Here is a 48,717-nt window from a genome sequence, read left to right as displayed (position 1 = left end):
AAAGAAAAAAGAAAAAAGAAGAAAAAAAAAAAGTAAGGGAAGAGAGAAAAGAAAACGGAAAGGAGAATAAGTAAAAAAAAAAAAAAAAAAAAAGAAAAAAAAGGTAGAGATTGTTTAATAGATTAGATCGTAATATGATATTGGAAGACTTTGTAATTTCCAACCATCTTCTTCCTTGACATAAGTCACCGTTCCACTGTTTTCTTTTTCTTCTGTTTCCATCTGTTCTGACCAAAAACGCTTATAAGTTGTTTTAATCTTCATCGAAACATCAAAGGTCAGTTTGTTTTCATAATAATTATTCAATGTCAATTTGACATCAACTATATTAAAAGACTGGATAACTACTCCCTCCGTATCCATAATTCGGTAGAGATCTTCATAAGAAGATTTAACGAAAGAACGTTTCATAGCCTCTTCTGAGAATATTTCCTTCATTTTGCTGAAATCTTCTTTGGAAACCGCTGCAGTTAAAATCTTCTCCAAATCTTTTCCAAACTGTTCAGCCAGTTTTTCTTTTTCTTCTTCCTTCGGAACAAGTTCAATACGCTCACCCAGTGTATTTGAATCTATCTGTATGATATCCCGGTATGGTTCCATTCCCTCTTCTGATACTTCCAACTGATACTGTCCCTGAAACAGACTAGGGGCTGTAACTTTTTTCATACCTTCTCTTCCGGAGGACTTGCTCTCTTTTATTTCCTCGCCGTTTAATTTCACCGTTGCATTTTCAGGAACAGTCAGACTCCAGTCATCTACAACTTCATCTGTAGGAATAACATTCCATTCATTCCAAAATAGAAACTTCTTCTCACCTTTTACAAGTGAAACTGTTTCGTATTCCTCTTTTCCGCTTCCTGACTCACGATAAGTTATTCCGCAAGTAACAGAATCGGAGTCTTTCTGCCCTCCATTCTTTTTTGCTGTAACCGATTGATATTTTATCGTCTCATTATCTTGTGAATGTGCGTTTACATACATCTGCTTGCTTAACTCTTTTTCATTTCCAAAAGAGTAGTAGTCATATACTTTGCTCCACTCACAGTCGGATTTTGCTTTCCAGTATTCCAGCGCCGTTGTCTCTGCCGAATATTTTTTATCTAATGAGAAATAGATACCAACCAGCACTGCCACCATAACTAATATTTCTCCGATTAAAAGGAAGTTGATTTTAGAACCCTTCGGTTTCTTTTCAGGCATCTCCACAATTCTCTCAAACTGTTCATCTGCCTCTTTGACCGCCGCTGCACTGTCAGTCTCTTCCTCTCTATACTCCGCCAAGGAAGTACCGCACTCTCCACAAAATAAATCATCATCATTGCACTTCGTTCCACAATTTGGACAAAACATCTCTTCACCCCCTACGACCAGCCTTTCGCATCTGAATATGCCTGCAATTTTTCCACATTTTTCTTTTCAATTTCTGAAAAACCTGCACTAACTTTATTCATATCCGGCTCTTTTGTCATATTCTTATACCAGTCAAACTGATTAAAATGATTTATGTATTCTTCCGATGTGAACTGATAACCATGTCGGGCATAAATTTCATTGATTGCCAGTCTCAGCGTCTGTTTATCATTCACTTTCTCATTAATCATCTCATCTGTAAGCAATGTTTTATCACTGTCAGGAAATACCAGTTCCGACTGTGGTTCCGTAACATTTTTCTCTGTCGGACTATCCGCAGCGGTAATTTTCTTTCCATCAAACGCAATCTGTTTATCCGCTTTATATTCTTTTGTCTCGTCCACTTCCTCATATCTTGAAGCATTTGGCTTAAAATCTGAGTTCCAATTTGCTTTGACTGATTTTCCCTCGTTTCCCGCTATAAAAAAAGTGAGTACAAGTGCAACTATGAGTAGTACATCTACGATGCCAAGCAAAATGGCAACTATTTTTTTCTTTCCTCCCATATGTCAACTCCTCGTTCTAAAAAATGCTAAAAGTTTAATAAACCACCCATCAAAGTTCCCAATATACTTGATAAAACTTCTTTTCCACACAGATAAATCACAATGTAAGAAATAACCGCCATAATTACTTTTGCAATAAAATATGCGTAAACTTTGCGGTCCTCACTTGTCTGTACAAGTACACGATAACTTCCAAATTCAACTATTGGTAATAAAATTGATGTCAACGCTATAATAATAATTCCGAAATTGGCTGATATAAAACATACAATTCCTGCCACAATATAAATCAATGTTTCATATAGCGCTCTTGTCCCTACAACCGAGAGCATTGCACTCTGCTCCGTCACACCATTCAGCACACCTGAAAATACTTTTAACATTAACGCTTCAAGGCAATCTGCTCCAAGTGTCAAAAGAATTGCCATGATAATAATGGTTACTGTTGGTATCTCCACAAACCCGCCTAATGCCGAATCCATTTTTGCAAGCATAATAATTGTAAAAATAAGAACTACCGCTGCTTTGATTGCTATAAATTCAATCCCCGGTATACTCGATTTTCCGTCTGCAATTTTCTTTGTCTCGGTAACAGGGTGCTTCAGAAGCGGAATAATCTTAGCAAATACATTTTTCGTCTCATTCACGACAATTGTACTCTTCTGGCTAATCCATTCTGCTTCTTTTGTCTTCTCGCTCGTCTGACTTACTGTTTCATTTTGTGTCTGATTTGCTGTCTGTTGTCCTCCGTCCCATCTTTCCGGCTGAGGTTCGGTTGTCTGTGGTTCAACCTCATTTGCTGCCACTTTCTGAGGTTCTGAATAATTATTATTCTCTTGCTGACAAGTACAAACTTCGCCCTCTTCTAATTTTCTTCCACATTTCGTACAAAATTTTGCCATACTACTTCCTCCTCATAAGTTATATTTTTTATTAATTATATTGTTTTTGTCGATTAATGTCAATTTTTATGACTTATTTTTTACATTTTCAGTAATATTAACCAAAGTAATTCGTAGGGATATAGCAAAAGGCGTTGAAATAATTCACATGAATTTCTTTCAACGCCTTTAAATATTCAACTTATTCTATTATTTTGCCAACAACATCATAATCTCATTACTTCTGTTGATAAACGCCGTCATCTCTTCAGGATTCAACGGTTTGTTGCTTAACATCGCCAAATCATACAACTGCTGACAGAACATCTGTGTATGTTCACCGTCTTTATTCTCCAATACATACTGTACTAACGGGTGGTTCGCATTTAACACAAGTGTTACGTCTGTTCCGAACATAGACGGATCCATACCGTACATATTGTACATTCTCATCATTTCCTGCATACGTCTAGATTCTTCTGATAATGTAACCATCGCCGCTACATTTTCATGTTTCAGTTTTTCCACTTTTACTGACAATTTATCATTTGATAACGCTTTTCTAAAGACTTCCGTCAATGTCTCTTTCTTTTCTTCCAATACTTTTGCATCTTCTTCTGAAACTTCTTCCTTAAGTCCTTCTGTTAAGTCCGCATCAATACGCTGGAATTTTACGTTTTCATTTCTCTGTTCCAACTGTGAAATAAACGCAGAATCAATGTTATGTGTGAGAAGCACCGCGTCCATTCCTTCTTTTTTGAACATGTTAATGTACTGGCTCTGCTGCTGCTCATCAGTCACATAATAAATTGTTGTTTTTTCCTTTTCTTCAGACTTCTCCTCAGCATTTTCTTGTTTTTCCGTTTCCGGAACAAGGTCTTTCAACGTCATATATTTATGTTCTAAGTTCTTAAACAGAATGTAGTCGCTCATTTTGTCGCAGAATTTTTCGTCTTTTAAGCAGCCAAATTTGATAAACGGACTGATGTCGTCCCAATATTTCTCATAGGATTCCCTGTCTGTCTTGCACATTCCCGATAACTTATCAGCCACTTTTTTAGAAATATAGTCTGCGATTTTATTGACAAATCCGTCATTCTGCAATGCACTTCTTGATACATTTAACGGTAAGTCAGGACAATCGATTACACCTTTTAATAACATAAGGAATTCAGGAATAACTTCCTTAATATTATCCGCAATAAATACCTGATTGTTGTACAGTTTGATTGTACCCTCTATAGATTCATATTCTGTATTGATTTTCGGGAAATATAAAATTCCTTTTAGATTAAATGGATAATCCATGTTTAAATGAATCCAAAACAATGGTTCTTTGTAATCCATAAAGACTTTTCTGTAGAAATCAATATATTCTTCTTTTGTACACTCATTTGGGTGTTTACTCCAAAGTGGTGTTGTATCACTTAAAGATACGGAACGTTTGTTGATTTTCACCTTGTCAACAGCAGGAGAAACTTCTACCATCTCTTTTTCGCCGTTTTCATTCTCTTTTTCTTCCATCTTCGCTTCTTCATGGATATGTTCAACAACTACATCGTCTTCGCGAAGTTCGGATTCTAAAATCGTTTCATATTCCTGTTCCGCATTTTCTTTAGATAAGAAAATTTCAACCGGCATAAAGGAACAATATTTTTCAATTACTTCTCTTACACGGTATTCATTAGAAAATGCTACACTATCTTCATTTAAGAAAAGAGTGATTTCTGTTCCTACTGTGTCCTTTGTTCCCTCTTCCATATCATATTCTGTTCCGCCATCACAAGTCCAGTGTACAGATGTTGCACCTTCTTTGTAAGAAAGTGTGTCAATATGTACTTCGTCCGCAACCATAAATGCAGAATAAAATCCTAAACCGAAGTGACCTATCATATCATCTTCTGTTGTTTTGTCTTTATATTTTTCAAGAAATTCTGTTGCTCCTGAAAAAGCAATCTGTGTAATATACTCTTCCACTTCATCTGCTGTCATACCAATACCGGTATCAATGAATTTCAATGTCTTCTCTTCCGGATTCACAACAACCTCTATTTTCGCTTTATAGTCTTCCGGAATAGAGTATTCTCCCATCATATCCAGTTTTTTCAATTTTGTGATTGCATCACAACCGTTTGAAATTAACTCACGAACAAAAATATCGTGGTCAGAATACATCCATTTTTTAATAATCGGGAAAATATTTTCACTGTTGATAGAAAGATTTCCGTGTTTTGCTCCCATTTATAACAACTCCTTTTTCTTTTATTGCCTAACAGATATATTAATACCCTTATTTTTAAATGTCAATAGAAAATTAGCACTCATTCTAAATGAGTGCTAATAAAATTATAAAGAGTATAAAGTTTTTCTAAATTGTACTTTCTATTCCACACTTTTTAATGATTCCACCATATTAATTTTCTTCAATTTGTAATACATTACCCAGTTTACAAAAATTGAAAATCCGAATGTGAATAAAAGTGCAATCACATAACTTACGAAGTCTATATTTCTTCCAAACATTACATCATCAATTTCTACGGTCACAATAACAAACCGATGCAGTAAATATCCCATACCACACCCCGCAATCGAGCCAATCAGAGTCAGCAGAATATTTTCTCTGTAAACATAAGCCGCCACTTCTCCGTCATAGAAACCAAGCACTTTAATCGTTGCAAGTTCTCTCTTTCGCTCTGTAATGTTAATATTATTCAAATTATACAGAACAACAAACGCAAGCATTCCCGCCGCCACAATGAGAACAACAATAACACTGTTTAAAGTTTTTAACATATCGTCAATTCGCGTCTGGAGGTTGTCTGTATACTGCATATTCATTACCGCTTTTGTCTCCAGCATATCCTCACCTATCTGTAATGTTGTTTTCTCAGCTGCATTTTTTAACTTGTAAAGTTCACTGTTAAATGAAGGACTTTCTCCATACATTTTTTCATACATACCTTTTGTCAGATAAATGTAATGCCCCATATAATTTTCACATATCGCCGTAACAGTAACTTCTTTTTTCCTGCCGTCCTCATCTTTGATATAGACTTTATCACCTTTTTTTACATCTAATGTCTTTGCCATTTTTTCAGTTAAAACCGCGCCTGTTTCCGTAAGTTTATATTCTTCATCTGTCTTTCTGTCTTTCAAGGTCACAAATTTATCAAATTCCTTTGTATCTGACGGAACATACATATATACGTCCTTTTCCGTACTTCCTTTTCCCACTTTGATATTTTTCATGTAAATCTGTAAGGAATCCTTTATTTCACTTTGCGTTTCCTTATAAGTTTCCAACGCCTTTTTCTCTTCATCTGAGGCATCTTCATTTAACAGTGACTGTAGATTGTACTTCTGTATCTCCCCATATTGAATGACACTGATACTGAAAATGGAATCCTTCAGTCCGTACCCAACCAAGATAAGCGCCATACAGCCGCCAATTCCAAATATGGTCATGAAAAATCTTTTCTTGTAGCGAATGAGATTACGGATAGTAGATTTCCATATAAAACTAAGTCGTTTCCAGATAAACGGAATTTTTTCTAAAAATACTCTTTTTCCCTGCTTTGGTGACGGCGGTCTCATAAGCACTGCCGGGTGCTCCGCCATTTCTTTATAACAGGCAAGTATCGTCGCAAACATTGTACAGGCAACCGCTGCCACCGTTGCCATAACGGCATATTTCACATTATACGGAATAACGATATTCGGCATATGTACATACATAATCTGATATGCAAAAACAATCACATACGGATATAGTTTTTCTCCGATCAGAACACCTGCGATACTTCCTCCCACTGTGGCAATTAACGCATAGTTAATGTATTTTCCCGCAATCGAAAGACGGCTGTACCCCAGCGCTTTCATCGTTCCTATCTGTGTTCGCTGCTCTTCAACCATACGGGTCATCGTTGTCAGACTGATTAAAGTTGCCACAAGGAAAAAGATAAGCGGAAATACTTTACCAATCGCCTTAATTCTCTCCGCATTGTCTCCATAACCGCTGTATTCCGGAAATACTTCCCTGTTATTTACATACCATTTTGGCTTTCCAATCGTTCCGATTTCTTTTTTCGCGTCTGCGATTTTCTTTTCGCCATCGGAAATCTTTGCGTCCGCCTCTTTTTTTGCCGCGAGATATTCTTCCTTTCCTTTAGCCAGATCTTTCTCACTTTTTTTGATTGCCTCTTCTGCTTTTTTGAATTCCTTCTCTTTTGAAGTCAGTTCTGTTTTCCCCTGCTGCAGTTGTTTTTCCCCATCAGCAATCTGCTTTCCGGCTTTTTTCAACATCTCTTCATTGTGTGCAATTTCCTTTTTCGCCTGATTGATTGCTGTCTGACCTGCAGAAAGTTTCGCCTCTATTTCCTGCAACTGTCCTTTTAATGCGGATACCTGCCCTTCCATTTTCTGAATGGCATTTGCTATAACAGCCTGCTTCTTTTTCAGTTCCTCTATCTGTGCCTTTTCTTCCGGAATATCCGGATTCAGACTTTCTATTTGTTTTTGAATGATATTGTACTGCACCCTCTGCTCCGCAAGTGTTTTTTCCAGTGTCTTTATCGTACCCTGCAGTGTCTGTATTCCCTTCTGCGCTTCCGCATATTGCTTCTGAAACTCTTTTTCCTTCGCCTCTAAAGTTTCCTTTCCCCGTTGTAATTGACTTATCCCTGTCTCATACTCTTTCTTTGCCTGCAAAAGTTCTTTCTCTTTCCCGGAAAGTTTACTTTTTGCTTCTGAAATTGCTTTTTGCCCATCGGAAAGTTGCTTTTTCCCTTCAGTCAGTTTTTTTTCACCGTCAGATATTGTCTTCTGCGCCGAATCCAATTCCTCTTTCGCCGTCTGTTTTGCCTTATTCAACTCTGTTTCTGACTTTGAAATCTTATCCTGTGCTTCCGATACAATCTCTTGTTGTCTTCTCCGGCATTGAACATCTTCTATTTCCTTGATTTTCTCTGACACTTTCTCTACTTTGGAATCATATTCTCCGGTAAATGCTGTCTCCTGTTTCGCACCTTCCACTTCTATCAGACCTTCGGTGTACACCTCCGTCAAAAATGTCTCAGGAGTTACTACAATAAATCCGCTGACTTCTCCCGTACCAATCGTGCTGCTTCCCCTTTCAAAGGAAATGTAACACGGACTGCTCCCGGCTCCCACAATCCTGTAAGATGAATGTTTAAGCGTTTTATCTAACCCTTCTTCCGTTCCCGATTCCAGTTGCACCGTATCTCCCACTTTATATCCTGCCATTTTCATAAAATCAATGTCCATAAAACATTCATTGTCTTTCTTAGGCATTCTTCCTTCCAACACATCTGGCTGATTCATTGTGGGAAGATCCGACATAACATGTACTACCTTCTCACTGTCCTCCAATTGACATATGGCGTCCGTACTGTAACCATACTCTGCTTTTTTCACGCCCTCCACCTGTCTAATGGCTTCTGCATCTTCCTCCGTAAGTCCAAACGTACTCATCACTTTCAAATCTGCCAAATGGTGTTCATCAAAATATTCATCTGCAGAAAATCTCATATCCGGCTCTGCCGCCCGTATTCCCGCAAAGAAAGAAACTCCAAGAGCCACAATGAAAAAAATTGATAAAAAACGCCCTAAACTCCGTTTTATCTCCATATAAAAATCTTTTCTTAACGCTTTTTTCTTCATCTATATCTACCACTCAATCTCTTCTATTGAAACCGGATTTCTATTTTCTTCTACCTTGGAAACTTTTCCGTTCTTTATATGTATAACTCTGTCTGCCATCGGCGCTATCGCAGAGTTATGGGTAATCAAAATAACCGTCATGCCTTTTTTTCTACAGGTATCCTGTAGTAAAGTCAAAATCGCCTTACCCGTATTGTAGTCCAGCGCTCCTGTCGGTTCGTCACATAAGAGCAGTTTAGGATTTTTCGCCAATGCTCTTGCAATTGATACCCTCTGCTGCTCTCCTCCTGATAACTGTGCCGGAAAGTTATTCAATCTTTCGCCCAATCCTACTTCTTTTAGAACGCTCTCTGCATCAAGAGGATTTTTGCAAATCTGTAACGCCAGTTCCACATTTTCAAGCGCTGTCAGGTTTGGAACAAGATTATAAAACTGAAAAACAAACCCTATGTCATCTCTTCTGTATGCAGTCAGTTTTTTCCTATTGTACTTTGTTATGTCATTGCCGTCCACGAGAACTTCCCCGCTCGTTGCAGTGTCCATTCCACCGAGAATGTTCAAAACTGTCGTTTTCCCCGCTCCACTTGCCCCGACAACAACCGCAAACTCTCCTTTATTAATCTTAAAATCAATTCCTGCCACAGCCTGAATTTCCACTTCCCCCATTTTATATATCTTTTTCACATCTCTCAATTCTACAAACGCACTCATCATCACGCCTCCATTTTGTCGAAACCTCTTGTTTCTTTTTTCCTATCCTATTATAATAATACCATTGTCCCAGCGGACACAACAAGGAAATTTTCTATAAACTATTAAGGAGAAATATGTATGAACCATTTACGAATTATCCCTGTGACAAATGAAGAACTCGTCTATTCTCTCTGTGCGGTGACGGAAGAACTTTTGGACGCTCCTCTTTTGCCGGAAACAATATGTGAAGATATATCCAATGATTTTGAATACTTTTTATTATCGTATGATTATACCTTCGCAGGATTTTCTAAAATCATCGAATCTGATAATCTTTTGCATCTTGATACAATCCACATTCACGAAGACTTTAGAGGCCTGAAAATCTTTTCCTCCCTGCTAAAAAACTATGTTGAACTGTGCCGGTTGCGAAAACTGAGTAAAATCATTTTGACTTGCGATAAACAAAACAGAAACGCCATGGACTGTTTCAAACATTTAGGTTTTCAGGAAACGCACAAAGACGTATCTGTCTCACCAAGCGCGATTATGGAATTATCCATTTAAAGAAATCCAAAACAACCCGCTTTGCTTAAGCGGATTGTTTTGGATTTTTTAGCCTCCCAATGTAATATCCTGTTTATCATACCAACTAATCGCCGCATCGAAATCTCTCTCATCAAAATCCGGCCATAAGTCTTCCACAACATAAAAATCAGCATACACTGACTGTATCGGAAGCATTCCGGACAACCTTCTCATATTCCCCCAGCGAATGACTAAGTCTATCCTTGATATTTCTTTAGAATATGCGTCTTTTCTATGAGCAATACCGGATAAGTCCCAATCCCAGCCGTAATTTACCAGAAAATTTACTTTTATCTCCGGATTTCCGATTTCCTGCCTCGTTGTGTACTGTATAAGTTCTTTCGGAAAATTTTCAGACTCCGCATTTCCCAAAACGAGAAGCGAAACATTCCCTTCTTCTTTAATCAGACGCAAAGCATCAACACACGCCTTTTTAAAAGCCTCCTTTTGCTCCGTCGGCCTCTTACAGTTATCCGTTGTAAATCCATAGTAAGTAATTTCCGAAATCCCGTATTCTTTCGCCTTTCTCAAAACCTGCACGCCGGGATCCAGTCCCTTCTGATACCCGTCCTTCTTCTCCAATTTATGCTGCACTGCCCACCTTCTGTTTCCGTCCGGTATAATCGCAATATGTTTGGGGATTCTCATGTTTGCCACCACCTTATCTATTGCGAGTGTTTCCATGAAACAGGAGTTTATACAGGGAATCAACAAAATTTTTATCATTTTTATATAAAAACAAAAATAAGTTTTCAGATAAAACAACGCCTTAACCGTTATCTTATCCAAAAACTTATCTTCAAATAAATCGAAGTGACGTGATTCGAACACGCGACCTCTACGTCCCGAACGTAGCGCTCTACCAAACTGAGCCACACTTCGAGAATTTTCACAACTACGGAAAAGGGATTCGAACCCCTACAAACAGAGTCAGAGTCTGTTGTGCTACCATTACACCATTCCGCATTAATATATTCAATTTTATCTAAAGACTACGGAAAAGGGATTCGAACCCCTACAAACAGAGTCAGAGTCTGTTGTGCTACCATTACACCATTCCGCATTAATTGTTGTGAAGTAACTGAACCACACAACAAATAATTATAACAGGTTTTTTTCAAAAATCAACTGTTTTTTTAATATTTTTTAAATTTTTATCCTTCCTCCAATTCCAGCGCTTCATATTTTCCAAATTGCTGTACAAAATCAATGATGTACGACGAGATTGTCACCGTAATAATTGAGAAAATAATTCTGCTAAATGGTATATAACTTAGTGATAAAATCAACACGGTAAAGTCAGTAAACATATATGCTTTTGACAGCCTGCAATGCGTCACCTTTGAAATAGCCAATGCCAAGGCATCATCACCTCCACTTGAGCCGCCCTGACGTACAATAAGACCTACTCCCACTCCAACAAAAATTCCTCCTAAAACTGCTGAAACAAACGGATATGAGGACAAATCCAGCAAAACAGGTGGAAACTGTTCCCAGATTTTAAAGAAAAAAGAAACGCTTAATGTGGAAACAAAAGATATTTTTAAAAATCGCCCGCCCAAATATTTATAGGCAAAAATATAACAACTGATATCCAGTATCGGAGTAATCACTGACGGTTCCAACCCAATCCAGTGGTGTATGAGAAGCATCGTACCTATAACTCCGCCTTCCGTCACTCCTGTCTGCTGATGTATATTATAAATGCCAAAGGAACAAATAATCGCTCCAATAATGATGTAATAAATCTTTTTCCATGATAATCCGTCCGTAATTCGTTGAATAATTGTCATTTTTACTTCCTCCTTTGCAATTTATCATAAACCTTAGTATAATACTAAGGTCAACACCTTTTCAAAGGAGAATGTCTATGAAAAAATATTATCATATTGGAGAAATCTCAAAATTATATCATATTGGCACAGATTCTCTGCGCTACTATGAAAAATTAGGGATACTCACACCTACACGAAGTGAAAAAGGATATCGTCTTTATAGTCTGAACGAACTTTGGCGTTTAAATGTCATTCGGGATTTACGCAGTTTGGGGTTTTCTATGGAACAAATTAAAACTTACTTAAATAATAGAACTATTCATTCTACGGAACAACTTCTCACCGAAGAGTTGGCTGTGATTACCGAGAAACTAAATCTACTCGCTAATTTAAGAGAAAATGTGGAAGAACGCCTTCAGACTATACACAATGCTGTCTTACAGCCAATCGGTGAGATTCGGAAAGTATACTATGAGAAACGGTACTGCCATGTCATTCATTCCCCTTACAAAACCGATGAGGAAATGGATATATTAATTAAGCAGTTACTGAATAAGGACGAAGAGAGATTATATATTATCGGCAACAACCGAATAGGTTCTTCCATATCTGCCGAAAACGTCAATAAGAAACTTTTTTGTAACTATGAAAACGTTTTTATAATAGATAGAAACGGGAAAGAATATCTGGAAGAGGGATATTACCTCACTCTCTGCTACAGGGGCAAAAGTAAACAAAATGTCGTTTATATCCCCCAATTATTCCGGTACGCAGAGGAACATCATCTTACTCCCGCAGGTCCCGTACGGGAACTGCTTTGGATTGACATTCATCAGTCAAAAAATACTGAAGAGCATATTACTGAACTGCAGGTGCGCTGCCTATAAAGGTAACGCACTTATTTTTTGCAGCGCTTTCTCCGTATCCTCTCTGCTTCCAAATCCGGTCAGCCTGAAATACCCTTCCCCCGCCATTCCAAATCCTACGCCGGGAGTTCCCACAACATTTGCATTTTCCAAAAGATATGTAAAAAACTCCCACGATTTCATGTGATTTGGTGTCTGCAGCCAGACATATGGTGAATTTTTCCCTCCTTCTGCCATATAGCCCAATTCCGACAATGTTTCCCTTATTTTCCCCGCATTACGCATATAATATCCTATCTGTTCATCAATCTGCCGCTGTCCTTTTTTTGTATATGTCGCTTCCCCTGCTCTCTGTACAATATAGGACGTCCCATTATATTTTGTTTCCTGCCGCCTTTCCCAAAGTGAGTGCAATGTTATCCCTTTTCTCTTTATTTCTTTCGGAATGACGGTTGCTCCGAGACGCAATCCGGTAAATCCTGCTTTCTTTGAAAAACTGCGCACTTCAATGGCACATGTCCTTGCACCGACACACTCATAGATTGTGTGTGGAACATCTTTTTCCGAAATGTATCCTTCATATGCATTATCAAAAAAGATGACTGCTCCCACCTGATTAGCATAATCAACCCACTCCTGCAGCCGTTCTCTCTTCATCACCGCTCCCGTCGGATTATTGGGAAAACAAAGGTAAATCATATCCGGTACCCTCTTCGGTATGTCGGGAAGAAAATTTGTTTCTTTTGTACAATCCATGTAAATTATATTTCTCCACTTATCTATGCGGGAATCATACTTTCCTGCCCGTCCTGCCATTATATTTATATCTGTATATACAGGATACACCGGATTACAAACCGCAACTTTATTCTCCCTGCTAAAAATTTCCTGTAAGTTACCTATGTCGCTTTTGGCGCCGTCCGATATAAAAATTTCATCTGCAGTTATATGACACCCTCTTTTTTTATAGTCATTTTCCGCTATGGCATTTCGCAAAAATTCATATCCCCTGCTGCCCCCGTATCCTCTGAACGTTTCCTTTTTCCCCATCTCCTCCACAGCCTTATGCAGCGCTTCCGTTACAGCTGGAATAAGGGGAAGCGTAACATCTCCTATTCCAAGTCTAATTATCTCTTTTCCCCTATGCTTTTTTTTATATTCCTCCACTCTATTTCTTATCTCCGCAAAGAGATAATCATGAGACAGCGATAAATAATTTTCGTTTACGGCAAACATATGTCAACCTCCCCCTCAAATACGGTTTTCGCTTCTCCCGCTGCGAATATATGATTGCTGTCCTTTTCCCATTCCACAAACAAATTTCCACCGGGCATTTCTACTTCCACATAATTATCCACATACTGTTTTTTCATACAGGACACTGCGGCCGCACACGCTCCTGTTCCGCAAGCCAACGTCTCACCCGTACCTCTTTCCTTCACTCTCATGCTGATTTTGTTCCTATTCAGAACCGTCACAAACTCTACATTAACTTTTTCATACTCTTGCCATTCTTTCATCTGTATTCGTTTTGGATCGTCCACATATACGACCAAATGTGGATTTCCCATAGAAATATAATCTGCTGTATACTCTTCCTCTCCCATTACAATTTTTTTATTTTCTTCTCCTATACTTGGTTGTCCCATATCCGCCAGTATTGTTTCCGAATATTTCTTTTGAAATATTTTCGTTTCTATTATCCCATTATAAGTTTCTATTTTAATATTTTTATTTTTGACAATTTTCTTGTCATACACATACTTTGCCACACATCGGATACCGTTTCCACATATTTCTCCTTCCGTACCGTCCGCATTAAACATTCTCATTTTAACGTCCGCTTTCTCAGAAAAGTCAATCAGAATCAATCCGTCACCACCCACCCCAAAATGTCTGTCACTTAGTTTCTGCGCCAGCACACTCGGATTCTCTATTTTTTCTTCCATGGCATTTACATAGATATAATCGTTTCCCAGCGCCTGCATTTTTGTAAACCTCATTACCATTCTCCTTTTTTCTTTTTCCACTACCATATGTTGCCGGGAACAAAAATATGTTTTATCTTATGTGTGGCAATAAAAAAAGAGAGTCAAAACTCTCTTTTACACTTTGTACTATTTTTTAGAAATAGAATCAATCGCATCTAACTCTTCCTGTGTAAATGCCGTATTTTCCACTATTTTTACGTTCTCTTTAATCTGCTCAGGGGAAGATGCTCCAATCAACACGCTTGTTACATCGCCGTCACGAATTACCCACGACAATGCCATCTGCGCTAATGTCTGTCCGCGTTCTTTCGCAATTTGATTTAACGCTTCAATCTGTTCCAGACGTTCTTTTGTAATTGCACTTTCTTTCAAAAATCTTCCGTCTTTTTTGATTCTGCTATTTTCAGGAATGCCGCGTAGGTATTTATCTGTCAAAAGCCCCTGCGCCAACGGGCTGAAAGCAATCAGACCACAACCGTTCTCCGACGCAAACGTTTTTAGCCCGTCCTCCTCAATCCAGCGGTCAAAAATGGAATATCTCACCTGATTGATGATAAACGGACATCTTAATTCTTTTAAAATCTCCATTGCCTTTTTCGTTGTCTTTGCATCATAGTTGGAAATTCCTGCGTAGAGTGCTTTTCCCTGTTTTACTGCCGTATCTAACGCCATCATACTCTCTTCAAGCGGTGTTGCCGGATCCATTCGGTGATGATAAAAAATATCTACATAATCCAGTCCCATTCTCTGCAAACTGCTGTCAAGACTGGATAATAAGTATTTTCTGCTGCCCCAGTTTCCGTAAGGGCCGTCCCACATTTCATATCCCGCTTTCGTGCTGATAACAAGTTCATTTCTATACGGTTTCAATTCTCCATTAATTATTTTGCCAAAATTTTCTTCCGCACTCCCATTTTGCGGTCCATAATTGTTTGCCAAATCAAAATGAGTAATTCCGGAGTCAAAAGCTGCCTCACACATATTTACCATATTTTCAAAAGAATCATTTGTTCCAAAATTGTGCCATAACCCTAATGAAACTGCCGGTAATTTTAATCCACTGTTTCCGCTGCGAAAATAATTCATTTTTTCATATCGTTTTTCATCTGCAATATAACTCATGTTCATACCTCCTTATCATTTCCACTATATTATACCCCATTCTTTTTCTAAAAGATACTAAAAAAACTTCTTCCACCACGCTGTGATGAAAGAAGTTGGCCTATTTTTTATAGTCCTCTCGCAATTTTAACGCATGCTTTCATTGCCTCAATGACACTGCTTCTAAATCCTTTTTCTTCTAATACACGAACTGCTTCGATTGTTGTTCCTCCCGGTGAACAAACCATATCTTTCAATTCTCCAGGGTGTTTTCCTGTTTCCAAAACCATCTTGGCACTTCCCATAACTGCCTGTGCGGCAAATTTATATGCCTGCTGTCTTGGCATTCCGTCAGCAACCGCTGCATCTGCCATTGCTTCGATGAACATAAATACATACGCAGGTGAACTTCCGCTTACAGACACAACAACGTCCATAAGTTTTTCACTCAACACTTCCGCTTTTCCAAATCCGCTTAAAATATTGCATACTGTATCTAATTCTTCTTTTGTCACTAATTCATTATGACAAACTCCTGTAATTCCTTCACCTACCAGAGCCGGTGTGTTTGGCATTGTACGAACAATTTTTACCGGGTGTCCAAACGCATCTGCAAGATATTCCAAAGTTTTTCCCGGTGCAATTGTAACGATAATCTGATTTTCTGTAATGCAGTCTTTAATCTCGTTAATAACATCTGCATAAAATTGTGGTTTTACTGACAATACTACGATTTCTGCTTTTGTTGCCACTTCCTTATTGTCCGTTGTGACATGAATTCCCAATTCTTCTTTTGTTTTCTCTAATCCCGGAACATACATATCAGAAGCAATTACTTCTTCAGCAGTTAAAATACCATTCTTTAAAATTCCGCCCATCATTGCTTTTGCCATATTTCCGGCACCGATAAATCCTAATTTCATTTTTCTTCTTCCTTTCGCTTTAATGTATACATTATTTTCTTTTGTATACAATATATCACTTTTTATTTCTCCTGTCAAGATTCCTTTTCTATAAAAAAGATTGTGCAGCCACACAGACAAAATGAGGATAGAATTCTCATTCTACCCCCATTTCAAGTCCCTATAAAGTTTTATTTATCCGCATTGCGGCGTTTTTTTGTCTCTGCAAAAACAATGTAGCCGCCTGCCATTACCGCTAACAACATAAATCCTAATCCGTTTGTTGTATCACCTGTCTCAGGAACTGTGTTATCTGGTTTCTGCTGTGGCTTTTGCGGTTTCTGTTGTGGGATTTCCGGATTTTCCGGTTTCTCTGGCTGCTGTGGTTCTCCGGTTTCTGCCTCTTTTAATCCGGCAACTGCCGATTTTAAGTCTGCAAGTAACTCTTTCATCTTTGCTTCACTTACATCACTTGTATCTTTAAGTGCATTTTCCACTTTTTCTTTTGCTTCCGCATATACATTCCAAGTTTCTTCTGTATAAACGCTTTCTTCTTTTACACCTGCAATAAGTTTGTCATATTCTGCTTTGCTTTTTTCGGCGTCCGCTTTCTTTTCCAATTTCATTGCTTTTGTAAGTTCGTCCACCATCAAATCAATTTCTGACTGTTCTGTTGCTTCTGCGAGAACTTTTTCCGCTTTGGCAATCGCTTCGTTCAATGCATTTACACTTGATGTTGTATAGCCTTCTTTTTCCAATGCTTTTGCTTCTGTAATTTCTACTTCCAATGCTTCTTTATCTAACACCGGAACATCTGCTTTTTCCTGTGTCAAACGCATTTCCGCTGCCGAAGCATAGTTATTACTGCTATTTGTATAGGATTCCACCGCGTATATTCTTACAAACTTTGCTTCTCTTTCTTCAAAAGTCGCCTTTTTCCAGCCCGGAACTTCGTCCCAGTCCCCTGAGACCGCTTCCGTGAAGTTTTTGCCGTCCATACTTGTTTCGATTCTATATTTTGTAATAAAACCGTTTCCATACTCGCTGCGTGTCTGTAAACGCACACCGTTTACTTTCTGTGCCTCAGGAAGTTCCAACTGTAACCATAAATCTTCACGTTTTGCTCCGTCCCATGAAGAATGCCAGATTGTTGCCTGATTATCGTCCAACACATTCACAGCCGCACCTTCTTCTCCCGGTGTCTTTGACTGCTCACTTCCCGCTGTCGCTTTGATTCCTTCTACTTTAATATCGTTAGAATCATCTGCATTTGGATCTTTTACGGAAAATTCTTTTAAAATTGTTTCTCCGATTTTATCTAAGTTCTTTAAGTTTTCTTTATTTGGAGTGTTTGTGTATTCTGTGTTTTCTCTTACCCATTTCCACTCCCATTCAAACCAGTTAATATTTTCAGGCTGTTTTCCGTCTAATTCATCGTTTCTCGCCTGAATCCATTTCTGCCATCTTACTTTATAGAAATCTTTTAACAGACCTGACCACTGACGGTTAGAATAGTCTTTCAATCCGCCGCCTTCCGCCTGATTTATTGAGCCCCATGTTGTCACTAAGGCTTTTGCATTAAATTCGTATAAGTCTTTTGTAAAGTCGTCGGCATTCTTTGCCAGCGCTTTCGCCTGCTCTACCCAAGTACCAAGTAAATAGTATTTGCTTGTACTTGTCACTTTTTCCATACTATCAATGATGCTTAAAAATTTGTCTGCATATGTATTAAACTCTTCTTTGTTGTTTTCTTTGAAAGCATTTGCCATCTTGCGCTGATATTCTTGAGCACTGTTTGACAATACCTGTTGTAACATTGTCGCCAAATCATACATATAGCCGTCACTGTCTTTTAATTTGTCATAATCTTTTAAAAGAAGTTCCGCCGCTTTTTCCAATTTCGCTTTGTCATAACTGATAACCGCATTTCCCCATGTGGAAGCCGCTCCGATATCCAATGCAGGACGGGCATTTACAACCGATTCAGGTGCTCCCTGTCCCTTCATATTTAACTCTGCTTTATAAACCGTATCTTTCATAATCAATAAAGCTTCATATGCTGACTGACTTTCTTTTCCGTATCTTCTTTTTGCATAGTCTTTCAACCATTTGTCCAAATCAATTACAGGAAGTTTTTCCTTTGCATTGTCTGTCCAAACAGTTTCAAATAAGAAATCGTATAATAATGGGTTGTTTACACTTGCTTCCGGCGTAATTCCAATTCCTTCCATATGTTTTGCACTGTTTAATGCTGCAGGGATATTCTTTGCCAGATTATCTAAATGACCGTGAAGTCCAAGACGTCCTCCAAAGTTATTTAACATACAGAATACCCACGGCGTATCATTAAATTCTCCGCCACCGTACTCATTTGGATTTGTTTCATTCCAGTGTGGTGTTTTTTCAGCATAAAGGTCTAACACTAATGCGTGTTCCTTTCTTCCCTCAAGCCCTTTAAGTAACGCTGTTGTTGGGTTTCCCTGCCATGACTGGATAATCCAAATTCCGTCTTTGTCCGCTTCTAACATTGCATCCAATACTTTACCTGCGATAACTGTCGGATTTAATCCGCCTGTATCTCCACCTTCATGGAACGGGTCAGTTGCATAGTAATGTGCACTTTCTCCATATACTTCTTTCTGTGCCTGATAAAAAAGTTTTGCATATTTATCAAAAGATGCACTGTCTGTTTTTAACATATCCGGTCTTCTAAATGAACACCATGTTCCTTGCTCAATCACTTCCGCACTAGAATCTTTTTCTCGAATATTTGTCGGTACCATTCCACTGTATCCCTGTAATACCGGCTGCATTCCAAGTCTTCTCATTGATAACTGATTTTTTCTTGCAAGTTCTGTTCTCTCTTCAAACCATGAATCGTGGATTGGTCCGCCGAACCCACTTAAATTCGCCATATACGCCCATGCATAATATGCAGGACCTGCAATATAGTCTTTAATTTCCTCATGTGTGTATCCTAAATCTTCAAGAAATCTACGCCATACTTCTTCCTGAGCAGTTGCATCTAAAACAACATTTACACCGTTTAATGCAAGCCAGTCAAGTTCATTACGCCACTCTTTTTCTCCCCAGAACGCCATAGAATAAGAGAGTGTACAGTAATTATACGAATATCTTGTTCCTACTTTTGTTTCTTTATGTACTTTTTCTCCGATTGGCACAATTTTCGCCGGCATATCTGCCTGATCGCCTACCTGAGAAATATTTACGTTACAGAAATATTTCAAGTAATGATTTAATCCCATGGCAAGAGAAACACCGTCATTTCCCGTAATCTGCACTTTTCCGCCTTTATCACTTAACTCGAAGTAATCGTATCCTGTTTTATTTGGATTTTCCTGTAATTTCAAATCAAACCATGATTTATATTCCGCCCCTAATCTTCTTTCGATAATTCCGCGAACTTCTTCATAAGTTTGTTCAGGTGTTACTTTTTCTGTATTTGCATAACTACTGTCTTTGAAATCTTTTACATTTACTTCCGGACGAGTCTGTACTTTTGTACCGCTCTTTTCACCTGTAGCACGGATTTCTTTGATTACAGCCGCTGGACTTGTAGAATTGTATTCCATATATACACGGATAATGCGGGCTTCTTTTCCTTTCGCCTGATAAATCTCTCCTTTATCCGTACAACTTTCTGTGGAAGTTTTTTCCGCTAATTTATCGAAATCTCTTCCATTCATACTTGTATAAATCGAATACTGAGAATACCCTTTTTCCTGTGTGAAAATTTCTACTGTATTTAAGTTATAATTTTCCTTTAAGTCAATATCAACGTATCCCGGATAATATTCCCCAGTCCACATTGTATTTTTGCTTCCATCATTTACTTTAGAAGCATTTTTCTGATTAGAATTTGAATGTACCGGCTTTTTAAATGCAATGCTGTCTGAATCATCAATCTCTTCTTCCGCTCCATATACACGGAATTCTGCCACAGCCGGCCAGCCGTTCCCCTGACTGTTTGTCGTAGAGTGTATTACGATTTTCACATCAGAGTAAGCTGTTTCATCGAATTTATATCCCTGCACATAATTATCTGTACGATTTGCCTTCGCATGGTCTACAATTTTTGTATACTCAGCCGCACCTTTTGCTTTTCCTAAAATACTGTATGTAAATTCGTATGTATATTCATCTGCAGCACCTACGTGTTCAAATACAATCTCACAGGCATTCATCATTCTCTCTTCTGCAAAAGAAAGATTAATGTATTTCTCTGAATCCTGTGCGGCATTATGAAATTTATATAATGTTGTGTCGTTATCGTCTACAAGGCGATCTTTCCCTTCTGACGGATTTTCATTACCGTCTGTTGTGATTTCTGCCTGTGAAGCGATATTGTTGTAGTCAGATAAGTGAACTTCCTGCATCTCATACACTTCAATTTCGTGAATGGACGGCCAGAAATATACTTCTCCTCCATCATGGGCAACAGGTTCGGACAGGATAACACGAATATCAGAGGAAGATGCTGTCTGCTCTAATTCAAATACTGCATCTGCCGTATCATTTGCATCACCAGTTGTTGTAACTACCTTTTCTCCAATCGTCAGCCAGTCTGATGTAATACCATTTTGCGCACGCTGTACCGTTACTTTTACTTTGCGGTTTGCGTAATCATTTCCACCGACTTTTACAACCACTTTCTTTACATTCGTTCCGTTTTCAGCCAGTTTCATATCGACTATTGCGTCTTTATTAATTGACCAGCCGTTTTGCTGCCACGAAGTCTTATCGTCTCCGTCAACCATGTCTGACGCAGAACCGCTTCCTGTGTTTTGTACAGTAATCTTTACACCTTCTTTCCTTGCAACGTTGACAAGTTCCTCTCTCGCCTCAACGCTTAACGGTACACTGAATAATGTTCCCGATATAAGGCAAAAAGAAAGCAACAAACTGCACATTTTTTTCATTACCTTTTTCATTTGTTCTCCTCCGTTGATTATTTGTCAATAATTGGGTATTAACTTTCTTATCATATCATAACTCATTGGCTAATACAATTTTTCCTTTACATATTCTCTTGTATTTTTCTTTGCCATTATATACAATAGAATGTATACATTAACAATGAGAAAGAGGTGTCCTTATGGCAACGCAAAGCAAATCTCTTGCAGATAAGGCTTATCATACAATTAAAACAAATATTTTAAATCTGACTTACCCTCCCGGAATGCCGCTTACCGAAGCAATTCTCACTGAGGAACTGGAAATGAGCCGCAATCCGGTCAGAACCGCAATTAAAATGCTGCAGGCAGAGGGCCTTATCGTTTCGGGATACCACAAATCCATGACCGTAAAAGAAATCACAGACAAGGATATAGAGGAGATTTATCAGTTGAGAGAACTTTTTGAGGGTTCTGCTTTTAAATTAATCTTTTCTTCCAACCGTTTTGAAGAATATTCTTATCGCATTGAGGAAAAAGTTGTCCGTATGTGTGCCGCAACGAACAATCCATACGAGTGGGAGGTTGCCGACACAAAAATGCACTTGGAAATTGTCAGCATCTTCGATAATACGAGAATCAATAAATTCTATGAGAGTAATCTTTTTGAACTTATCCGCATGGGATTATATTCCCTCAAAAACGGTATGCAGATAGAAAAAACGAATGCCAACCTGAAGAAAATGGTACAGTATATGCGTAACAACGATTACGAAAATGCCTATGCCATTTTAACGCAGGATCACTTTATGACCGGAAAAGACAGCGCATTAGGCGAATATCACCACTAAAATAAGAAGCACATTCCCCCCGAAATGTGCTTCTTATTTTATCTATACTATTTTTAGTTAAACGACTGTTCCGTTCTTTCAATAATCTCATCTTGCAATGCTTTGCTCAGATTGCGGAAGTGATCACTGTAACCTGCAACACGGACAATTAAGTCTTTATATTCATCTGGATTTTTTTGTGCCTGAATTAATGTTTCTTTATCGATAACATTAAACTGAATATGATGTCCGTCCATATTGAAGTATGCTCTTACTAAATCCGCCATATGTGTCAAACCTTCTTCACCTGCAACAACACTCGGTGTAAATTTCTGATTCAACAGTGTACCACCCGTTCTCAAGTGATCCATTTTTGCACATGATTTAATTACCGCTGTCGGTCCGTTTACGTCCGCACCTTTTTCAGGAGAAATACCTTCTGAAACCGGTTTCTGTGCAAGACGTCCGTTTGGACTTGCATTCATAACTTCTCCAAAGTATACATGACATGTTGTCGGAAGCATATTTACTCTGTATGTACCGCCCTTCATGTTAGGTCTTCCCGTAACCGTCTTCTGGTAGAAATTAAATACATCTTTCATAATGCCATCTGCGTAATCATCGTCATTTCCATATTTTGGTGTCTTATTACGAACAAGGTTTGCAATTCTTTCATAACCTTCGTAGTTATGTTCCATTGCCTCGATAAGTTCTTCCATTGTGAATTTCTGCTCATCGAATACGTTATACTTAATTGCTGACAATGAGTCTGTAATTGTTCCGATACCTACACCCTGTAAATAGTTCGTATTGTATCTTGCACCACCTGCATTGTAGTCTTTTCCTTTTGAAATACAATCATTTGTAATAATAGAAAGGAATGGAGCAGGCATATATTCTGCATAGATTTTCTCAATAATGTTACTTCCTTCAATTTTAATATCCACAAGATATTCAATCTGTTTCTTATAAGCATCGTATAATTCTTCATAAGATTTGAAATCTTTTGCATATCCGAGAGGAAGACCAATCTGTTTTTTGCTTACGATGTCATAACCGTTATATAATGTTAATTCCAAAATCTTTGGAAGGTTAAAATATCCTGTTAAAATATACGCTTCGTTTCCGAATGCTCCTGTTTCTACACAGCCGCTTGTTCCACCGCGTCTTGCATCTTCAATTGTTTTTCCGGCATTTAATAATTCCTGAATAATCGCTTCCGTGTTATAGAAAGCAGGCTGTCCCCAACCTTTTCTTGATATTTCACAAGCACGTTTTAAGAATTTTGTCGGTGTTTTCTTACTAATCTGTACGTTTGAACTTGGCTGTAACAGTTTCATTTCGTCCATACAGTCTAAGATTAAATAACTTACTTCGTTGACACCATTTTCGCCTTCCGGTGTGATACCGCCGGTATTTAAGTTTGCAAAGTCTGTGTATGTTCCACTTTCTTTTAATGTAACCCCTACTTTTGGAGGCGCCGGCTGGTTATTGAATTTTACCCATAAACATTCTAATAATTCCAACGCTTTTTCATCATCTAAAATACCTTCTTCTGTATCTTTCTGATAGAACGGATTCAAGTGCTGGTCAAATCTTCCCGGGCTGTATGCGTCCCATGGATTTAACTCTGTTGTAACTCCAAGATGAACAAACCAGTACATCTGAATTGCCTGCCAGAATGTCTGTGGAGCATGTGCCGGTACAACATCACAGTTTGCCGCAATCTGAAGTAACTCTGCTTTACGAGTCTCATCTGTCTCTTTATCTGCAAGTTCTCTTGCATATTTTGCGTATCTTTCACCTAAAATCATAATGGCATCACAGCAGATTTCCATCGCATTTAACTGTGCCTTTTTGTCTAACGCCTCTTTATCGTTTAAGAAATCCAAGTTATTTCTCGCTTCGATAATGTCGTTTTTATAATCTAAAAATCCTTTTTTATAAATCTTTTCTGATCCTACTGTATGTCCCGGTCCACGCTGTTCCATAAACTCGGTGAAAATACCTGCTGCATAGGCATCTTTCCACTCCTGACTCATATTCGCTAAGATTTTATGACGAACAGAACGTTTTTCCCAAAATGGAATGATTTTTTCTTCCTGTAATTTTAAATCTTCTTCTGAAACACGGAAATAAATCAAATCACGCGCATTCATAATTTTCATATCTTCTACTGTATGACAGCACAATTCAGGGAAAGATGGTGCAGCCTGTGGTCCGTCACCTTTTTCTCCCACGATTAATTCTCCGTCGTTGATGCATAATGTTTTATTAGCCATAAAATGTTTAAAAGCCAACGCACGAAGTTCCGGAACGGAAACACTTCCTTCATACATCATGTACGCATCTGTTTCCAAGTCCGCCCTTTCCATATAAATGTGTGGTTCTGTCTCCAAACTCTGTTTTCTTAATCTGCGGATTCTTTCGTTCATTCCTCTTTCCATCTCTTAACCTCCTATTTTGGTGTTTGTAAAACCATTTTTCTGAAACATTTCTTTTAACTCTTCCATTCTCTCTTTAGAAGGAACAGTAAATTCTTTTCCTTTATATGTAACATCTAATCTTTGATATTTGCTGCTTGCAATGTCATGGTATGGCAACAGGTTTACCTGTGCTACCGAAATATTTTCTTTTAAATAAGAAATAATTGCCTGTATTTCTTCGTCACTGTCATTCACTCCCCCGATGACCGGAATGCGAATATAAATTCTCGCTCCATTGTCACTTAAATATTTCAGGTTGGTGAAAATCAATTCGTTGCTCTGCCCCATGTATTTCTTATGCTTTTCATTATCCATCAATTTAATATCATATAAAAACGTATCCACATACGGCAAAACAATTTGGAAATTTTCTTCAGGCGCAAATCCACATGTATCAATCGTAATGTTATAACCTTTTCTCTTTAACTTTTTCAGAAGTTCCTCTATATATTCCATATCCTGTGCCATAACTTCCCCACCGGAAAGCGTAACACCCCCAAACGACTCTTCATAAAACATATAGTCTTTATCCACTTCTTTTACTAACTCCGCAATTGTATATTGTTTCCCAACAACTTCTCTCGCATTATTTACACAATAGTCCAAACACGTACTGCATACTTTACATTTCGTTCTGTCCGTACACTGCTTACAATTGTCTATATGAATAGCTTTCTCCGGACAAACCTGCTCACAAGCACGGCACCCTGTACACTTTTCTGTGTTAATCATAACTTCCGGCGCAAAATTCTGGCTCTCCGGATTATGACACCACCAGCAATTCAAATAACAACCTTTAAAAAAAATAGTTGTCCGTATGCCGTCCCCGTCATGCACAGAAAACTTTTGGATATTAATTACATTTGGTGTTCTCATATTTCCTCCATTTTCATTTAAATGAAATTTTTATCCGCTTTTTTCATTATATCACATTGTTATTCTTTTGTCATGATATTTTTTATTGTTTTCATAAAAATTTCTAAAAAGAGAATACGCTTTCATTTATTCATTAATCTTTATACAACTCGTTTTATCTGCGTTCTTTTCACCTGTCAAATGCTTGACATTACAACCAACTGGTAATAATATAAACAATATCTTTTAAAGATAGTAAGAGAAAAAGAGGTAAAATCATGGATACAAATGCAATTATCGGACTTAGAATCAAAAATCTTCGTACCGAAAAAAAATATACTTTAAAATATTTAAGCGAAAACACCGGACTATCCATTGGATTTCTCTCCCAATTGGAACGAGGAATGACAAGTATAGCCATCGATTCTTTGGATAAAATTTCTAAGGTTTTAGATGTAGAACTATCCAGTTTTTTCACTACGAATATAAAACCAAATGATGTACATATAATGAGGCGCTATGAACAGAAATCTACTGTTGTAAATCCTGAAATTATTGAGCACGCTCTCACAAATCATGTAGAAGAATTTGATCTTCTTCCAAGACTTGTAGAACTTATGCCCGCATTACAGGATGAAAGTGATTTAGAACTTTATTCCCACGGCGGTGAAGAATTTATTTATATATTGGAAGGTATCTTGACTTTGCAGATTGAGGAAGATATTTATCATTTATATCCCGGAGATTCAGCCCATGTACATTCAAATATTTCTCACAACTGGAAAAATGATACAAATACTGTTGTAAAATTTTTAACTGTACATACTCCGAATCCTCTGCGCCACAAATAAAATATATACAGATTTGATTTTTCGTGATACAATAGATTTAGTTAAAAATTTGTAGTTTAGAATCGGAGGCGTTTACAATGGGATTTTTAGTTTGCATTATTGCAGTCAGCATTATCGCTGCCATTGTTGCAGCAGTTGTTTCCGCATCAGCCGGTGCTTTAATCGGTGCTCAGGAAATAGACGATGAGGAATAAGCATCGAAAGTAAAGAGGGGTATCGCTCAATCATCAAATGTAATGATTGAGTGATCCCCCTTCTCTATATACAAAGAATTTTCAGATAGAATCTTTTAGTTTTAGAATTGATAAGTTTGATACTATAAGAACCTCTATATTATATATATATTCTCTTGTGTTTCATTTTATCGCTATAGTTTAATCTGTAATTCCCATCGATATTTCTACTTCTTCTCTTGTTTCCACAATTGCTTCTATTGCATATTCTAAAGCTTTTGCCATCGTTTCAATCGACATAGTTGCTGTACCCAAAGGCTTTCCAACACCTTGCTGTGTAGAATATGGTACATGAATAAATCCGCCACGAACATTTGGATATTTTTTATTGAGTGTATAAAGTAAATCATACATTACATTATTACATACATATGTCCCCGCCGTATAAGAAACACTTGCTGGAATTCCATGTTCATTAATATTTTTTACCATTGCTTTTACAGGTACTGTCGCAAAATATGCTGTTTCTCCATCCTTTTGCGATTTTTCATCAATAGGCTGATTTCCCGCATTATCAGGAATCGGAGCCTCACACAAATTAATCGCAATTCTTTCTACCTGTATATCCGCTCTTCTTCCTGCTTGTCCGATACAAAGTACCACATCTGGATGATGTTCTTCTATAGCTTTCTCCACTTTTTTCCCTGCTTCACCAAATACAGTCGGTATCTCCACCTTTATAATTTCCGCATTTTTAACTGTATCATGAATTAATTTTACTGATTCATAAGCTGGATTAACCGTTTCTCCACCAAATGGATCAAATCCTGTAACTAAAACTTTCATTCTTTGCCTCCTTAATATACTTCTGGTTCAGGGGTAATAATTTTTCCCTCCATCATAATCTGCCGATTATCGGCATAAATATTCGGCTCCCTACAAACCAAATCATAGTGCCCGCTTGCTTCATGCACTCCGCCTAAAGCAAGATTTCTCCCAAATCCGATATGAAACGTTCCATATGCCGACTCATCTTCAATATAACATTTTCCTCGACATTTGGATTGAGAATTTAATCCAATTCCAAGTTCACTTGCAACCCAAACCCTTTCATCATCATAACTTTTCAAGTATTCTTGGAGTTGACATCCTGTAATCGTGTCTTCTATCTTTGTAATTTTCCCTTGTGAAATATCTATTTTTGTTGGATAATCTGCTTTCCCAATATATCCAAGCGAGCCATCTAAGACCATGACCCCTTCACTTTTAGTTTCTTCTATTGGAACATATACTTCAATACTAGCCGACGAATACCCTTTCCCATCTTTTAATACTCCATTAAAAAATCCGGCTTTTCTATTTCTTTTATATACTTTCAAATCCGTTCCATTCTTAGAAGTGATATGAATAACACTCGCTGAATTTAAGTACTTCATAATGACCATCGCAAGCATTTTACTTTTCTTTGTATCCATGGTCATAAAATCATAACTCAGCATCGCTTTTCCATCATTTGTACAAAGCGGAAGGGAAAGAAATTTTTTTCCTTTTTTAATTGCCTTTTTCGCAGCTTTGGTTGTAACTAAGGAATAGTTCGTCGCACCTATAATGACATGATAATTTCCTAAGTTGCAATTCATATTGCGAAAAACTCTCTGGAACTTCCTCTCCTTCTGTTGTAGAAACAACCGGAAATTCAGCTGATACAGATTGAAAACCTTTTAAAAGAGCAAATTCAATCAAGCGATTTCTCTCTGTTTTTCCCATCTTTTTTGGGAGTTGAATTTTTTTCTGTTTCTCCACATAAACACTCCTTTCTCTCATTCATTTTCTTGAATCGTACCTTATTCCGTACTACATTCTACTTATTTTGTTATAATTTTAGCAATCTATTTATAAACTGTCAAGACTTGTATCCCTTACGGTTTTCGTGATATAATAATGAAATATAACGAGTAATAAAGGATATTTATTTTATGAGAAAAAAAGCAATAAACACTACTATAAAAGAACAATTAATAAGCGCTACCTGGGAATTATTTTTGGAAAAAGGATATGATGCAACAACTGTTAATGAAATTATAGAACGTTCTCAAACATCTAGAGGTTCTTTTTATCATCACTTCAGAGGAAAAGAAGATCTTATATTTAGTCTTGCCTATTTCTTCGATAATGATTATGACGAATGGTTGAAATCTCTTCCTTCTAATTTAAGTGCGGTCGACAAATTAATTACATTCGATGAATTTATTTTGAGCAACCTGGAGCATTCCCCATATATTTCTTTTTTTCAAACACTATATGGACTTCAAGTCATGACACAAGGCACTAGATACATCCTAAACCCCAAACGTCGGTATTACCAAATTCTTAATCAACTTGTAAAAGAAGGCCTTGATTCAGGAGAAATTATTTCATCAGAATCTTATACAGAAATCAGCGAAAAAATTGCTTCTTTAGAGCGTGGTCTTACTTACGATTGGTGTTTACAGGAACATCGATATTCTCTACTTCACTATGCACATGGCATCGTTTGTACCTATTTAGAATCATTACGTAAACACTAATCAACTTTTTATTCCACATCTATAAAAATTTCACACTGACAAACAAAAACAGGAGATGCTGTGTACTATCATCACAGTATCTCCTATTTTCTATTTACCAGATTTTATTTTGTTTTCCTTTTTTTACCAAGAACAATTACTCCTGTAGCTGCTGCTATTAACATAAATGCAAATGGTATCGCTACATTTGCAGTGTCACTTGTTTTCACCGGCTTATTATCAGGTTTTTGAACCGGTTTATTATCCGGCTTTTGAGTCGGATGAGTATCCGGTTTAGTGGTTGGCTTATTATCAGGTGTTGGAGTTATTGGTGTTTGAACTTTCTCATAAATTGCATATGCTGTCATATTTGCATTTACAACTGTTTTTTCTGTCACTACTTCACCTTTTCCGTCTTCCTTAGTATTCCAGCCTTTGAATGTATAACCTTCTTTTTCCGGTGCCGTTGGAAGTTCATTTCCAATCGCTTCACCTTTCACTATAGAAACTTCTTTTACTAATTTCCCTTCCGCTGTAAATATTACCGTTTTTTCTTCCGGCTGTGGTTCTGGTGTTTCATTCTTTTCGTAAATTGCATATACTGTCATATCTGCATTTACAACTGTTTTTTCTGTTACTACTTCACCTTTTCCATCTCCCTTAGTATTCCAGCCTTTGAATGTATAGCCTTCTTTTTCTGGTGCTGTCGGAAGTTCATTTCCGATTGTTTCACCTTTCACTATAGAAACTTCTTTTACTAATTTTCCTTCCGCTGTAAATGTTACCATTTTTTCTTCTGGCTGTGGTTCCGGTGTTTCATTCTTTTCATAAATTGCATATATTGTCATATCTGCATTTACAACTGTTTTTTCTGTTACTACTTCACCTTTTCCATCTTCCTTAGTATTCCAGCCTTTGAATGTATAGCCTTCTTTTTCTGGTGCTGTCGGAAGTTCATTTCCGATTGTTTCACCTTTCACTATAGAAACTTCTTTTACTGTTTTTCCTTCTGCTGTAAATGTTACAGTAGCCGAATCTACCGCACCTTCTGTTTTAGTTATGAAGTATGTTTTGCCTTCCTCTGTTGCAAATGTAATTCTTCCAGTTTTGCCATCTACCTCTTTTGCAGGAACTTTCTTTCCTTCACTATCCTGTACAAATACCTTTTCCCAGCCATTTACCTGTACTGTACAAGTTCCGCCGTTATTAGATGTAATCGTTGCGCCTGTCAATTCACCATTGTCCCAACTTTCGCTTACAACAAAGTTTCCTCTTGCAACTAATCCACTGACAGAACCGGATTGCCACTGATTCTCAGGCATTGCCGGAAGTAAATTGATATATCCCGCATTTGACTGTAATAGCATTTCAGCCACACCGCTTGTATATCCGAAATTTCCATCAATTTGGAATGGTGGGTGTGCGTCCCAAAGGTTTGAATATATACCGTTTTTGATAAATGAATCTATAATCTTATATGCGTGGTTTCCATCACCTGTTCTTGCCCATGTGTTTAATCGCTGTGCAATTCCCCACCCTGTAGCATTATCACCACGATCATTTAAGGATACTTTTGCTGCATTCATAGTCTTTTCATCATCAACTGTCACTAAATCGCCGGGATATACCCCTAATAAATGAGACATATGACGATGTCCTTGCTGATACTGAGGAATATTTCCTTTTGCATTATGTCCGAGCGTTGTCTCATCATACCACTCTTTAATCTGTCCGCTCTGTCCAATTTCAATTGGTTTTAATCCATCGCGGTATTCTTTCCATTGTGCAATCTGTTTCTCAGGAACAGTTCCCGGTTTATTTGCATTTATGGCATCTGCCGCCTCGATGCAATCGTTAAATAACTGCCATACAAGTACATTTTCATATACATTTCCTGCTGTATATGGCCCATGTTCCGGAGAATATGCCGGAATTGTTACATAACGTTCTTTACCGTCAGCAGTTGTTACCTTTTTCAAGACAGACATATAGAATTTTGCCTGTTCTTCCATCATTGGGAAAATTTCTTTTTCTAATTTTTTCACATCTCCGGAATACTCATATGCCTCATACACATTTTGAAGCATCCATGGAACTGCTGCCGGAGACCAGCCCCAAGAGAATTGCCAGCCCGGACATGTCCAACCAAACGGTGTGTTCTGTGTATTTGCAGTAAAACCGTTTTTCTGTCCGTTTGAATTATCAATTCCAAAATATGTAGACGCTGTAACTCGTCCCGGCTCACGAAGCCCTTCTATATATTTTATCATCGGCTCTGCGCATTCTGCCATATTTGTCACATAAGTCGGCCAATAATTCATCTGTAAATTGACGTTCATATGATAGTCGCTTCCCCATGCAACAGGAGAATTGGCTTTTCCTGTACAGTCTAACCATACTCCCTGTAAGTTTGCCGGGAGTCTATCTCCTTCTCTTGTAGAGGAAATCTGAAGGTATCGTCCGTACTGGAATAAAATTGCTTCTAAATATGCTTTTTCTTCCGCACCGGCTTTATTACTCTTATATGATGCAATCAATTCATCTGTTGTTTTCTTATATGTACCCTGTCCCAAATCTAATTTTACACGGTCATAAATCGCTTTGTAATCTGCTGCCGCATCATCTTTTACTGTCTTATATCCTTTTTTCACTGCATTGTCCAATACTGTTTTTACTTGAGCAGCAAGTTCTTCCGCAGTGTCACCTGTACGGTATTTTGGATATGTCATCTCATAATCCGTATCTGCTGTCACATAAATATAAACTTCTGTAGCGCCGGATACAAGAAGTGTTCCTTCTTTCTTCGCTACCGGCTCAACTTTACCGTCTTTTGCGACAACTTTCAATCTTCCGTTAAACAGAAGTCCGTTATCTTTCATATGTCCGGATACGATAATTGTCCCGTCTTCAGTCGCCTCATATTTCACTTCTTTTCCGAGTGATGCGTCTGAAGGCTGATCTACAGGAAAACTCACTTCAAATTCCAATGGTTTCATTTCCTTTTGAGAATCTTTAAGCGCTTCCGCAGTCAACTTCATTGCAATGACATTGTCCGGATAACTTGCAAAATACTCTCTGTAATAATGTGTATAATCTCTGTCAAAGGATACTGTCGCAAGCGCTGAATCAATATCAAGCGTTCTCTCATAGTTTGTCGCTTCCGTATGTTCCGGCTTAGATTCGTCCATTGTTGTCACAATACCGTCAAAAGAAAGTTTATTATCTTTAATTCCTTTGATTGTCAATGTATGTTCTTTCTTCTCCAACCCGTTCACTTTCAACAGACTCTGTCTTGCAAACGTACCGGCGTATGTGTTCACTTCTTTCCATTCGCCATCATCAATCTGATACTTGAATTTTCCAACCTGATTACTTTTTGCCCCAAACAGTTCAAAACCTGTTCCCGTAAATTTACAGGTCAATGTTGCCCCTTCCGCTTCTGACGGAGCAATAAATACTTCATCTTTACCAAACCACTGGTTTGCATCTGAATCACTGCTTCTGTCCCAGCGTTCCCAGCCGCCTGTAAACGTCACCTTATCGGTTGTCTTCTGCGGATTCCAGTCAATCGTTTCTCCCTCTAACACTTTAAAATAGTCAAAAGATGTTTTTGATTTTCCACTTTTATCTCTCTTAGATTCAAAAACTAACTTATGCTTTCCGTGTTCCAGTCCTGAAATTTCAAACAGTACAACACCCTCTTTCTTTGTATCCGAGTACATGCTGCCTGAAACTGTTTTTTTATCGTCTACGGTTGCAGTAAAATCTCCCATGTCGATATACTGGACACCAATCATCTGGATTCCTGTTCCTTCAAACTCTACTTCCAGTTTCGCCGGATTCATCGCATAATGTTCTGAGCCAGCTTCCCATGTAGGCTGTGACCATTCTCCCCAGCCTTGTCCATATTTAATCTTGTCGCTCTTATCACTGATAATAGTCGCATCTTCCTTCGCACTTTCTCTGTCGAAATCAAGATAGATGTCGCCCCAGCCCTGATAAGCTCCATATTCTCGCGTATTCTGACCAATTAACTGATTACACATCTCTGACGCATTGCTTTTCCCGTCCAAAAATGCCTGCTGTACGGATTCCAAATATGCCGCCATGGACTTGTCACCGACTTTGTTAATATTCCCTCCTGTATGTGGTTTATCTGCCGTCGGTCCGCCATTCCACAATGTCTTATGGTTAAATGTCAAATGTTCTTTTCCCACTTCCCCATATACATTTGCTCCCATATATGAGTTACCAATCGGAAGTGATAACTGCTGCCACCAGTCTGTCTCACTGCCTCCATTTGTAAAGCTGCCTGAACCACCCGTCAATTTACCTTTTGACAGAGGTTCATCAAATCGAATCTGCATCGGAGCCTGTTCTGTCTCTATGGACGCTGCCTTCACAGAAGACACTTCCGGAAAAGGCACTGCCGTTGCTGCCAATACAACTGCCAATGCACCACTCAATATACTTTTCGCATATTTTCTTTTCATTTTCATTTTACCTTTCTTTTTCCTCCTCTTATTTATTTTTCAGTTCAAACAAATATTTGAACTGAAATGGCATTACATATAATCTAGCATATTTTTCCAATTTTTTCTATAGTATTCCCAATACTCTTATACAAATCTCCCATCAAAACCCAAAAAATTCCCACGAAAATCAGATTTTCTTCCTGATTTCCGTGGGAATCTCACTACTTTTTAGCAATATTTCCGTACTAATTCCTGCATTTTGTCAAACTGCTGTTCCATTTCATCAACCAGTCTGAATTGCGTACGTGCACGCACCAAATTATGTTCCGGATACGCTGTCTTAAAATAAGTATCCCCTTGTAAGTAATCTGTCAGGAAACGAATTCCACATTCCAGTGTCATCAACCTTGCTCCCCACGGAAGACTCGCAACTTCTTCCGGTGTCAGAACATCTTTTGTCGCCTCCAAATAACCTTTTACATATGTTTCATACAGGGAAATATCAAAATGCATCAAATCTAAATTCTTCTCATCTTCCGCTGCAGTTGCTGCCCCAAATCGAATGGAATCTCCAAAATCATTCGCTGCAAGTCCCGGCATAATTGTGTCTAAATCAATAATACACAAACCTTTTCCTGTTTCGGCATCGAACAAAATATTATTCAATTTTGTGTCATTATGCGTTACCCTTAAAGGAAGAACACCCTCCTCCTGCTGTTTGACTAATACGCCGCAATCCTCTTTTCTGTCCAAAACAAATGAGATTTCCGGACGACAGGAAACCGCCCTGTTTTTAATATCACGTTTTAACGCAAATGCAAACGCTTCAAAACGTTTTACCGTATTATGGAAATCCGGGATTGTCTCATTCAAATCAGATGCCGGATATTGTCCCAACTGTTTTAGGAAATGTCCGAAACTGTTTCCTGACTGATAAAACTGCTCCGGTTCTTCCACCAACTGATAACAGACAGAGTTTGGAATATAGTGATAACTTCTCCACGGCTGACCTTCGCTGTCCTCAAAATAAGTTGAACCGTCTTTTGTCTTAATTGCACACAAAGTTTCTCTGTCCGGGTCTCCTCCCTCTTCTCTGATTACATTGCGCAGATATTCCGTTACATTAAAAATATTTTCCATTACGCCTGCGGGATCTTTAAATACATTGCTGTTTACTCTCTGTAAAATATAGCAGAATTCATCTCCCTCTTCGCCCGGCATATATACTGCATATGTTTCATTAATGTGACCTTCACCGAAAGGTTTTACATAACTGCACTGCGGTCCGAAACCGAAAGCATACAACGCATCTTCTAAGTTCAGATTATCAACCCCGTCAATTTTTCTTCTTGTAGAAAATACAACCTCTCCGGCTTCCACTTTTTTCTTCTTATTGATTGTGCAGTTTGCCTTTACCACACTTCCAAGTCCGATATGCGCTCCGCTCGCCACATAGGAATCATGGTCCACTACCGCACCGCTGTTCACCAAAACACCATCTTCGATTACTACGTTTGTGTTGACTACGGCTCTTTGCATAACGAAACTTCCCTGTCCGATTTTGGCGCTTGGACTTACCACCGCTGAAGGGTGAATAACCGCCGGCACATTATATCCTGCCTCCGCCAGTTTCTCTGTCCAGTACAGACGCATGCCATTGTCCCCAAGCCCTGCTACCGCCGTATCATACTCACTGAGAAACGCCTGATAATCACAACATTTTCCGATTACATCTGCCCCTTTTACCGCATCATCTAAAAAAACTATTTCCTCATAGCCTAATTCTGCTGCTGTTTCTTTAATCATATGTCCGAAACCGCCGGCACCTATAATTAATAACTTTTTCATTTGTATCACTCTCAAAAACGAAACCGTTTTCTCCCTTTCTTCGTATTTTTATCTCTACTGTCTGAATTTTATGCATGTCCATATTAAATATAATACCCCTATAGAGTTTTGGTCAAGTCTTTTCACTTATATAGTATCCCGCATATCCAAGCAGAAGCCCTGCCATTCCTGTTGACACGGCATAAAAAATATGTATTTCCCCGCCTCCTGACAATTGAATCAGTTCTAAAATAATGTTGAAAACAATTCCCCCGCCGATTAGTTTTTTTCTCTCTTTGCACCTCTCCCATAACTTAGGAAGAATCACACCTATCGGAAACATAAAAATCATATTGCCAAACAGCATGTCCCCGCCTCGAAACTTTAACAGGATCATTTCAAAAACATATAAAACTAAAACTGTCGCTAATACCGTTCTTTTTTTCTCTGTCATATCATCACCTCGCACATATCTACTATATGCGGAAAAATGATTTTTAGACCGATTTTATTCCACTTCCACTCCGGCTACAATATATCTCTTCTTAGGTTCCCAACGAATACATGTGCTGAGCGTGACAATTTTACTGTTCTCGTCCACTTTCACATCATCTCTGTAATGGTTCTTCATACTTCTTGACTCTCTGAGAGACTGAAGAAATGCTTTTCTTTCCTCCGGACTTTCATTGTCATAATTATATAAAATATGCTTGCTGCTGTATTCTACCGCCGCAAAAATTTTATATGTTTTCTTTTCTGTCTCGGTATAAATGGTAAACGTGTCATGATTATTAAAAAACGCTTCTTCTTCAAATTTGTGCAGATTTTGGAAAAATGAACCATCCTTAATGTTATGACCATAAATAACCGTGTTAAAATCCGTGAAATCCTTCGCATTGATTCTCTCGGTAAACACGGAACCAAACACATCATATTTCTTGTCAAACGCATGGTCCAGATAAAACGCATCGTCTGTTTTACTCTGTAAAATCGGGTAATCTATATTTGTATCCGGCACTTGAATCCACGCATATATCTCATCATTTACTTTCTTTAGTTCCGCAAAATCTATTGGAATCACATCTTTTTCTTCATTCTGTGTTTCTTCTTTTATTACCTTTTTCTTTACTTCTTTATAATCCTTCTTACTGTCTGCCTTTTGCATATAGTAGTAAGCGATATATCCCACACAGCAAATGCAGATAATAATGCATATCCAGAAAAATATCTTGTCTCTTTTTTTCTTCATTCTTTATACCTCACATCACTAGAACTAAAATCCCATACTTTTTTACCATATCACTAACTTTTTATGAATACAATACTTTTATTTTGAAAAAAATATGTTAAAATAAAAGAGTATTATTTGTATAGGAGGTAATAACAATGAAAAAATATGTATGTGAACCTTGTGGGTACGTATATGATCCGGAACTTGGCGATCCAGATGGAGGAATCGCACCTGGAACAGCATTTGAAGATATTCCTGATGATTGGGTATGCCCAATCTGCGGACTTGGAAAAGACGTATTCGTAGAAGAATAAAGTATAAAAAAAGCGGACGTGTCCGCTTTTTTTATTTAAAGACAATCTCCATCGTTGTTCCTTTTCCCTCTTCACTTTTTACCTGCACTTCCGCATGATGTAACATTGCCCCATGTTTTACAATCGAAAGACCAAGTCCCGTTCCTCCACTCTGTTTTGAATGGCTTTTGTCCACTCGATAGAAACGTTCAAAAATTCGTTCTTGAGCCTCCTTAGGAATACCGATTCCCGTATCCGTTATAATTATCTTTCTCCCCTGCAGTGTATTTCCTGCCCAAACAGTAAGTTTTCCGCCCTCCACATTATATTTAATACCGTTTTCACAAAGATTATAAATCATTTCACTCAAAATCTGTCGTATCCCCCGATAAACAACAGGTTCTCCCATTACTTCAATTTTTACTTTCTTTTTCTCTGCCTGCAGCGACAATCTGCTGCACACTTCACGGCACAGTGTATACAAATCTACATCTTCTTTTTCCAATTCCACTTTTCCCTCGTCCAACTTAGATAATTTAATAATATCCTCCACAAGGGTAATCAATCGGCTCGCTTCCATATAAATTCTCTCGGAAAAGTTCTGCATATCCTCCGGTTTTACAAGACCGCTTTTCATAATCTCGGCATAGCCTGATATGGAAGTCAGAGGTGTCTTTAACTCATGAGAAACGTTTGCCGAAAATTCTTTTCTCATCTGCGCAACCGCTTCTTTTTCCCTGTTTCTTTTATCAAGACCTTCAAGCAGGGGCTGCAATTCCTCATATACCTCATTTTCCAAAGGTTCTTCTAGGTTCAATTCATTTATCGGACGAATCAGCCTTGCCGTCTGCCATTTTGCCAAAAGAAACGCTATTCCCATCATTAAAATACTGATTCCTGCCATATACGGAAACACATTCAACAGCATCGGCCATACATTATCCACAGTTCTCGCCACACGAAGTACATTTCCATTTTCCAACTGTATCGCATAATATATTGAGCGTTCCTTTGTCGTGTCCGATTTTCTGAAATCGCTTCCCTTGCCGTTCCGTAATGCCTCTTTTATTTCTTTACGTTCTCTATGATTTTCCAGTTTTTCCTGTCCTGCCCCCGAATCATATGTTACCGTTCCATTCGGACGCACAACCGTAACTCTCGCTTTTTGCCGCACATTGTCCATCGCTCGCAAATATTGTTCCCCCGAAATATCAATTGCAGCTTTTATATAATCTGCCTCCTGTTGCACTTCTTCCTGTAAATTCAAAAAAGATTGGTTATAGACAACTACCGCCAATAAAGAGTATGTTGCCAAAAGGGTGATGCAAAGGATAAGTACCATGCTCCTCTGTATTCTACTCTTCATTGTCTCCTCCAATCCGATATCCGACACCTCTTACCGTTTCAATAAGTTCTCCGGCATCTCCCAGTTTCTGACGCAGTGTACGCACATGCACGTCTACCGTTCTTGTTTCTCCGCTGAAATCATATCCCCAAATTTCTTCCAACAGCCTGTCTCTTGTCAGGACAATATGCCGGTTTTTCATCAGTTTTTCCAGCAGTTCAAACTCTTTCAATGTCAGTGTGACTGATTTTCCGTCTACTTTTACCTTATGTTTCTCCACATCAATAACAAGATTTCCAATCTGGTACTTCGTCTCTTCCTTCTCACGCGTTGTTCTTCTCAAAACGGCTTTAATTCTGGAGACAAGTTCCATCATGCCGAACGGCTTCGTAATATAATCATCAGCCCCTGTATCCAAACCAACTACTTTGTCATATTCCGAACCTTTTGCCGTTACCATAATTACAGGAATATTTTTTGTCTTTGCATTATTCCGCAATTTCTTTAAAATCTCAATGCCGTCTTCTCCCGGAAGCATAATATCAAGCAAAACAAGCTCTGGCGTTTCAAACGCCAAAGCTTCCGTAAATTTTCTGCCATCTTCAAATCCCCGCGCTTTCATGCCCGTAGATTCCAATGTATATACAACCAGTTCGCGAATGTTACTATCGTCTTCTACACAATATATCATTCTGTTCTCCTTACCTTTTCATGTTCCTTTTGCTCTCGGTGTACTCCTGTAATGGAAAATTCAACCCACTCAGCAATATTTGTAGCATGATCTCCAATACGTTCCAAATATTTTGCAATCATAAGCATATCAATCGCTCTCTCCCCTGAGTTGTCATTTTTCGCCAAAAACGAAACCAGTTTTTCTTTTACTTTATCGAACAACTCATCTACCGTATCATCTGCAAGAATAACTTTTCTTGTGAGTTCCAAATCTTTTTCCACGAAGGCCTGCACACTTTTTGTTACCATCTTACTTGTGGCCGCCGCCATTTCCGTCAGATAAGGAATCGGTGCCGCTTCACTCTCATTGGCAGATAAAAGAATCTCCGCTATATCTGATGCCTGGTCACCGATACGTTCCATATCCGTAATCATTTTTAGCGCTGCCGAAATCTGACGCAAATCTTTTGCAACCGGCTGCTGCTGTAAAAGCAGTTTCAGACAAAGTCTTTCAATGTCTTTCTCCATCTGGTCAATCTCTTCATCTTCACCGATAACAATCTTTGCCATCTCGAGATTGCCGTCTGCTACCGCCTTTGTTGCATTTGCAATCGCTTTTTCACAAAGTTCCCCCATCTGTATAAGCATCTCGTTCATTTTATCCAACTGCATATCGAATTTGTTTCTCATATTTAACCAAACCTCCCCGTAATATAGTCTTCCGTCCGTTTGTCAGACGGTATAGAAAACAGTTTTTCTGTGTTATTATATTCTATCACTTCTCCGAGAAGGAAAAATGCCGTATTGTCCGATACACGCACTGCCTGCTGCATATTGTGGGTAACCATGACAATAGTATAATCTTTTTTCAATTCTATCGCAAGGTCTTCTATTTTCGATGTAGAAATTGGGTCTAACGCAGATGTCGGTTCGTCCATAAGGAGGACTTCCGGCTGTACCGCCAACGCTCTTGCAATGCAAAGTCTCTGCTGCTGCCCGCCTGACATTCCAAGCGCACTTTTTTTCAGACGATCTTTTGTTTCTTCCCAAATTGCCGCATCGCGAAGTGATTTTTCCACAATATCATCTAATTTAGATTTTGAGCGAATCCCATGAGTTCTGGGACCGAAAGCAATATTGTCATAAATGCTCATTGGAAACGGATTCGGCTTTTGGAATACCATTCCCACTCTTTTGCGGAGTAAGTTTACGTCCATTCTTCCGTAAATATCCTCTCCGTCCAGCAAAATTTTGCCGTCTATTTTACAGCCCTCCACCAAATCGTTCATTCGATTTAATGATTTTAATAAAGTGGATTTTCCACAACCACTCGGCCCGATAAATGCCGTGATTTTATTTTTCTCTATCTCTAAATTTACATTTTTTAATGCTTTAAAATCTCCGTAATGTAAATCTAAGTTCTGAATACTTATTTTACTCATTGCTTCTTCCTTTCGTAATCTTCTTTGCTATAAATCCGGATAACCAGTTAATTCCAACTACCATGACAAGCAGAACAACCGCTGTCGCATACGCCTTATCCATAAACAATCCTTCATTTGACAGGTTATACATATGTACTGCAAGTGTTCTTCCCGAATCCATCGGATTTGCCGCAACTTCCGGTACGGTTCCCGCCGTATAAATCAACGCTGCCGTCTCTCCCACAATTCTTCCGACAGCAAGAATAACTCCCGCTAAAATACCCGGAACGGCGCTTGGAAGGACAACACGAAATACTGTTCTCAATTTTCCCGCACCGAGACCTAAACTTCCCTCTCTGTATGTGTCCGGAACAGATTTCAACGCTTCTTCCGTTGTTCTCATAATAAGAGGCAAAATCATAATTGCCAGCGTAAACGCCCCCGAAAGAAGGGAATATCCCCATTTCAGAGTCGATACAAAGAACAGCATACCGAACAACCCATATACAATAGAAGGTATTCCTGATAGCGTCTCCGTTGTAATGCGGATCACTTCCACAAATTTATTTCCCTTCCCCGAATATTCCACTAAGAATATCGCTGAAAAAATCCCCAGCGGTACCGCAATAATAAGAGACAGAGCCGTCATAAATAAAGTATTGAGCAGCGCAGGCATAAGCGAACCGTTGTCACTTGTATATTTCAGCGCAAACAAATCCGTTGTCAAATGCGGAATACCTTTAATTAAAATATAGGCAATCAAAAACAATAATATCGTAAAAGTAATCAGCGCCGACAACATAACTAAAAGCATAGTTATAAAGGAGGCCGGTGTTTTTAAATACGAACGTAATTTATTTTTCCATCTAGACATTGCGTGACCTCCTGTTTAATATTGATACGCATAAGTTGATAATTAAAATAAACACAAACAGAACAACTGCCGTTGCAATCAACGCCTCTCTGTGCAAATCTGTCGCATATCCCATTTCCATTACGATGTTTGCAGTCAGCGTTCTCACACCCTGTGTAATTTCTTCCGGCAGCCTCGGCTGATTTCCCGCTACCACAATTACTGCCATCGTCTCTCCTATGGCGCGTCCGATACCGAGAATGACTCCGGCCAAAACTCCCGATTTTGCCGCCGGAAGAACAACTCTGAAAATACTTCTCTCGTGAGTCGCGCCAAGCGCCAGTGCGCCTTCATAGTATTGATCGGGAACCGCGCGGATAGCAGATTCCGTCACACCGATAATTGTCGGTAAAATCATCATACCCAACAAAATAGATGCCGTAAGTATACTTTTTCCATCTCCTGAGCGTTCCAAAATACCCGCTCTTCTCAAATCTAAACATATCTCATGAACAATCGGCACGATAACGACCAAACCGAAAAATCCATATACAACCGACGGAATACCCGCCAATAATTCTGTCGCTCCTTTTAAAAAAGGATAAATTTTCTTTGGACAATATTTTGCCATAAATATAGAAGTCAAAATTCCGATCGGCACTCCGATTACGATTGCACCGACCGTCACATAAATACTTCCGATAATCATTGGGAAAATTCCGTAAATGTCATTTCCCGGTTTCCATTTCTCTCCCAGAAGAAAATCACCAAATCCGATTTCTTTCATTGCAGGAACTCCATTTGCAAATAAAAAAATACAAATGAGAGCTACCGCCAGTACCGAGGCACCGGCGGCAGTGAAGAACACTCCCCGCATGAACTTTTCTTTCCATGCTTTTTTCATATTATTTTACTACCTCGTCCCAAGTTAACAGTTCACCGGTAAAAATATCTTTCACCTGTTCGCTTGTCAACTCTTCTACCTCACTGTTGTTGTTGACGATTACTGCGATTCCGTCTAATGCGATTACCGTAGGTTTGATTCCTTTAGAAAGTTCACTGTCTTTTATTTCTCTTGATGCCATTCCGATATCGAAAACTCCATCGATTGTTGATGTCACACCTGTTGTCGAATCACTTGTCTGGATTTCGATTTCCGCTTTCGGATTTAATGCTGTATATGCTTCTTTTAATTTTTCCATTGCAGGCGATACTGATGAAGAACCACCGATAACAATTTTACCTGTTGCGCCGTTTGATTTGTATTCTTTTACATCGTCCATTGGAATACATCCTGCTTCTTCAACAACTTTCTGACCTTCCGGACTCATGATGTAGTTGATGAAATCCTGTGCCACATCACTTACTTTATCTTTTGTTACAATGTTAAACGGTCTTGAAATTTTGTATGTACCTGATTTAATGTTTTCCGCTGTCGCTTCAGCGCCGTCAATTTTTACGGATTTAATTGTGTCATTTAAAGAACCAAGAGATACATATCCGATAGCATATTCATTTCCTTCCACAGTGGACATCATAACTGATGTACTATTTGTAACACTCGCTTCTTCTGTTGTGTTATCCACTTTCTCTCCACTTGCATCTTTTTCTTCTATGCCAAACAATTCGATGAACGCTCCTCTTGTTCCTGAGCCGTCTTCTCTTGAAACTACCGAAATATCATTTGCAGAATCCCAGCCTTCCGCTTTCTTTCCATATTCTTTCTTATCACTACTTCCGCAACCTGCTGCAGATACAATTGCCATTGTTGTAATTGCTGTTATTGCCAATAATTTTCTTAATTTCATCTTTTTATTCTCTCCTTTTATTCTGAATATCTTCTTCACAGGTAATATATTATCGAAGTTATGTTAAATCTAAAACGTAAACTATGTTAAATGTATGTAAAGTTATATAGGCATATCTAAAAAAGAAAAAGGTTCCAAACCTTATCCAAATGATAACGTTTAGAACCTTTTCTTTTAACTCTTTAAAGTCTCTTTTCAAAATTTCCTATTACATAAGAACCCTCATTAAATATCATAAAAGCATTTTCATCTATTCTCTGCACAATTCTTTTGATCTGGTTTACTTCATACTTTGAAATTACAACGGAAAGTACTTCCGTATTTTCATTGGTGTATGCTCCCACACCTTTCCAGTTTGTTACGCCTCTTCCGGTCTCTTCCATAATGGCTTTCGCAACTCCCGGCTGTTTTGTAAAAATCATTACACTCGTATTAATATTCTGAATATGAATGCGGTCAATCGTAAGTGATAATACCGTTGTATAAATAAGTGAGTATACTACAATCTCCACGTCAAACATTAGAAGACATATTCCATATACTCCTACGTTCATCAGCATACCGATTTTACCCACGCTAAATCCCGGGTATTTCTTTGCACAGATAACACCGATAATATCCTGTCCTCCTCCGGAACTTCCTCCCCGAAGAAGCAATCCCGTACCGCAGCCGGATATAAGTCCGCCTATAATACACGCTGTCAGCATGTCTGAAATGAGAGGCTCCTTCGGAATCGGAATCAACGTTAAAAATACACTCTGCAAAGTGACCGATATAATCGTCCTGACAAAAAATCCTTTTCCAATATTCTTCCATGCCAAATACATCAGCGGTATGTTGATCATATAATAAATAATACCGGCCAAATCAAAACTGCCCAAATCTATATGCAGTACACTCACAACAAAAGTACGCAACAACTGCGCCACTCCCATAAAACCGCCATTATAAAGATTCATCGGCATAATAATCAGATTCACTCCGAATGCAAACAGAAATCCGCCCAAAACAGTATAGAGCATCTGTTCCATTCCCCGTTTTTTATTCTCTTTCTCCATTCCTTTCCCCCTGTATGTTTCTAATCGGCAACCCCCAGTTTCGCTGTATCCTGACTTGTTACCTTAGGGGCTTCCTTCCTGTTTTCTTCTTCATTTTTTTGTTTTACACATTCCAAAATCGCATTATTCAACGATAACATCTTCTCATCAAGCATGGATACCATATCCGCACAGTCCTTCAGATCTCTGCTGATATATTCCGGTGCATTTCCCTCAAATTTATAATAAATCTTATGCTCCAGACTCGCCCAAAAATCCATTGCGATTGTTCTGATTTGTATCTCTACCTTCGTATTTACAACACTGTCAGACAAAAAAATAGGTACCGAAACAAGCATGTGGTAACTCTTATACCCGCTGTCTTTCGGATTCTTGATATAATCTTTAATTGTCAATACCTTCAAATCGCTCTGATTTCCTATCATTGCTGCCAGCCGGTATATGTCTGACGTAAAAGAACAGATAAGACGCACTCCCGCAATATCATTAATATAGCGTATCATATTGTCAATGGAAATCTCATAACCGTACCGTTTCAGTTTCTTTACGATACTTTCCGGCGTCTTAATCCTTGTCTTAATATGTTCTATCGGATTGTAACTGTGTACATGCTTAAACTCATCATTTAAAATCTCCAGTTTCGTTCCCACTTCCTTCAAAGCGGAATTATATAAAAACATGACGGTCTTCCAACTGTCTACATCGTCATAATTTTGTATCGCTTCTCTTGCTTCCTGCATTCTCTTTCTCCTCCTGCTTCTGAAGAGTTTCTCAACTTTACTCAGTATATCATACTATGCGATGGCTGTCATAGAGTTCACAGTTTTTTTATATATAGTTACATCTCAATCCCTTTTCTCGCCTGAACTCCTCTGTCAAACGGGTGTTTTACCTTTTTCATTTCCGTCACATAATCCGCCATCTGAAGTATCCTGTCCGAAACTGTATGTCCCGTCAGCACAACTTCTAACTTTTTCGGCTTATTTTCCAAAAAAGAGACGAGTTCTTCCTCGTCCAGCAAACCGATTCCCGTGACACATACCGCCTCGTCCAAAATCAGGACATCATAGTTTGGCACTTCATTCCTCAGCATTCTCAACTGTTCCCTGTGATAACTGCGGATTTCTTTCTTTTCTTCCTCACTCATCTGAAAAGAAAATTTCACTTCATCACGCCCTCTTATGCAGGTAATATTTTCTAACTGCTCCAAACTCCTTCTCTCACTGGAATTATTATTTTTAAGAAACTGATAAAACAGTACTTTGTATCCATAGCCCGCAGACCGCACCGCCTGTCCGACCGCCGCCGTTGTTTTCCCTTTGCCATCTCCACAATAAATATGTATTAACCCTGTACTCATCTTTATCCTCCCATGTTTTATAAATCCAGTTTCATATCTCCCGACTTAATCCAGCCTTTTTTTCTCATAAATTCAGAAATACACACAGTAACAATAGCCGGAAGTAAAATCTGTATCGCCACAATCTTAATCACAACGATTGTAGGAGACTCCACGGCCGTCATCGTCTGCCACGTCATAATCTGCCCTACAAGGCCTGCCGTTCCCATTCCTGCTCCCGTAGCATTATTTGTCATCTTTAGCAGAATTGTCCCTACAGGTCCTAAAATCGCACTGGACAAAATAGCCGGAAGCCAGATAAGCGGATTTCTCACAATGTTAGGCACCTGCAGCATAGACGTTCCGATTCCCTGTGCCAAAAGTCCGCCCAATTTATTCTCTCTAAAGCTTGCCACCGCAAATCCAATCATATTGCAGCAGCACCCTACTGTCGCCGCTCCTGCCGCCAGTCCGTTCAAATTTAAAATAACGCCAAGCGCCGCCGAACTAATCGGAAGTGTCAATGCCATTCCCATTAAAACAGATACAACTATTCCCATAATCAGAGGCTGCTGCTCCGTTCCCCAGTTTATCATATCTCCCAATCCCATCATAAATTTGGAAATAGACGGTCCTACCAAAATCCCGGTTGTTCCACCAATTCCAATTGTTACGATTGGGGTAAGCAAAATATCTATCTTCGTCTTTCCCGATATCAAATGCCCTGCCTGAATACCGATGAACGCAGCAATAAATGCTCCGAGAGGTTCTCCCGGCCCTGCCAGTATAACGTTTCCTCCCGAAACCATACTTCCCGCCAAAAGATTTCCCGCATATCCTCCAATCATTCCGGCCGCCGCCGATGACAAAACAACAAGCGAACTCTCCTGAAAGCGATGTGCCACTCCCACACCAATGCCCGCTCCCGTAAGCGATGCCGCCACTTTTCCCACAAGAAAAATATAATTTCCCGTCTCTCCTCCGACAAGTGTTCCTATCTGCTGCACAATCGTCCCTACAATCAATGTAGCAAACAGTCCCTGTGCCATTCCACTTAATCCATCAATAAAAATTTTATCTAATATTTTCTTTAACCAGTTCATTCCCTTCTCCTCTTCCTTCTTTTTCTTTTATATTAATACACCATATATACTGGAAAAACAAGTCTTGAAATGTTATAATCCTTTTTATCATACAGATAAACGGAGGAATAATGATGTTTCGCCTTTGGGGAAAAATATTTAAAGACAATCGAATGCTGCAGGATACCGTTATTTGTGATGATTCTTCTGATACAAGAACACACAAAATATTTCACGCTTTAGATGAAATCTGTTACGCCTTCGATTTGAGTAAACCGATTTGGTTGGACTCTACAATCTCAGAATTTAAAAAACATGATAAAGCAAGATTTTATCAGGACAATTTTGTAGATTCCATTGATTTTGATTATTTAGAAATTCATGTAATAGAGGAGTAGGTAAATTACCTTCTCCTCTGTTTTACTGTAGAAATGAAAATCAATACGCCAATAACACTTCCAAAAAGCACTCCCGCACTGTCAATCAAAACGTCCGTCACCTGGCAACTTCTTCCCGGAACAAACAACTGATGTATCTCATCTGTCATTGCATACGCCACACCTGTCAAAATACCGTACGCCATTCCTTTCTTACCGATAATCCCATAACTGCCGTACATCAGCACAAGCAGTCCTCCAAGAACTGCATACTCCATTGTATGTGCTGTTTTTCTGATCGGATAATCTATTTTCTCCGCTATTTTTTCCTGTTCCTCTGCAGAAAGTGTCTTAAAATCCGGGACAAGCACTTCCCCGATTACCTTTCCTACCGAGTGACTCATTTTTGCCGATTCCACTGCCGGCTGTGCCGAAAACCAAAAAATAAGCCCACACCAAAATACTACGAGTGTTGTAAATATTCCCTTTTTCATTCACGTGCTCCTTCTCTTTTGTTTTAGTCATGGAAAATTATAGCATAAGTTACTTGAATTGAATAGAATTCCTCTACTTTTCATTGAATATTTGCCTGAAACGGCATTGAATTGTTTATCAGATATGTCTGTATGCTCACTTTCAAATCATGGTCATACAGACATTTAGAACTATTAAAACGTTTACTTTTCCTGTTTATAACTTTCTAATTCTTCTTTAGAAATCTCACAGATCTCCATAATTTTTTCATCATCAAATCCCTGCAAAAACATTTTCATTACAATTTGATGTAAGGCGTCTTTTCTGCCTTCTTTTCGTTCATCTCTCAGCATTTCTTCAAAAACCATAAAACGTTCCTCCATTTTGCGATTTTCTTTTACATGATGAATAAACTCCTGAAGTCTTTTGACATAGACATCGTGAAAATCTTCTTCACTTCCCTGTAAATCCGCCTTTACAAACTTCAAAAAACTCACTAATTCTTTCGATACTTCCGATTCATTTTCACCATGTGTGCTTAGAAATAAAATATTTCTTCCGTCTTCCAACTCAGTTTCTTCAGATTCCCTACACTGTGTCTGAAAAGTATAAACATACTTTTTCTTTCCAAACGGATCGAAATCACAAACAAAAATCACATAACTATCAGGTAAATCTTCATATTCACTGCCCGCCAAAAGAATCTCCATATCCATCTGACTCTGATAATAGCGACTGCGTTTCCCTAACGCTGCTCTGCGAAGCACCTGCATCTCTACGTTATACCTCGTGTTCCTTTCGTCTTTTGCATATACGTCTAGCCTGACTCCTTTATATTCCGGGTGATATACAATACTTTTCTCTAAACTAACTTCTACATGGTCAATTTTTATTTGCAAAACTCTTTCCAAAAATCCTTTGCAATTTTCAGGGTCAATCATCACTGCACCAAACATAAAATTATGTTTGATTGTAAGTTCTGTATATTCCATTTAAGTAGTGCACTTTTTCCGGGAATTCAGAGCACCTAAATCCGATATTTCAGAGCAAGTATTTCCGCCCTATAGTGCAATCACCTATAATGAATCCATGCACATAAAAATGTGTAAATTCATTACAGGAGGTCGATAACCATGACTGATTATCGAGAAATCATCAGACTACATAGTCTGAAGTTCAGCAATGTATCTATTGCCAACAGCTTATGCTGCTCACGCAACACAGTTTCAGAAGTGCTGAAGCTTGCTGAAACACATTCTCTGGAATGGCCTATTCCAGAAACTCTTTCCAACAAAGATATCGAGTATCTGTTTTATCCAAACAGAGGCAATAATGAGGGAAGAAGACTCCCTGATTATGAGTATGTTTACAATGAGCTGGCCAAGCCGGGTGTAACGCTCTCGCTCTTTT

The 48,717-nt window shown here is 38.5% G+C and carries 41 protein-coding genes, 3 tRNA genes and 1 pseudogene; 8 read left to right on the top strand and 37 right to left on the bottom strand.

Translation table 11 applies throughout. The features are described from left to right. Nucleotides 1-114 precede the first annotated feature (114 nt). From ACYQ35_RS00790 to ACYQ35_RS00765, 6 genes are all read right to left on the bottom strand, one after another. Nucleotides 115-1,350 carry a zinc-ribbon domain-containing protein gene (locus ACYQ35_RS00790; RefSeq protein WP_459829185.1) on the bottom strand — a complete coding sequence of 412 codons (1,236 nt, stop codon included), beginning with the start codon at nt 1,348-1,350 and terminating at the stop codon, nt 115-117. 11 nt (nt 1,351-1,361) lie between these two features. After that, complete coding sequence (locus ACYQ35_RS00785) at nt 1,362-1,916, bottom strand: YARHG domain-containing protein (protein WP_009462376.1); 555 nt, start codon at nt 1,914-1,916, stop codon at nt 1,362-1,364. 26 nt (nt 1,917-1,942) lie between these two features. Beyond that, nucleotides 1,943-2,818 carry a hypothetical protein gene (locus tag ACYQ35_RS00780; protein ID WP_459829180.1) on the bottom strand — a complete coding sequence of 292 codons (876 nt, stop codon included), beginning with the start codon at nt 2,816-2,818 and terminating at the stop codon, nt 1,943-1,945. 189 nt (nt 2,819-3,007) lie between these two features. Next, nucleotides 3,008-5,038, bottom strand: a complete 2,031-nt coding sequence (htpG, locus tag ACYQ35_RS00775; RefSeq protein WP_459829177.1) for a molecular chaperone HtpG — start codon at nt 5,036-5,038, stop codon at nt 3,008-3,010. A gap of 141 nt (nt 5,039-5,179) precedes the next feature. Further along, the gene (locus ACYQ35_RS00770) at nt 5,180-8,479 is read right to left on the bottom strand and encodes an FtsX-like permease family protein (protein ID WP_009462373.1); all 3,300 of its coding nucleotides are present in this window, start codon (nt 8,477-8,479) and stop codon (nt 5,180-5,182) included. Between the two features lie 6 nt (nt 8,480-8,485). Further along, nucleotides 8,486-9,190 (bottom strand): ABC transporter ATP-binding protein, encoded by a 705-nt coding sequence (locus tag ACYQ35_RS00765; RefSeq protein WP_459829174.1) that lies wholly within the window; start codon nt 9,188-9,190, stop codon nt 8,486-8,488. A 120-nt stretch (nt 9,191-9,310) separates the two neighbouring features. Between ACYQ35_RS00765 and ACYQ35_RS00760 the strand changes: the two genes are divergently transcribed. Then, nucleotides 9,311-9,739: a GNAT family N-acetyltransferase gene (locus ACYQ35_RS00760; RefSeq protein WP_009462371.1), complete on the top strand. Its 429-nt coding sequence runs from the start codon at nt 9,311-9,313 to the stop codon at nt 9,737-9,739. 48 nt (nt 9,740-9,787) lie between these two features. Here the strand turns inward: ACYQ35_RS00760 and ACYQ35_RS00755 are convergent, their stop codons facing one another. From ACYQ35_RS00755 to ACYQ35_RS00735, 5 genes are all read right to left on the bottom strand, one after another. Beyond that, nucleotides 9,788-10,408, bottom strand: coding sequence for an undecaprenyl diphosphate synthase family protein (locus tag ACYQ35_RS00755; protein ID WP_009462369.1), 621 nt, complete (start codon nt 10,406-10,408; stop codon nt 9,788-9,790). A 160-nt stretch (nt 10,409-10,568) separates the two neighbouring features. Then, a tRNA-Pro gene (locus ACYQ35_RS00750) sits at nt 10,569-10,642 on the bottom strand. A 13-nt stretch (nt 10,643-10,655) separates the two neighbouring features. Beyond that, nucleotides 10,656-10,726: transfer RNA gene (locus tag ACYQ35_RS00745), tRNA-Gln, on the bottom strand. Nucleotides 10,727-10,752: 26 nt separating this feature from the next. Beyond that, nucleotides 10,753-10,823: transfer RNA gene (locus tag ACYQ35_RS00740), tRNA-Gln, on the bottom strand. A 91-nt stretch (nt 10,824-10,914) separates the two neighbouring features. Next, nucleotides 10,915-11,553, bottom strand: a complete 639-nt coding sequence (locus ACYQ35_RS00735; RefSeq protein ID WP_009462367.1) for a YitT family protein — start codon at nt 11,551-11,553, stop codon at nt 10,915-10,917. A gap of 77 nt (nt 11,554-11,630) precedes the next feature. Between ACYQ35_RS00735 and ACYQ35_RS00730 the strand changes: the two genes are divergently transcribed. Continuing rightward, nucleotides 11,631-12,422, top strand: coding sequence for a MerR family transcriptional regulator (locus tag ACYQ35_RS00730; protein ID WP_459829169.1), 792 nt, complete (start codon nt 11,631-11,633; stop codon nt 12,420-12,422). On the opposite strand, the gene ACYQ35_RS00725 is transcribed toward ACYQ35_RS00730, so the two are convergent. From ACYQ35_RS00725 to ACYQ35_RS00705, 5 genes are all read right to left on the bottom strand, one after another. Continuing rightward, on the bottom strand, nt 12,417-13,637 hold the full coding sequence (locus ACYQ35_RS00725) for an LL-diaminopimelate aminotransferase (RefSeq protein ID WP_009462364.1): 1,221 nt from the start codon (nt 13,635-13,637) through the stop codon (nt 12,417-12,419). The genes ACYQ35_RS00730 and ACYQ35_RS00725 overlap by 6 nt on opposite strands. Beyond that, entirely contained in the window at nt 13,625-14,404 is a 780-nt protein-coding gene (gene dapF / locus ACYQ35_RS00720) for a diaminopimelate epimerase (protein ID WP_009462362.1), read from the bottom strand. Before dapF ends, ACYQ35_RS00725 begins: the two co-directional genes overlap by 13 nt. Before the next feature lie 114 nt (nt 14,405-14,518). Beyond that, nucleotides 14,519-15,514 (bottom strand): aldo/keto reductase, encoded by a 996-nt coding sequence (locus tag ACYQ35_RS00715; protein ID WP_009462359.1) that lies wholly within the window; start codon nt 15,512-15,514, stop codon nt 14,519-14,521. A 107-nt stretch (nt 15,515-15,621) separates the two neighbouring features. Continuing rightward, nucleotides 15,622-16,416 (bottom strand): pyrroline-5-carboxylate reductase, encoded by a 795-nt coding sequence (gene proC / locus ACYQ35_RS00710; RefSeq protein WP_009462357.1) that lies wholly within the window; start codon nt 16,414-16,416, stop codon nt 15,622-15,624. A gap of 170 nt (nt 16,417-16,586) precedes the next feature. Then, the gene (locus tag ACYQ35_RS00705; protein WP_459829162.1) at nt 16,587-21,347 is read right to left on the bottom strand and encodes an alpha-N-acetylglucosaminidase TIM-barrel domain-containing protein; all 4,761 of its coding nucleotides are present in this window, start codon (nt 21,345-21,347) and stop codon (nt 16,587-16,589) included. 164 nt (nt 21,348-21,511) lie between these two features. Here ACYQ35_RS00705 and ACYQ35_RS00700 point away from each other — a divergent pair, with 164 nt between their 5' ends. Next, nucleotides 21,512-22,159 carry a GntR family transcriptional regulator gene (locus ACYQ35_RS00700; protein WP_009462353.1) on the top strand — a complete coding sequence of 216 codons (648 nt, stop codon included), beginning with the start codon at nt 21,512-21,514 and terminating at the stop codon, nt 22,157-22,159. 53 nt (nt 22,160-22,212) lie between these two features. On the opposite strand, the gene hypD is transcribed toward ACYQ35_RS00700, so the two are convergent. Beyond that, nucleotides 22,213-24,585 carry a trans-4-hydroxy-L-proline dehydratase gene (gene hypD, locus ACYQ35_RS00695; RefSeq protein WP_459829158.1) on the bottom strand — a complete coding sequence of 791 codons (2,373 nt, stop codon included), beginning with the start codon at nt 24,583-24,585 and terminating at the stop codon, nt 22,213-22,215. 3 nt (nt 24,586-24,588) lie between these two features. Beyond that, entirely contained in the window at nt 24,589-25,500 is a 912-nt protein-coding gene (locus ACYQ35_RS00690; protein ID WP_009462349.1) for a trans-4-hydroxy-L-proline dehydratase activase, read from the bottom strand. Between the two features lie 257 nt (nt 25,501-25,757). Here ACYQ35_RS00690 and ACYQ35_RS00685 point away from each other — a divergent pair, with 257 nt between their 5' ends. Beyond that, nucleotides 25,758-26,330: a helix-turn-helix domain-containing protein gene (locus tag ACYQ35_RS00685; RefSeq protein WP_009462347.1), complete on the top strand. Its 573-nt coding sequence runs from the start codon at nt 25,758-25,760 to the stop codon at nt 26,328-26,330. Between the two features lie 374 nt (nt 26,331-26,704). On the opposite strand, the gene pcp is transcribed toward ACYQ35_RS00685, so the two are convergent. Together pcp and ACYQ35_RS00675 are read right to left on the bottom strand one after the other, a co-directional pair. Further along, a complete protein-coding gene (gene pcp, locus ACYQ35_RS00680; RefSeq protein WP_009462344.1) occupies nt 26,705-27,349 on the bottom strand; it encodes a pyroglutamyl-peptidase I in 645 nt (214 codons plus the stop codon). 11 nt (nt 27,350-27,360) lie between these two features. Then, entirely contained in the window at nt 27,361-28,143 is a 783-nt protein-coding gene (locus ACYQ35_RS00675) for a M29 family metallopeptidase (protein ID WP_459829153.1), read from the bottom strand. Nucleotides 28,144-28,479: 336 nt separating this feature from the next. Between ACYQ35_RS00675 and ACYQ35_RS00670 the strand changes: the two genes are divergently transcribed. Continuing rightward, complete coding sequence (locus ACYQ35_RS00670) at nt 28,480-29,070, top strand: TetR/AcrR family transcriptional regulator (protein WP_459829151.1); 591 nt, start codon at nt 28,480-28,482, stop codon at nt 29,068-29,070. Nucleotides 29,071-29,174: 104 nt separating this feature from the next. On the opposite strand, the gene ACYQ35_RS00665 is transcribed toward ACYQ35_RS00670, so the two are convergent. The 4 genes from ACYQ35_RS00665 to srtB form a co-directional block, all read right to left on the bottom strand. Further along, nucleotides 29,175-33,548 carry a glycosyl hydrolase family 95 catalytic domain-containing protein gene (locus ACYQ35_RS00665; protein ID WP_459829148.1) on the bottom strand — a complete coding sequence of 1,458 codons (4,374 nt, stop codon included), beginning with the start codon at nt 33,546-33,548 and terminating at the stop codon, nt 29,175-29,177. Between the two features lie 204 nt (nt 33,549-33,752). Then, on the bottom strand, nt 33,753-35,372 hold the full coding sequence (locus ACYQ35_RS00660; RefSeq protein WP_459829145.1) for a phosphotransferase: 1,620 nt from the start codon (nt 35,370-35,372) through the stop codon (nt 33,753-33,755). A gap of 112 nt (nt 35,373-35,484) precedes the next feature. Next, a complete protein-coding gene (locus tag ACYQ35_RS00655; protein WP_009462331.1) occupies nt 35,485-35,805 on the bottom strand; it encodes a VanZ family protein in 321 nt (106 codons plus the stop codon). A gap of 54 nt (nt 35,806-35,859) precedes the next feature. After that, a complete protein-coding gene (srtB, locus tag ACYQ35_RS00650; protein ID WP_009462330.1) occupies nt 35,860-36,600 on the bottom strand; it encodes a class B sortase in 741 nt (246 codons plus the stop codon). 137 nt (nt 36,601-36,737) lie between these two features. On the opposite strand from srtB, the gene rd reads away from it, so the two are divergent. Then, nucleotides 36,738-36,896 (top strand): rubredoxin, encoded by a 159-nt coding sequence (gene rd, locus ACYQ35_RS00645; protein WP_009462329.1) that lies wholly within the window; start codon nt 36,738-36,740, stop codon nt 36,894-36,896. Between the two features lie 31 nt (nt 36,897-36,927). Here rd and ACYQ35_RS00640 read toward each other — a convergent pair whose 3' ends face one another. From ACYQ35_RS00640 to ACYQ35_RS00590, 11 genes are all read right to left on the bottom strand, one after another. Next, a complete protein-coding gene (locus ACYQ35_RS00640) occupies nt 36,928-38,241 on the bottom strand; it encodes a sensor histidine kinase (protein WP_459829138.1) in 1,314 nt (437 codons plus the stop codon). Next, nucleotides 38,231-38,911, bottom strand: a complete 681-nt coding sequence (locus ACYQ35_RS00635; RefSeq protein WP_009462327.1) for a response regulator — start codon at nt 38,909-38,911, stop codon at nt 38,231-38,233. The genes ACYQ35_RS00640 and ACYQ35_RS00635 overlap by 11 nt, the downstream gene beginning before the upstream one ends. Then, a complete protein-coding gene (phoU, locus tag ACYQ35_RS00630) occupies nt 38,908-39,582 on the bottom strand; it encodes a phosphate signaling complex protein PhoU (RefSeq protein ID WP_009462326.1) in 675 nt (224 codons plus the stop codon). The genes ACYQ35_RS00635 and phoU overlap by 4 nt, the downstream gene beginning before the upstream one ends. A 2-nt stretch (nt 39,583-39,584) precedes the next feature. Then, nucleotides 39,585-40,334, bottom strand: coding sequence for a phosphate ABC transporter ATP-binding protein PstB (pstB, locus tag ACYQ35_RS00625; RefSeq protein WP_009462325.1), 750 nt, complete (start codon nt 40,332-40,334; stop codon nt 39,585-39,587). Continuing rightward, nucleotides 40,327-41,190 carry a phosphate ABC transporter permease PstA gene (gene pstA, locus ACYQ35_RS00620; RefSeq protein WP_459829132.1) on the bottom strand — a complete coding sequence of 288 codons (864 nt, stop codon included), beginning with the start codon at nt 41,188-41,190 and terminating at the stop codon, nt 40,327-40,329. Before pstA ends, pstB begins: the two co-directional genes overlap by 8 nt. Next, entirely contained in the window at nt 41,183-42,073 is an 891-nt protein-coding gene (gene pstC, locus ACYQ35_RS00615) for a phosphate ABC transporter permease subunit PstC (RefSeq protein ID WP_459829129.1), read from the bottom strand. Before pstC ends, pstA begins: the two co-directional genes overlap by 8 nt. A 1-nt stretch (nt 42,074) precedes the next feature. Continuing rightward, on the bottom strand, nt 42,075-42,977 hold the full coding sequence (locus tag ACYQ35_RS00610) for a substrate-binding domain-containing protein (protein ID WP_009462322.1): 903 nt from the start codon (nt 42,975-42,977) through the stop codon (nt 42,075-42,077). A 182-nt stretch (nt 42,978-43,159) separates the two neighbouring features. Continuing rightward, nucleotides 43,160-44,035 carry a YitT family protein gene (locus ACYQ35_RS00605; protein WP_009462321.1) on the bottom strand — a complete coding sequence of 292 codons (876 nt, stop codon included), beginning with the start codon at nt 44,033-44,035 and terminating at the stop codon, nt 43,160-43,162. A 20-nt stretch (nt 44,036-44,055) separates the two neighbouring features. Continuing rightward, complete coding sequence (locus ACYQ35_RS00600) at nt 44,056-44,775, bottom strand: GTP pyrophosphokinase (RefSeq protein ID WP_009462320.1); 720 nt, start codon at nt 44,773-44,775, stop codon at nt 44,056-44,058. A 98-nt stretch (nt 44,776-44,873) separates the two neighbouring features. Beyond that, complete coding sequence (locus tag ACYQ35_RS00595) at nt 44,874-45,395, bottom strand: cob(I)yrinic acid a,c-diamide adenosyltransferase (protein WP_009462319.1); 522 nt, start codon at nt 45,393-45,395, stop codon at nt 44,874-44,876. Nucleotides 45,396-45,412: 17 nt separating this feature from the next. Beyond that, on the bottom strand, nt 45,413-46,477 hold the full coding sequence (locus ACYQ35_RS00590; protein ID WP_009462318.1) for a PTS transporter subunit IIC: 1,065 nt from the start codon (nt 46,475-46,477) through the stop codon (nt 45,413-45,415). A 113-nt stretch (nt 46,478-46,590) separates the two neighbouring features. Between ACYQ35_RS00590 and ACYQ35_RS00585 the strand changes: the two genes are divergently transcribed. Further along, nucleotides 46,591-46,854 (top strand): hypothetical protein, encoded by a 264-nt coding sequence (locus ACYQ35_RS00585; RefSeq protein WP_009462317.1) that lies wholly within the window; start codon nt 46,591-46,593, stop codon nt 46,852-46,854. 5 nt (nt 46,855-46,859) lie between these two features. Here the strand turns inward: ACYQ35_RS00585 and ACYQ35_RS00580 are convergent, their stop codons facing one another. Both ACYQ35_RS00580 and ACYQ35_RS00575 read right to left on the bottom strand, forming a co-directional pair. Continuing rightward, nucleotides 46,860-47,327, bottom strand: coding sequence for a VanZ family protein (locus ACYQ35_RS00580; RefSeq protein WP_009462316.1), 468 nt, complete (start codon nt 47,325-47,327; stop codon nt 46,860-46,862). 183 nt (nt 47,328-47,510) lie between these two features. Then, nucleotides 47,511-48,299 carry an Rpn family recombination-promoting nuclease/putative transposase gene (locus ACYQ35_RS00575; RefSeq protein ID WP_459829121.1) on the bottom strand — a complete coding sequence of 263 codons (789 nt, stop codon included), beginning with the start codon at nt 48,297-48,299 and terminating at the stop codon, nt 47,511-47,513. 141 nt (nt 48,300-48,440) lie between these two features. On the opposite strand from ACYQ35_RS00575, the pseudogene ACYQ35_RS00570 reads away from it, so the two are divergent. Continuing rightward, a pseudogene (locus ACYQ35_RS00570) lies at nt 48,441-48,717 on the top strand (IS21 family transposase); the annotation flags it as partial.

The organism is Faecalimonas hominis, from assembly GCF_054660755.1.
Note: the sequence above shows the minus strand (reverse complement) of the source record. Positions and strands in the feature narration are given on the sequence as shown.

Excerpts from the sequence above, each read along its gene's own strand:
- ACYQ35_RS00790 (WP_459829185.1), bottom strand. The coding sequence starts at position 1,350 with ATGTTTTGTCCAAATTGTGGAACGAAGTGCAATGATGATGATTTATTT.
- ACYQ35_RS00785 (WP_009462376.1), bottom strand. The coding sequence starts at position 1,916 with ATGGGAGGAAAGAAAAAAATAGTTGCCATTTTGCTTGGCATCGTAGAT.
- ACYQ35_RS00780 (WP_459829180.1), bottom strand. The coding sequence starts at position 2,818 with ATGGCAAAATTTTGTACGAAATGTGGAAGAAAATTAGAAGAGGGCGAA.
- htpG (WP_459829177.1), bottom strand. The coding sequence starts at position 5,038 with ATGGGAGCAAAACACGGAAATCTTTCTATCAACAGTGAAAATATTTTC.
- ACYQ35_RS00770 (WP_009462373.1), bottom strand. The coding sequence starts at position 8,479 with ATGAAGAAAAAAGCGTTAAGAAAAGATTTTTATATGGAGATAAAACGG.
- ACYQ35_RS00765 (WP_459829174.1), bottom strand. The coding sequence starts at position 9,190 with ATGAGTGCGTTTGTAGAATTGAGAGATGTGAAAAAGATATATAAAATG.
- ACYQ35_RS00760 (WP_009462371.1), top strand. The coding sequence starts at position 9,311 with ATGAACCATTTACGAATTATCCCTGTGACAAATGAAGAACTCGTCTAT.
- ACYQ35_RS00755 (WP_009462369.1), bottom strand. The coding sequence starts at position 10,408 with ATGAGAATCCCCAAACATATTGCGATTATACCGGACGGAAACAGAAGG.
- ACYQ35_RS00735 (WP_009462367.1), bottom strand. The coding sequence starts at position 11,553 with ATGACAATTATTCAACGAATTACGGACGGATTATCATGGAAAAAGATT.
- ACYQ35_RS00730 (WP_459829169.1), top strand. The coding sequence starts at position 11,631 with ATGAAAAAATATTATCATATTGGAGAAATCTCAAAATTATATCATATT.
- ACYQ35_RS00725 (WP_009462364.1), bottom strand. The coding sequence starts at position 13,637 with ATGTTTGCCGTAAACGAAAATTATTTATCGCTGTCTCATGATTATCTC.
- dapF (WP_009462362.1), bottom strand. The coding sequence starts at position 14,404 with ATGAGGTTTACAAAAATGCAGGCGCTGGGAAACGATTATATCTATGTA.
- ACYQ35_RS00715 (WP_009462359.1), bottom strand. The coding sequence starts at position 15,514 with ATGAGTTATATTGCAGATGAAAAACGATATGAAAAAATGAATTATTTT.
- proC (WP_009462357.1), bottom strand. The coding sequence starts at position 16,416 with ATGAAATTAGGATTTATCGGTGCCGGAAATATGGCAAAAGCAATGATG.
- ACYQ35_RS00705 (WP_459829162.1), bottom strand. The coding sequence starts at position 21,347 with ATGAAAAAGGTAATGAAAAAAATGTGCAGTTTGTTGCTTTCTTTTTGC.
- ACYQ35_RS00700 (WP_009462353.1), top strand. The coding sequence starts at position 21,512 with ATGGCAACGCAAAGCAAATCTCTTGCAGATAAGGCTTATCATACAATT.
- hypD (WP_459829158.1), bottom strand. The coding sequence starts at position 24,585 with ATGGAAAGAGGAATGAACGAAAGAATCCGCAGATTAAGAAAACAGAGT.
- ACYQ35_RS00690 (WP_009462349.1), bottom strand. The coding sequence starts at position 25,500 with ATGAGAACACCAAATGTAATTAATATCCAAAAGTTTTCTGTGCATGAC.
- ACYQ35_RS00685 (WP_009462347.1), top strand. The coding sequence starts at position 25,758 with ATGGATACAAATGCAATTATCGGACTTAGAATCAAAAATCTTCGTACC.
- pcp (WP_009462344.1), bottom strand. The coding sequence starts at position 27,349 with ATGAAAGTTTTAGTTACAGGATTTGATCCATTTGGTGGAGAAACGGTT.
- ACYQ35_RS00675 (WP_459829153.1), bottom strand. The coding sequence starts at position 28,143 with ATGAATTGCAACTTAGGAAATTATCATGTCATTATAGGTGCGACGAAC.
- ACYQ35_RS00670 (WP_459829151.1), top strand. The coding sequence starts at position 28,480 with ATGAGAAAAAAAGCAATAAACACTACTATAAAAGAACAATTAATAAGC.
- ACYQ35_RS00665 (WP_459829148.1), bottom strand. The coding sequence starts at position 33,548 with ATGAAAATGAAAAGAAAATATGCGAAAAGTATATTGAGTGGTGCATTG.
- ACYQ35_RS00660 (WP_459829145.1), bottom strand. The coding sequence starts at position 35,372 with ATGAAAAAGTTATTAATTATAGGTGCCGGCGGTTTCGGACATATGATT.
- ACYQ35_RS00655 (WP_009462331.1), bottom strand. The coding sequence starts at position 35,805 with ATGACAGAGAAAAAAAGAACGGTATTAGCGACAGTTTTAGTTTTATAT.
- srtB (WP_009462330.1), bottom strand. The coding sequence starts at position 36,600 with ATGAAGAAAAAAAGAGACAAGATATTTTTCTGGATATGCATTATTATC.
- rd (WP_009462329.1), top strand. The coding sequence starts at position 36,738 with ATGAAAAAATATGTATGTGAACCTTGTGGGTACGTATATGATCCGGAA.
- ACYQ35_RS00640 (WP_459829138.1), bottom strand. The coding sequence starts at position 38,241 with ATGAAGAGTAGAATACAGAGGAGCATGGTACTTATCCTTTGCATCACC.
- ACYQ35_RS00635 (WP_009462327.1), bottom strand. The coding sequence starts at position 38,911 with ATGATATATTGTGTAGAAGACGATAGTAACATTCGCGAACTGGTTGTA.
- phoU (WP_009462326.1), bottom strand. The coding sequence starts at position 39,582 with ATGAGAAACAAATTCGATATGCAGTTGGATAAAATGAACGAGATGCTT.
- pstB (WP_009462325.1), bottom strand. The coding sequence starts at position 40,334 with ATGAGTAAAATAAGTATTCAGAACTTAGATTTACATTACGGAGATTTT.
- pstA (WP_459829132.1), bottom strand. The coding sequence starts at position 41,190 with ATGTCTAGATGGAAAAATAAATTACGTTCGTATTTAAAAACACCGGCC.
- pstC (WP_459829129.1), bottom strand. The coding sequence starts at position 42,073 with ATGAAAAAAGCATGGAAAGAAAAGTTCATGCGGGGAGTGTTCTTCACT.
- ACYQ35_RS00610 (WP_009462322.1), bottom strand. The coding sequence starts at position 42,977 with ATGAAATTAAGAAAATTATTGGCAATAACAGCAATTACAACAATGGCA.
- ACYQ35_RS00605 (WP_009462321.1), bottom strand. The coding sequence starts at position 44,035 with ATGGAGAAAGAGAATAAAAAACGGGGAATGGAACAGATGCTCTATACT.
- ACYQ35_RS00600 (WP_009462320.1), bottom strand. The coding sequence starts at position 44,775 with ATGCAGGAAGCAAGAGAAGCGATACAAAATTATGACGATGTAGACAGT.
- ACYQ35_RS00595 (WP_009462319.1), bottom strand. The coding sequence starts at position 45,395 with ATGAGTACAGGGTTAATACATATTTATTGTGGAGATGGCAAAGGGAAA.
- ACYQ35_RS00590 (WP_009462318.1), bottom strand. The coding sequence starts at position 46,477 with ATGAACTGGTTAAAGAAAATATTAGATAAAATTTTTATTGATGGATTA.
- ACYQ35_RS00585 (WP_009462317.1), top strand. The coding sequence starts at position 46,591 with ATGTTTCGCCTTTGGGGAAAAATATTTAAAGACAATCGAATGCTGCAG.
- ACYQ35_RS00580 (WP_009462316.1), bottom strand. The coding sequence starts at position 47,327 with ATGAAAAAGGGAATATTTACAACACTCGTAGTATTTTGGTGTGGGCTT.
- ACYQ35_RS00575 (WP_459829121.1), bottom strand. The coding sequence starts at position 48,299 with ATGGAATATACAGAACTTACAATCAAACATAATTTTATGTTTGGTGCA.